The organism is Bradyrhizobium tropiciagri (assembly GCF_018130505.1).
GTDB classification, from domain to species: domain Bacteria; phylum Pseudomonadota; class Alphaproteobacteria; order Rhizobiales; family Xanthobacteraceae; genus Bradyrhizobium; species Bradyrhizobium tropiciagri_B.
The window spans coordinates 168,302-222,112 of sequence record NZ_JAFCKH010000014.1 but is presented as its reverse complement, the minus strand read 5'-3'; the positions used below and the strand labels follow the sequence as shown (position 1 = coordinate 222,112).

The following is a 53,811-nucleotide window of genomic DNA, read 5'->3' as shown; positions in this document are numbered from 1 at the left end:
CCCGAGATCGGCACCGTCGGTCTCACGGAGGAGGAGGCGCGGGCGCAGTTTTCCCACGTCGACATCTACAAGACCGACTTCCGCCCGATCAAGGCGACGATGTCCGGCCGCGACACCCGCGTGCTGATGAAGCTCGTGGTCGACGGCGTGAGCGACCGCGTGCTCGGCTGCCACATCGTCGGCGACTGCGCCGCCGAGATCACCCAGGCGGTCGCGATCGCCGTCAAGATGAAGGCGACCAAGGCCGATTTCGACGCCACTTTCGCGCTGCATCCGACTGCGTCGGAAGAGCTGGTGACGATGCGCACTCCGACCGCGCGCCACGTGCGGCAGGCGGCGGAGTAGGGGCCATATGGCTGTACGCCGTTGCGCGCGGCGATAGGCTCAGGCTCTGCACGAAGATCCGCAGGAAGGCTTGCGACCGGCCGTCACCTCAGCAACAGCGCCCCGATGCTGAAGATCAGCACCATGGAGCACGCCGCCGCGATGCTCACGAAGGCGAATTCCACGTTGTTCATGTGATGCAGGCGCATGCCGCATCGTGTCGGCGCGTCGGGTCCGCCGCATTTAGCTATGTGAATCGAATCTGGTTCCCGCCGGACAGCCTCTTGGCTCGGCTGTGCGCGTAATTCGCCAGCTATTGCAATGGCCTTCGCGTTTTTGGAACCTTGGGCTTGCCCGGAAGTTCGACCTGACAAATACTTCGATATTCTCGGATTGAGGGAGCTGCCCATGCCAGGACCTACCGAGCAGGAAATCCGTACCCGCGCTTACGAATTGTGGAAGGACGCCGGCGAGCCGCCCGGCGCCATGGACCAGCTTTGGTACCAGGCCGAAAAGGAGCTGCTGGCGCGGAGGGCGGGCAACGGCGAGGCGCCCTGTGACATCAACGGGCACCGCAAGCCGACCACGTATCAATAACGCAGGATGGGTGGAGCGAAACGAACCCGTCGTTCTCGCCGCCGGTTTCGCCTCACTCCACCCAACCTGCGCCTGCGGCCTGAACTCGGGGCACGATGACTGACGCAATCGATCTTTCACAAAAACTGTCGACATTCTTCGATCACTGGTCACCGCGCACCGTCGCGCAATTCAATGCCTGCGACGTCATGGTCGTGAAGGTCGAAGGCGAGTTCGTCTGGCACAAGCACGACGACACCGACGATTTCTTCCTGGTGCTGAAGGGCGTGCTCGACATCGAGCTGCGCGATCGCACCGTGACGCTGCGGGAAGGGCAGATGTACATCGTGCCGAAGGGCGTCGAACACCGCCCCGTCGCGCGCGAAGAGGTGCATCTGCTGCTGATCGAGCCGACCGGCACCCCGAACACCGGCGATGCCGCCACCGCCGCGCCGCGCAAGGTGGTGTGAGACCATCCGCCACTGTCATCGCCCGGCTCGACCGGACGATCCAGTACGCCGCGGCTTCTCGGCTCAATAATGACTGCCTCTGGAATACTGGATCACCCCGGTCGAGCCGGGTGATGACACCGCGTTGTATGGCGAGCGATGTGCCACGACCTCACTGTCGTCGCTCGCGCGCGCAAGGTGGTGTGAGACCATCCACCACTGTCATCGCCCGGCTCGACCGGGCGATCCAGTACGCCGCCGCTTCTCGGCTCAACAATGACTGCCTCTGGAATACTGGATCATCCGGTCGAGCCGGGTGATGACACCGCGTTGTATGGCGAGCGATGTGCCACAAACTCGCTGTCGTCCTGCGCGCAAGGTGGTGTGATCTCCATCCACCACTGTCATCGCCCGGCTCGACCGGGCGATCCAGTACGCCGCGGCTTCTCGGCTCAACAATGACTGCCTCTGGAATGCCGGATCACCCGGCCGAGCCGGGCGATGACACGCGTTGTGTGGCGGGTGATGTGACACAAACTCGCTGTCGTCACTGTCTTTCGCAGGGACGACAGCGGAGGTTCACCCGTCCGCTTCGAGCCACTCCGCAGCGCCGCGCCACAGCGTGTCGCGGTGCTCGCTGCGGAAGAAGCCGAGATGGCCGATCGCTTTCGCGCCGGCATCCTCGGGGCGGATCGAGATGATCTCCGGCGTCACCGAGGTGAACGCCGAGCACAGCAGTTCGACCGCAGGCCGCGTCGCCCAGGTGTCGTCGGTCATCACGAGCGCGCGGAGCTTGCCCTTGAAATTCGGAAAATTCGCCCGTGCCGCGAGTGCCTCATCGTCGAGCAGATAGCGCTCGCGCATCACCCAGCCGGTCCATTGCTCGAACACACCCTTCGGCAGGTCCATGCCGAGGCCGGCCCAGGCGGGCATGTAGCCGAGCACGCGGGTCAGCGGCAGGCCGATGCCGTTCATCAGGGCCACGACGCGGTAGCGCTCGGGCGAGGCCATCAGCTTCCAGGTGGCGGCCTGCGAGGCGACCAGCAGGGCGCGGGGGATCTCCGCATTGTTGACGATCAGCCCGAGCGCCTGGCCGCCGAAGGAATGGCCGACATAGGCGAACGGCAGGTCGCGGTAGCGCTCGCGCATCCACCTCACGGTTGCGGTGACGTCGAGCGCGGCCCAATCGGCCATATCGGCCTCGAAGCCGGCCAGCGATTTGGCCTTCGGTCTGGAGTCTCCGGTGCCGCGATAGTCGTAGGTCAGCACCGCAGCGCCGCGGCGGGCGAGGTAGCCGGCAAAGCCGCGATAGACCTTGCGGGGGACGGCGGTGGCCGAGTTGATCAGGACAGCGCGGCGCTTGGTGTCGCGGGGCAGGAACAGCGTCGCGCCGAGCTTGTAGCCGTCGATCGCGGGCACGACGATATCGTCGCTAAAAACGTCGTCCAGCGCGGCCCCGGCCACGGCATTTCCCCCTGCATCCATGCTATGGTCTACCAAATGCGAATTCGCATTTTCCTGCAAGAGATTGACGGGATTGCAGGAATCCTTCTAGCGGGAGAGGGGGCGGCTGTGTATAACGCGGGCCTTTCCTCATCCGTCGATAAGTTGCGGTTTTTGCTCAGGAGTTGACGTTATGTCCGAGCGGTGGACACCCGATAGCTGGCGCGCCAAGCCGGTGCTGCAGGTCCCCGACTATCCCGATGCCAAGGCATTGGCCGATGTCGAGGCCCAGCTCGCGACCTTTCCGCCGCTGGTATTCGCCGGCGAGGCGCGCAGCCTGAAGCGGTCGCTCGGACGGGTCGCCGCCGGCGAGGCGTTCCTGCTGCAGGGCGGCGACTGCGCCGAGAGCTTTGCCGAGCACGGCGCCAACAACATCCGCGACTTCTTCCGCGTGCTGCTGCAGATGGCCGTCGTGCTGACCTATGCCGGCGCGCTGCCGGTGGTGAAGGTCGGCCGCATCGCCGGCCAGTTCGCCAAGCCGCGCTCGTCGCCGACCGAGAAGCAGGACGGCGTCGAGCTGCCGAGCTATCGCGGCGACATCGTCAACGACATCGCCTTCACGCCGGAAGCGCGCATCCCCGATCCGCAGCGCCAGCTGATGGCCTATCGCCAGTCGGCCGCGACGCTGAACCTGCTGCGCGCCTTCGCCACCGGCGGCTTCGCCAATCTCGGCAGCGTGCATCAGTGGATGCTCGGCTTCCTGAAGGACTCGCCGCAGTCCCGCCGCTACAAGGAGCTCGCCGACCGCATTTCGGATGCGCTGAACTTCATGCGCGCCTGCGGCCTCGATCTCGAGAGCCATCCCGAGCTGCGCGCCACCGATTTCTACACCAGCCACGAGGCGCTGCTGCTCGGCTACGAGCAGGCGATGACGCGGGTCGATTCCACCACCGGCGACTGGTACGCGACCTCCGGCCACATGATCTGGATCGGCGACCGCACCCGTCAGCTCGACCACGGCCATGTCGAATATTTCCGCGGCATCAAGAACCCGATCGGCCTGAAATGCGGCCCGTCGTTGAAGCCGGACGAGTTGCTCAAGCTGATCGATGTGCTGAGCCCTGACAATGAACCGGGCCGGCTGACGCTGATCAGCCGCTTCGGCGCCGACAAGGTCGGCGACCATCTGCCCGGCATGATCCGCGCCGTGCAGCGGGAAGGGCGCAGCGTAGTGTGGTCGTGCGATCCGATGCACGGCAACACCATCACCTCGACCTCGGGCTACAAGACGCGGCCGTTCGACCGCGTGCTGTCGGAGGTGAAGTCGTTCTTCGCCGTCCATGCCGCCGAAGGCACCCATGCTGGCGGCGTGCATCTGGAGATGACCGGGCAGGACGTCACCGAGTGCATCGGCGGCGCCCGCGCCATCACCGACGAGGATCTCAACGACCGCTACCACACGGTCTGCGACCCGCGCCTCAATGCCGAACAGTCGATCGACATGGCTTTCCTGATCGCCGAGCTGCTCAAGCAAGAGCGCGCCGGCAAGGCCAAACCGATGCCGGCCGCCGCGGGGCTGTGATTTGGGGGCTGTGACTTGCTGAGACTGTGGCGGGCCACCATCAACTCGCGCAACGGGTTGGCGTTCGCCATCCGCTCGGAGCAGGCGATCCGCGAGGAGATCGTGGCGCTGGTGCTCTCGGTGCCGCTGGCCTGGCTGGTCGGCGCCACCGTGATGCGCCGCGTCGAGCTGATCGCGACCGTCGTGCTGGTGCTGGTGGTCGAGCTGCTCAACACCGCGATCGAGAAACTCGCTGATCGCCTGACCATGGATCACGACCCGCAGATCGGGCGGGTCAAGGACATGGGCTCGGCCGCGGTCGGCGTCGCGCTGCTGATGGCCGGCCTGTTCTGGCTGTTTGCCCTCGCCGAGCGCATCGGCGTGTTCTGAGGTGCAGGAGCCGGTCGTGAGCGCCAACCAAGCGACCAAACTGGCGGTGATCGGGCGCGGATTGATCGGCTCGGCGGCGGCGCGGCATCTGCACAGGATGGGCCATGATGTCGCACTGATCGGACCCGGTGAGCCGGTCGATGTCGCGCTCGAAGGCGAGACGGAGATCAAGGACTGGTTCAAATCGGGCGGATCGAGCGCGGTTGCCGACGGGCTTCAGACGCAGATCCTCGACCGCATTCGCGACCTCACATTCGAAGAGCGTCGTGTCGTGCCCTGCATGACGACGTTTGGCGACACCGGCCTGCCCAGCATCGGACCGCTTTCGGAGCGCGTCACTGTCGCATTCGGCTGCTACGGCAAGAGCGCGAAATGTTCGGACGAATTGGGACGGCTGGGCGCCATGGCGCTGCTCGGTGAGGTGAGGGCAGAGCTCGCCCCCTGACCGCTTTCGGGGGGCGATTTCTGCAATCGCACCATGACCGGAACGGTGATTGAAGTTTGCGGTTGCGAGGGACAACATAAGAGTATGAGCGAACAACAGATCAAGATCACCCTGGCGCAACTCAATCCGACGGTCGGCGACGTCACCGGCAACGCCGCGAAGGCGCGCGCCGCGCGCGAGCGAGCGAAGGCAGACGGTGCCGATCTCGTGGTGTTGCCGGAACTGTTCATCGCCGGCTATCCGCCGGAAGATTTGGTGCTGAAGCCGGCGTTCCAGTCGGCTTGCCGGGCCGAGATCGAGCAGCTGGCGCGCGAAACCGCCGACGGCGGCCCGGCGATGCTGATCGGCACGCCCTGGGTCGAGGACGACAAGCTCTACAATGCCTGCGCGCTGCTCGACGGCGGCCGCATCGCCGCGCTGCGCTTCAAGGCCAATTTGCCGAATTACGGCGTGTTCGACGAGAAACGCCTGTTCGCGCGCGGTCCGGCGCCGGGACCGGTGACGGTGCGCGGCGTACGCATCGGCGTGCCGATTTGCGAGGACATCTGGCTGGAAGAGTCGGAAGACTACGAGAACGTCGTCGAGTGCCTCGCGGAGACCGGCGCGGAAATCCTCGTGGTGCCGAACGGCTCGCCCTACGCCCGCGACAAGGCCGATCTGCGGCTGTCGATCGCGGTGGCGCGCGTCACCGAGAGCGGGCTGCCGCTCGCCTATCTCAACGAGGTCGGCGGCCAGGACGAATTGATCTTCGACGGCGGCTCGTTCGTGCTGAACGCCGATCTTTCGGTCGCAGCGCAGCTGCCGGCGTTCGAGGAGAACATCACCACGCTGGTGTGGCGCAAGACCGTGGACGGCTGGCGCTGTTCGGGGCCGGTGGCGCCGCAGCTCGAGGGCGACAAGGCCGACTATGCGGCCTGCGTGCTCGGCCTGCGCGACTATGTCCGCAAGAACGGCTTTCCCGGCGTGCTGCTCGGCATCTCCGGCGGCATCGACTCGGCGCTGTGCGCCGCGATCGCGGTCGATGCGCTCGGCGCGGACAAGGTGCGCGGCGTGATGCTGCCGTTCCGCTACACCGCGCAGGTCTCACTCGACGATGCGGCAAAACTCGCGGCCGCGCTCGGCATTCGCTACGAGGTACTGCCGATCGCCGACGCCGTGAACGGGTTCGAGAAGATTCTGGCGCCCGTGTTCGCCGGGCTGGAGCGCGACATCACGGAAGAGAATTTGCAGGCGCGCGCCCGCGGCACCCTGCTGATGGCGATCTCCAACAAGACCGGCGCCATGGTGGTGACGACCGGCAACAAGTCGGAGATGTCGGTCGGCTACGCCACGCTCTATGGCGACATGAACGGCGGCTTCAACCCGATCAAGGACATCTACAAGACCGAAGTGTTCCGCCTGTCGAGCCTGCGCAATTCATGGAAGCCGGACGGCGCGCTGGGGCCGTCGGGCGAGGTGATCCCGGTCAACATCATCACGCGGCCGCCGACTGCCGAGTTGCGCGAGAACCAGACCGACCAGGACTCGCTGCCGCCCTATGAGGTGCTGGATGCGATCCTCGAACGGCTGGTCGAGCGCGAGGAGCCGCTGGCCGACATCATCGCGGCCGGCTTCGACCGCGACGTCGTGACCCGGATCGACCGGCTGCTCAACATCGCCGAATACAAGCGCCGCCAAGCCGCGCCGGGCGTCAAGGTCACCCGCAAGAATTTCGGCCGCGACCGCCGTTATCCCATCACCAACCGCTTCCGCGATTTCGGCAAGGCCTTGCCGGCGCCCGACGAGAAGCTGGTGACGCGCGGCAGCCGCGCATCTGCGGATGCGTTCGAGGGCTAGTTCCTCGGATTAGTTCTTGGGCGGAATGAATGTCGGCCCGACGGTACGGATTCCGTCGCCGCGCGGTGCGGTCGGCGCCGTCGGCGGTGTCGCATCGGCCGCAGCGGGCTGCTGGGCCGTGGGGGCCGCGCCCTTCTTGCCGGCGACGGGCTTGGTCGCCTGTGGCTGCTGCCCGCGCTGCTGCATCTTCTTTGCGCTTTCCTCGGTGACGATGATGTCACCCTGCTGCTCGACCGACGCCTTGTCGTCGACGGCCTTCAGCGCTTCCGCCCAGCTCTGGCCGGCCGGCTTGCACGAGCACGACGGATTGAACTCGGTGCGGTACTTGAACGCGTTCGGCAACGAGGTGTAGCTCTGCCCGCCGATCGAGACCGCTTGGTTGATGTCCTCACCGGGGTTGCGATAGGTGAACAGGCTGGCCTCAGCGGCCGGGCACTGCGCCTTGCAGACCTGTTCGTCGGCGGCGAAACGCGCCTGCGAGGTGGCGAACGAGACCGGGAAGTAGGCGCCGTCGCAGGTGCGGACGCAGACTGTGCGGAAGGTGCCCGACGGCGCGCCATACTCGGCGCTGGGCGGGGGCAGCTGCTGGTCGGGATTGCCACCACCGCCGCCGCCGAACAGGTTCTCGAGGAAATTGCCCGAGCCACGGTTCGCGGCGGCCGCGTATTGCGGGCCGCAATTGTTCTGGGCCAGCGCGGTCAGCACCGAGCGGCGCTGGCCCTCGCGATCGGCGCCGCCGAGCCCGCCGGAGCGCAGCCGCTCCAGATTCTGGGTCATCTGGTCGAGATTGGCGCGCATCTGCTGGATCTGGTTGTTGACCGGGCCGCACTGCGCCGAACTGTTGTTGAACAGTGAGAAGAAGCCGGAACTGTCGCAGCCCATCCGGCGCGCCTGCGCGGTCACGCGGTCGAGCTCTGCCTGCTGCCTTGACGCGGCATCCTGATAGCGGCGGATCTGCTCATCCTTGGCCGGATCGCCGCTGCCGCCGCCGCGGTCGATCATAGCCAACTGTCCCTCGAGCCGGCTGCACATCGGATTAGGCTGGGCCTGCTGCTGCGGCGGCGGGCCCGGCGGGTTCATCTGCTGCTGCGCCAGCGCGCTCGAGCCGGGCAGTGCCATGCCGGCAAGCACGGCGCAGGTCAAAAGCAGCAAGCAGCGACGAACATAGGGAGTGTTGGGCATATCCAGCCATTTAAACGACGCCGCGGGGCGATCAACGCCGAAACGCGCGGCCAAGGCGGCCTGCAATAGCCTTTTCTGGAGGCAGCGTCACGTCGTTTCCGGGGCGCTGATGTGGCAAAAGGCCCGGTTTGACAGCCGCTTGGCGCGAATTCGGCGCTGGCCGTGCCCGCACCGCAATCAATTTCCCGGGTAGTGCCCGCGGGCGCATGGAACCACGCCGATCGTCCGGTGGCGGCGGTCGCCGACGGGGAACCGCGAAATGGTCGAGCTGTCGGGTTTCACAATATTGCACGTTCTGGATGTTAGGATATTCATGTGAAACCAGTAACTGTCTGCGCATGCCGCCATGTCCGCAAACAAAACGACTACAAGAACAATTCGGTTTGCTGTCGACGTCAGGAACGTCGTCGTCACCGCCGGCGCCTATGAGATCCTGGGTATCGTCGACGGCCATCTCGGCGCCGCAGTTCACAGGACCGCGTTCCAGGGCAATGCCTTCAACGTCGAACTCGCAGAAGGCGCATGCGAGTATTTCGCGATCACTGTGTTCATCCACGACTACGTGATCGGCGGCGTTCATCGCTCGGGTGGAGATCGGCCGATCAGCCTGCTGGCGACCTTTCATTTGCCGGACGTCGATCGAGTCAGCGTCTGTCCTGAATCATCGATTGCATCGATCTACGCGTTTGCGCGCATGAGCGATGTCCGCGATGACGGTCTCGTCACCATGCGCGGGTCTGCGCGCAACATGAAGATCGCCTATGGCATGAAGCAGAACATCTACCAGACCGAAGGTGGCGTCGCCGACATGATCCGGCAATCGCCCAACGGCTTCGAGACCAACAGTTACCCGATGTTCAACTCGCTGTGTAACCTGTTCTACTATTGCCTCGCCAATCCTGCGACCGACAGGGGCAAGCCGTTCTACGACCAGTTTCTCGATTACGCCTGGCATGAGAAGGGGCGTCCCAACACCAGCTTCCTGGGCGCGGTGCGGAACATGCTGCACGACCCTTTCACCAATGCCCGTAACATCTACCGGATGCTGGTCGGCAGGGAGGAGGTTTACCCGCACTCACTGACGTCCATGAGGGTGGATGACGACAAGAAGGCCCCGGACCAGTGGACGCTGACGTTGAAGAGCAATTCTTCGGGCGCGAGGAATTTCATCCCCAGCGGCACGGCCTTCGTCGTGTTCGATGCCGACGACAACGCGTGGGTCGCCAACAATTTCAGGGCAGGCTCCGCCTTCTCCGGAACGCACTGTCTCGTCTACCGATACGACGCCACGCCTGCGAGCTTTTCGCCGGTGCAAGGCGGCGGGTTGCTGGGCGTCGGCTTCGGCGCGGCAATCGATCCGAGCAGGCAATACATCTCGTTCGGAAACTTCGGCTGGGGGCCAGAGCTCGAGAATCCGCAGGAAGGCGGCATCTCCCGCTTTCACTACAAGGATGGCAAGCCGGTCAGTCCGTCCAATGGCTACACGCCGGGTCTCTCGCGTGTGCAGGGCATGAATTACGATGCGTCGGGCAATCTCTGGATGGCGTCCGTCGGCTGCCAGGATCCGTTCGCGCCGGCGCCGACAGGTGTCTATCCTTTCAAGAGCGAACCGAGCGCCGTCGTGGTCTATCTGAACGGCGAGCCGACCGTCGAGAACATGGTCATTCGCGACGAATTTCCGGTCAAGCGATCGGCCGACGCGGAGCCGATCCCGCTGCGGACGCCTTATCTGAAGATATTCGATGTCGTGCCCGACAACCGGGGCAATGCCTACGTGTCCTGCATCGGCAACTATGATCGGCAGGATCGGGACAAGTGCGCGCTCTCAGCCGTCTACAAGGTGGCGCTGGAAGGCCGCAAGCTCGTGGTGAAGCACAGCTGGTACAGCGACTACGCCAGTCCGATCAACGGGCAGGTGGGCTTCGAGTCGCTCCGCCAGCTCACGATCAACGCCGACGGCGATGTGGTGGTGGTCGGTGTTGCCAGCAGCCGGGCGACGGTGCTGAGCAGCGAGCTCGAATTCAAGGGCTACTACGACACCAACACCCATGCGCCATGGGGCGTGAAGATCGACGGCAAAGGCACCGTCTTCCTTGCCAATTTCGGCCATGATGCCGGCTCCGTCCGCGACGGCACGCTGGACCTGCAGGCGCCGTTCGGCGTGACGATGCTGCGCGATCCGTCCAATCCATCATCGGCGCAATTGATGACGGTCCCGACCGGTGGTTCGGAAGTCATGCTGGCCAACGGTCATCCGCTCTACGGCACGCAGACCAGGCCGGCCATGCACGACGGCAAACCCGAACCGGTTCGCATGAAGTGCTTTCAGCCGATCATGCGGCTGACGTCGACCAATATCGACGGTGCCGGGAATCTCTGGTGCATGAACAACTGGAAGCCGTCGGCCGTCGTTGATGTGGCCGACAATCCCGGCGGTGACGGCGTGGTGATCTTTCTCGGGATCGCGGAGCCCGAGTAGATCGTCAGCGCTGGCAGGTGATGGCGACGTATTCAGCGCAGCTGCTGCCGTGGCATTTCTGGTTCGCCGGGTGCGGAACCGCGCCGGTGATCTCATCGGGATCGACACGGCGGTAGTTGGTGGCCTGGGCGAATTCGCGCGACTGGCAGTAGGCGCGGGCGGCGGAGGCGCCGCATTTGTCGCCGCGGGCCAGGCACTGGTCGATGCCGTAGCCGTCGGCCTGGTTGGCGATGATGAAGACCCGGCTGTCGGCCAGAGCAGCCGCGGGACTGAAGAGGAACGTGCAGGCAATCAATGCTGAAATGGACCGCATGGTGCACCATGAAAAAAGGCGAGAAGATCGCGGCCACCGGATACGCCCAATTGCTTAATAATGATTAACCATGAAGGCCTTGGAGTGATTTTCGCACGCTGGTGGTTGCGAAAGGCCCGAAAACAGCCCCTTGACGGCACCAAAGGGCCATGAGAGAGGTGGAACCATGAACGGTCACCTCGCCATCTGCAGCATTTGCCGCGAGATTATTAGCTAGCGATTCGCTGGCTGAGGCCGTCTTTTCTCAATCGACATGAGATCATTGGACGCCCGGCCGCAAGGGACGAGTATCCATGGATTTGCGCCTTTACGATACGTTGACCCGGGAGAAGCGGCCGTTCGTGCCGCTCGATGCCAACAACGTCGGCATGTATGCCTGCGGACCGACGGTCTATGACTTCGCCCATATCGGCAACGGCCGCGCCGCGATCGTGTTCGACGTGCTGTTCCGCGTGCTGCGCCATCGCTATGGCGCGGACCACGTGACCTATGTCCGCAACATCACCGACGTCGATGACAAGATCAACGTCCGCGCGGCGCGGGACTATCCCGGCGTGCCGCTCAACGAGGCGATCCGCAAGGTCACCGAGCTGACCTATCAGCAGTACCAGGACGACGTCTCAGCGCTCGGCTGCTTGCCGCCGACCGTGCAGCCGCGCGCCACCGAGCACATCCCGGAGATGCGCGCGATCATCGAGAAGCTGATCGCCGGCGGCTTCGCTTACGTCGCCGAGGACCACGTGCTGTTCTCGCCGCAGGCGATGAATGCCGCCAATTCGGTGCTGCCGCGCTACGGCGCCCTGTCGAAGCGCTCGCTCGACGAGATGATCGCCGGCGCCCGCGTCGACGTCGCGCCCTACAAGCGCGACAACACCGACTTCGTGCTGTGGAAGCCTTCGAAGCCGGGCGAGCCGTCGTGGCCGTCGCCGGCCGGCATCGCGGTCGAGGGCCGGCCCGGCTGGCACATCGAGTGCTCGGCGATGGCCTGGAAGCATCTCGGCGAAAAGTTCGACATCCATGGCGGCGGCATCGACCTGGTGTTCCCGCACCATGAGAACGAGCTCGCGCAGAGCTGCTGCGCGTTCCACTCCGATCGGATGGCCAATGTCTGGATGCACAACGGCTTCCTGCAGTTCGAGAGCGAGAAGATGTCGAAGTCGCTCGGCAACTTCTTCACGATCCGCGATCTCCTGGCCGAATGGCCGGGCGAGGTGCTGCGGCTCGCGATGCTGAAGACGCATTATCGCTCGCCGCTCGACTGGACGCGCAAGGCGGCGGAAGAGGCCGCCAGAACGCTCGACGATTGGTATGCGGCCGCGGCGGACGCCGAACCCGGCCCGCCGTCGCCGGCCGTGGTCGAGGCGCTGTACGATGACCTCAACACCGCGCAGGCCATGGCCGTTCTGCACAGCCTGCGCGGCGCGGCTGCAAGCAGCGAGGAGAGCCGCAGGGAACTGGCCGGCTCGCTCCGGCTGCTCGGATTCCTGTCGGAGAGCGCCGATGCCTGGAAAAGCCGCAAGCAGCAGGCGAGCGGCGTCGATGCAGCCGCCGTCGAGGCGCTGATCGCCGACCGCACCGCAGCGCGGGCCCGCAAGGACTTCAAGGAGTCCGATCGCATCCGCGACCAGCTCGCCGCGATGGGCGTGGTCATCAAGGACTCCAAGGAAGGCACCACCTGGGAGGTTGCGCGATGAGCCGTTCCGCCCCCGCGCTGCGTCCCTATCTGCCCGACGATGCGCCGCTGCTGGCGGCGATCTTCGCGGCGTCGATCACCGACCTGACCGGCGATGACTACAGCGAGGCGCAGCAGGAAGCCTGGGCGATGGCCGCCGAGGACGAGGCCGCGTTCGGCAAGAAGCTCGCCGGCCAGCTCACGCTGATCGCCTCGCTGCAGGGCGCGCCGGTCGGCTTCGCCTCGCTGAAGGGCACCGACCACATCGACATGCTCTACGTGCATCCGAGCGCGGTGGGGCAGGGTGTCGGTGCCGCGCTGTGCGAGGCGCTGGAGAAGATCGCCGGCGCCCGCGGCGCTAAATTGCTGAAGGTCGATGCCAGCGACACCGCGCTCGATTTCTTCCGCAAGCGCGGCTACGTCGCGCAGCAGCGCAATTCGGTCACCATCAACGGCGAATGGCTCGCCAACACCACGATGCAGAAGACGCTCGACGGCACGGCGCCTTCACCTCCGGGAGGCCACGCATGAGCCGCGAACGCCTCTATCTGTTCGATACCACGCTGCGCGACGGCGCGCAGACCAACGGCGTCGATTTCACGCTGCAGGACAAGCAGGTGATCGCCAGGATGCTCGACGAGCTCGGCATCGACTATGTCGAGGGCGGCTATCCCGGCGCCAACCCGACCGACAGCGAGTTCTTCAGCAAGAAGCCCGCGTTCGGTCACGCGCGCTTCACCGCCTTCGGCATGACGCGGCGGCCCGGCCGCTCGGCCTCGAACGATCCTGGCCTTGCCGGCATCCTCGAAGCCAAGGCGGATGCGATCTGCTTCGTGGCGAAATCCTCGGCCTACCAGGTCCGCGTCGCGCTGGAGACGACCAACGAGGAGAACCTCGCCTCGATCCGCGACAGCGTCGCCGCCGCGAAAGCGCTGGGCCGCGAGGTGATGGTCGACTGCGAGCATTTCTTCGACGGCTACAAGGAGAACCGCGACTACGCGCTCGCCTGTGCCAGGGCGGCCTATGATTCAGGCGCGCGCTGGGTGGTGCTGTGCGACACCAACGGCGGCACCATGCCGTACGAGGTCGAGACCATCGTCGCCGACGTCATCAAGCAAGTGCCGGGCGCCAATCTCGGCATCCACGCCCATAACGACACCGAGCAGGCGGTGGCCAACTCGCTCGCCGCGGTGCGCGCCGGCGCGCGGCAGATCCAGGGCACGCTCAACGGCCTCGGCGAACGCTGTGGCAACGCCAATCTGTGCTCGCTGATCCCGACGCTGCGGCTGAAGAATGAATTCTCCGACAAGTTCGAGATCGGCGTCACCGCCGAGAAGATGGCGACCCTGATGAAGGTGTCGCGTACGCTCGACGACATGCTGAACCGCGCGCCCAACCGCCACGCCGCTTACGTCGGCGAGAGCGCCTTCGTCACCAAGACCGGCATCCATGCCTCCGCGGTGCTGAAGGATCCGCAGACCTATGAGCACGTCTCGCCCGATGCCGTCGGCAATCACCGCAAGGTGCTGGTCTCGGACCAGGCCGGCCGCTCCAACGTGATGGCCGAGCTCGACCGCGCCGGCATCGCCTATGAAAAGGCCGATCCTCGGCTGACGCGCCTGGTCGAGGAGTTGAAGGAGCGCGAGGCCGCAGGCTTTGCCTATGAGTCGGCCAACGCATCGTTCGAGCTGCTGGCGCGGCGCACGCTGGGCAAAGTGCCGGAATATTTCAAGGTCGAGCAGTTCGACGTCAATGTCGAGCAGCGCTACAACGCCAACGGCCAGCGCGTCACGGTGGCGCTCGCGGTGGTGAAGGTCGATGTCGACGGCGAACGGCTGATCTCGGCCGCCGAAGGCAACGGCCCGGTCAACGCGCTCGACGTCGCGCTGCGCAAGGATCTCGGCAAGTACCAGAAGTACATCGAGGGCCTGAAGCTGATCGACTACCGCGTGCGTATCCTCAATGGCGGCACCGAGGCGGTCACGCGCGTCTTGATCGAGAGCGCGGACGAGACCGGCGAGAGCTGGACCACGGTCGGCGTTTCGCCGAACATCATCGACGCCTCGTTCCAGGCGCTGATGGATTCGGTGTTCTACAAGCTGGTGAGGTCCGGCGCGTCGGCCTGAGGCGTTGAACGCGTAGATATGTAGCCCGCATGAGCGGTAGCGACATGCGGGACCACTTGCCCCGGATGTCGCTTCGCTCATCCGGGCTACAGGTGCGGGAGAGGGGGAGCCATGATCGACCACGTCTCCGTCGGTATCAGTGATCTCGACCGCGCGGCGCGGTTTTATGAGCCGGCGCTGGCCGCGCTCGGCCTGACCCGCCTCGTCACGCGCCCGGCGACGATCGGCTTCGGCAAGGCCTATCCGGAGTTCTGGATCAATCTGCGTGCCGCGATGGGGCGGGTGCCGCACGAAAGCGGCACACATATCTGCCTGCGCGCGAAAACCACCGCCGAGGTCGATGCCTTCCATGCCGCAGCGCTCGCCTCAGGCGGCAGCTCCGATGGTGCGCCGGGCCTGCGCCCGCACGACCGCGTGCGCTACTACGCCGCCTTCGTCCTCGATCCCGACGGTAACCGCATCGAGGCCGTGACGTTTCCGAGCGAGTGAATCTTTCGATGACCACTCATCGTTATCCGTCATTCCCGCGCAAAGGCTTTGCCTTTGTCGCTGGAGGTGCGAGCCCTTGCGAGCCTCGAAGGATGCACGGCCCGACTGGTGGCCGATTCATCCTTCGAGGCTCGCCGAAGAGGCTCGCACCTCAGGATGACGGGGATGGGTTAGTGGCCCTCAGGTTCGTAGCCCGGATGAAGCGAAGCGTAATCCGGGGAGTCCCCGGGCGGATGGAGTGCCCCGGATTGCGCTGCGCTGCATCCGGGCTACGAAACTCCGAGCGCCTACAGCCGCCGCGCCACTTCCGGCGCGAGCTCCTTGGCGGCCTCCGGCGTGCGTGCCACCGCCGAGCGCAGCCGCGGCAGGATGTCGTCGACGCGGTCGGCCATCAGCACGTTGACGTCGAGGGTCGGGCGGATGAAGGAGGTGGCGCGCATGTGGTTCAGCAGCGACAGCAGCGGCTCCCAGAAATTGTCGATGTTGGCGAGCAGGATCGGCTTGTGGTGACGGCCGAGCTGCTGCCAGGTCAATTGCTCGACCAGCTCCTCCAGCGTGCCGACGCCGCCGGGAAGCGCGACGAACGCGTCCGAGCGCTCGAACATCAGCCGCTTGCGCTCGTGCATGTCGGGCGTGACGACCATCTCCTGCACCGACGTCAGCGCATTCTCGCGCGCACGCAGAAACTCCGGGATGATCCCGGTGACCAGGCCGCCATGCTCGAGCGTGGATTTCGCGACCGCGCCCATCAGGCCGATCGAGCCGCCACCATAGACCAGCCGCACGTTGTTCTCGGCAAAGCTCTTGCCGAGTGCGATGGCAGCCTCAACGAAGCGTGGATTGTTCCCGGGGCCGGAGCCGCAATAGACACAGACAGTCTTGATTTGGTTCATACGATCCTTGTGGCACTGCAGCGTAAACAGGGTCAAGACCAGCATATGGGGATTGAGGGGCAAAAAATCCCGTAAATTCCCGCGAATCGCGAACAATTTTCATCACAAGCCTGTACGCCGCAATCAAACGATCTATATGACGGGCACAATGGCAAATCATGGAAAAGATGTGACGGCGGGCCGACGTGCCGTCACGATGCGGGCGGGCCGCTGATGGCGCCGCCGCAGCCTCACGTGCCGGCGGTCGAGCCGGCCGCTGCCATGCCGTCCACCGCCGAAAAGGCGACGCTGATCGGCACTCTCGTGCACCTCTGGCCCTACATCTGGCCGGGCGATCGCGACGATCTGAAGATGCGGGTGGTCTGGTCGGTTGTGCTGCTGCTGTTCGCGAAGCTCGCGACGCTGTCGGTGCCGTTCACCTTCAAATGGGCGATCGACGCGCTGAACGGCGTCGGCTCGGCGCCGGTCGCGCCATCGAACTGGATGGTCTGGCTGATCGCATCGCCGGTGCTGATGACGATCAGCTACGGCGCGGTGCGCGTCATCATGGCGGTGTTGACGCAATGGCGCGACGGCATCTTCGCCCGCGTCGCCATGCACGCGGTCCGGCGGCTCGCCTACATCACCTTCGTGCACATGCACGAATTGTCGCTGCGCTTTCATCTGGAGCGCAAGACCGGCGGTCTGACCCGCGTGCTGGAGCGCGGCCGCACCGGCATCGAGACCATCGTGCGGATGGTGATCCTGCAGCTGATCCCGACCATCGTCGAGGTCGCGCTGCTCTCGGCCGTGCTGCTGTGGCAGTTCGACTGGCGCTACGTGCTGGCGGTGCTGCTCACCGTCGTCGTGTTCATGTACTTCACCTACATCGCAACCGAGTGGCGGATCGAAATCCGCCGCAAGATGAACGATTCCGACACCGAGGCGAACACCAAGGCGATCGACTCGCTGCTCAACTACGAGACGGTGAAATATTTCGGCGCCGAGGAACGCGAGGCCAAGCGCTACGACCGTTCGATGGAGCGCTACGAGCAGGCCAGCGTGAAGACCTACACCTCGCTTGCGCTGCTCAACACCGGGCAGGCGGTGATCTTCACCGCGGGCCTCACCGCGACAATGGTGATGTGCGCGTTCGGCATCCGGAGCGGCACCCATACGATCGGCGACTTCGTGCTGATCAATTCGATGATGATCCAGCTCTACCAGCCGCTGAACTTCATGGGCATGGTCTATCGCGAGATCAAGCAGGCGATCATCGACATCGAGAAGATGTTCGAAGTGCTCGAGCGCGATCCCGAAGTGAAGGACATTCCGAGCGCCAGGCCGCTCGCGGTATCGTCCGGCAGCGTTCGCTTCGAGGATGTCCGCTTCGCCTATGAGCCGGATCGCCCGATCCTGAAGGGCCTCAGCTTCGAGGTACCGGCCGGCAAGACGGTCGCGATCGTCGGCCCGTCCGGCGCCGGCAAGTCGACCATCTCGCGGCTGCTGTTCCGCCTCTACGATGTCTCCGGCGGCCGGATCCTGATCGACGGGCAGGACATCAGGTCGGTGACGCAGACCTCGCTGCGCGCGGCGATCGGTATGGTGCCGCAGGACACCGTGCTGTTCAACGACACCATCCGCTACAACATCCGCTACGGCCGCTGGGGCGCCAGCGACGCGGAGGTAGAGGAGGCGGCGCGGCTGGCGCAGATCGACGGCTTCATCCGGATGTCGCCGCAGGGCTACGAGACCCCGGTCGGCGAGCGCGGCCTGAAGCTGTCGGGCGGTGAGAAGCAGCGCGTCGCGATCGCGCGCACGGTGCTGAAGGCGCCGCCGATCCTGGTGTTGGATGAGGCGACCTCGGCGCTGGACAGCCATACCGAGCACGAGATCCAGGGCGCGCTGGAGCGAGTCTCGCGCAACCGCACCTCGCTGGTGATCGCGCACCGGCTCTCGACCATCGTCGGCGCCGACGAGATCATCGTGCTCGACCAGGGCCGGATCGCCGAGCGCGGCACCCATGCGCGGCTTTTGGCCGCCGGCGGCCTCTATGCCAGCATGTGGAACCGGCAGCGCGAGGCCGAGGCGGCCCGCGAAAAGCTCGCCCAGGTCGACGACAAGGGCGAGACGCCGAATCGCCTGCCGCCGGCGGTTGCCGACCTGGCGGAGGATTCCGCCCCCGCCGCGGGCGAGAAGCCCTTGCCGAGTGCCGCGGAATAGTCGATTTAGGGCGCCGATCCTCCGCCCGAGGGGCAGGGCAGCACAGCGAGATCAGATGTCGATCGCCAATTCCATCCGCGCGCAGATCCCGCCGATCCACCCGGAGGGCTATCCCTTCATCGGCGGCTTCGCGCTGGCGAGCCTGATCCTGTTCTGGATCTGGACCCCGCTCGGCTGGATCGGCACCGTGCTGACCATCTGGTGCGCGCTGTTCTTCCGCGATCCGGTGCGCGTGACGCCGGTGCGTGACGGCATCCTGGTGTCGCCGGCCGATGGCCGCGTCTCCATGGTGGTGCAGGCACTGCCGCCGGCCGAGCTCGGGCTCGGTGACCGGCCGCTGCCGCGGGTTTCGATCTTCATGAGCGTGTTCAACTGCCACGTGAACCGCGCCCCGATCGCCGGCCGCATCGATCGCATTGCCTACCGGCCCGGCGCCTTCATCAATGCCGAGCTCGACAAAGCGAGCGAGGACAATGAGCGCAACTCGCTGGTGATCTCGACGGCGAACGGCCGCATCGGCGTGGTCCAGATCGCGGGTCTCGTGGCACGGCGCATCGTCTGCTTCGTCAAGGAAGGGCAGTCGATCGGCGCCGGCGAGCGCTTCGGCCTGATCCGGTTTGGCTCGCGGCTCGACGTCTATCTTCCGGAGGGGACAAAGGCGCTGGTCTCCGAAGGCCAGACCGCGGTCGCCGGCGAAACCATCCTGGTGGATTTCCGCGAGACCGATCCGGGCCGCACGTTCCGCGCCGATTAACTCTGTTTCGGCAGCCCTATCAGCCGGTTCCGCCTGCAATGGCGGAGCGCGGCCACGCTTGCTATATTGTTTCACCATGATGCCGTCAGATCCCAATTCGCCCGAGTATCGCCGCCGCCGGTTCCGCCCGATCCCGGTGCGCATGCTCGTGCCCAACATGATCACGCTGCTGGCGATCTGCGCCGGCCTCACCGCGATCCGGCTCTCGACCGAGGGGCGGATGGAGCTCGCGGTCGCCGCGATCGTGTTCGCCGCGATCCTCGACGGCATCGACGGCCGCGTCGCCCGCATGATCAAGGGCCAGTCGAAATTCGGCGCCGAGCTCGACAGCCTTGCCGACTTCGTCAATTTCGGCGTCGCGCCGGGCCTGATCCTGTATTTCTGGCAGCTGCATGAGCTGAACAATGGCGGCTGGATCGCCGCGATGGTGTTCGCGATCTCGGGCGGTCTGCGCCTTGCGCGTTTCAACGCTTCGATCGACGATCCGAACAAGCCGGCCTTCGCCGCCAACTACTTCACCGGCGTGCCGGCGCCGGCCGGCGCGATCACCGTGCTGCTGCCGGTCTATCTCGCGTTCCTCGGCGTGCCGATGCCGCCGGCAACGTTGACCGCATTCTATACGCTCCTGATCGCCTTTCTGATGGTGTCGCGGCTGCCGGTGTTCTCCGGCAAGACGGTGAAGATGCGGGTGCCGCCGGAGATGGTGCTCCCGGTGTTCGTCGCCGTCGTGGTCTTCGTCGCGCTGTTGATCGGCTATCCCTGGTACATCCTCTCGGCCGGCACGGTGGCCTATCTGGTCAGTCTGCCCTGGGGCTGGAAGACCTATCGCGACCACGAGCGCGAGCTCGCCGCGCAGACCGCCGCTGCGAGCGGGCCTGTGCCGGACCCGGCGCCGAGCTACACGGCGTCGCCCACCAGTGCGGACCAGGACAACCGTCCGGCGCGGCTGAACTGACCGCCTGACCCGTTATCCTGAGGTGCGAGCGCTTGCGAGCCTCGAAGGATGCACGGCCACAGTCGGGCCGTCGACCCTTCGAGGCTCGCTCCGCTCGTACCTCAGGGTGACGGGTGATAGATTTGAGTTAGCTCTCCCAAATATCAGCCATTCGCCTGCCTCGGTTGGGTTCGCGCCCGATCTCGGCTAAGAGGCTCAGACCGGCCCGCGAATGCCAAAAAATCAGGAGAGAAACGCCGTGACGACATCCGCTTCCGCCCCGCTTCCTGCCTCCGTCCTCGAGGCGCTCGGGCGCTACGACACGCCGACGATCTGCAACGCGATGGAAATCGTGGCGCCGGAGCGCCGCCTGATCGGCTACACCGTGAAGCCGCTGGTCTGCCCGTTTCCGACCCTGCCGCCGATCGTCGGCTATGCCCGCACGGTCGCGATCCGCTCGGTGCTGAAGTCCGGCCTGTCGGCCGAGGAGCAGTCGAAGCGCCGCATCGAGTACTACGAATATGTCGGCACCGGCTTCGGCCCGCGGATTTCGGTGATCCAGGACATCGACGGTCCCGACGTCGGCTACGGCGCATTCTGGGGCGAAGTACAGAGCGCCGTGCATAAGGCGCTCGGCTGCCTCGGCGTCATCACCGACGGCTCGATCCGCGACATCCCGCAATGGGCGCCGGGCTTCCAGGCGCTGGCCGGCTCGATCGGCCCGTCGCATGCCTGGGTGCATGCCGAGAGTTTTGGCGGCGAGGTCCGGGTCGCCGGCATGACGGTGCGCTCCGACGACCTGATCCATGCCGACAGCCACGGCGCGATCGTGATCCCGTATGAACTGGCGGCCAAGCTGCCCGAGGCCGCCGAGCTGTGCGGCCGCCGCGAGACGCCGATCCTCGACATCGCGCGCAGCAAGGATTTCTCGCTCGAGAAGCTGAAGGACGCGCTGAAGCGTTCGTCGGAGATCCACTGACCGCGCCGCATTGAATTACGAAACGGCGGGCCGCTGGCCCGCCGTTTGCGTTTCAACCATCAAACCGGCGCGACCTTGGCGACATCGGCGATGCCGCGTACCGTCATGTCGATGGCGACGTAGAGGATCACCGCGAGGCCGACATAGGCGATCCAGCGGTGCTTCTGCAGCAGGTTGGCGATGAACGATGCGGCCGCGCCCATCATCGCGATCGAGAGCACGAGGCCGAACACCAGGATGATCGGCTGCTCGCGCGCGGCACCTGCAACCGCCAGCACGTTGTCGAGCGACATCGAGACGTCGGCGACGATGATCTGCGTCGCGGCCTGCATCAGCGTCTTGCGCGGCACCGGAGCGCCATCGGCGCCGAGCTCGGCGGTAGTCGCGTGTTCGGAGGCGCGCAGCTCGCGCCACATCTTCCAGCACACCCACAGCAGCAGGATGCCGCCGGCGAGCAACAGGCCGACGATCAGCAGCAGCTGGGTCGCGACCACGGCGAACACGATGCGCAGCAGGGTGGCGGCGCCGATCCCGATCAGGATCGCCTTGGTGCGTTGCTTCTCCGGCAATCCGGCGGCGGCGAGGCCGATGACGACGGCGTTGTCGCCTGCAAGTACGAGGTCGATGACGACGACCTGCAGCAACGCGCTGAGGGCATCGAGCGAGAATAGGTCGGGCGAGAATAGTTCTGACATGGGTCGGCTCCCCTGGTTGTCGGGGGAGTGGATCCACTTCGACGAAATGGGTTGTTGCCGTCAAGCGACGGCAAATCCGCCGCGGCGCAGATCATGCGCCGCGGGTCGAGCAGGGCCACTCCAACTTGCGTTCCAGTCCGACATCGCAGCTTGTGGCTGCCAGAGGGGCCCGGCCTGGGATTTACGGTCGCGACACCGGACGAAGCGCGGCCTGTTCCTCGAAGAACAGCGCCGCCTGGTCCGGCTCGCCGAGGATCGCCGCTGCGCATCCCATGAAGGTGAATGCGCCGGCAAAATCCCACAGATTAAGCCCCGCCGCGCCGGTCCGCGTGTGGATCACACGGGCAACGATCGCGGCAAGGGCCGCCTGCACGAACAACAGCAGGCTGAGCGCGGGCAGGACGAGTGCGGGCTCAACCAGACGCACGGTCAGGATGATCGGCAGTGCGGTCAGCACGCCGAACAACAGCAGCATGCCGAAGGGCTCCAGCGAGGGAGCTCTCCGCAAGATCCTGTCTGGAATGGTTGAATGCATTCCGAATCCTGGTTCCGTCGTTCGGTGCGACGATATCAGAACGCATCCATGCTGACGCGCGGCGCGGCGACGCGCGACCGCAAGCCGCGCGACAAAGCTGCACGCCGGATGGCGGGGCGTAGGATGGGTAAAGCGCAGCGAAACGCATCGAGTCGCGGGTGGTTCAAGATGATGGGTTTCGCTTCGCTCACCCCATCCTACGCGCCTTTTCGTGGAACCAGCCGCGCTGGCATCCCATGGCAAAGCCCGGCGCGCGCCTTTATCTTTGCCGGCGACGCCGCAGAACAGCCCGAGGGACAATCCAATGAACATGGAAGGCAAGACGGTCCTGATCACCGGTTCCACCGATGGCGTCGGTCGCTATGTCGCGATGAAGCTGGCATCGAGCGGCGCGCGGGTGCTGATCCATGGCCGCGACACCAAGCGGGCGCAGACGCTGGCCGACGAGATCAAGCGGGTCAGCGGCCGCGAGCCGATGTTCTATCAGGCCGACCTGTCCTCGCTCGCCGAGGTGCGCGAATTCGCCCAGCTGGTGCTCGACGACCAGGAGCGGCTCGATGTCCTCGTCAGCAATGCCGGCATCGGCTCGCAGAACGAAGGCCCGGCCCGGCAGACCAGCAAGGACGGCCATGAGCTGCGCTTTGCGGTGAACTATCTCGCCGGCTTCCTGCTGGCGCATCTGCTGTTGCCGCGGCTCAAGGCGTCCACGCCGGCGCGCATCGTCAACGTCGCCTCGATCGGCCAGCACACGATCGATTTCGACGACGTCATGATCACCAGGAACTACAGCGGCGGCCGCGCCTACGGGCAGAGCAAGCTGTCGCAGATCATGTTCACCATCGATCTCGCCGAGACGCTGGCGGGATCGGGCGTCACCGTCAACGCGCTGCATCTGGCGACCTACATGAACACCACGATGGTGCGCGCCAGCGGCGCCACGCCGATGTCGACGGTGGAACAGGGCGGCGATGCCATCCTGCGCCTGGTACAAGGCGAGGACGTCGCCGATCGCAGCGGGCTATTCTTCGACGGCAAGCGCGAGACCCGCGCCAACGCACAGGCCTACGATGCGGAGGCGCGGCAGCGGCTGCGCGCGCTGAGCCTGAAGCTGACGGGGTTGTCGGGCTGAAATTGCAGGATCGTAGGGTGGGCAAAGGCGCGCTTGCGCCGTGCCCACCATCCGCGGCGTGCTCGCGATGGTGGGCACGTCGCTTGCGCTCCTTTGCCCACCCTATGGATTTGCGCGCTTTGCGAGGCGGCGCGTCGGCTGCGCGGCAGGGCCGCGGATCACTTCGAACAGCCGCTTGCACGCGGCCGCGACGCCGCGATCGGGCACTGTCGCAATGCCGAGCAGCAGGCCGGGTTGCGCGCGCTTCGGCGAGGCATACCAGGGCGAGAGCGGGGCGGGTGCCAGCCCGTGCGCGAGCACCTGCCGCGCGATCTCGACATCGTCGGTCTTGTCCGGCAGCGTCAGCAGCACGGCAAGGCCGGCGACCTGCACGTCGTTGCTCCAGCTGCGTAGCGCTGCCGTCAGCGCATCGCGGCTGTCGCAATAAGCCCGCTTGGTGCGCCGGAGATGACGGATGTAGTGGCCTTCGCGCATGAACTCCGCGATCGAAAGCTGCACCGACGGTCCGGGGGCCGGCGCAAGGCAGGTCGCCATATCGGCGAACCGTGCCGCGAGCGGTTCGGGCGCGACGAGGAAGCCGAGCCGCAGCGTCGGCGAGATCGTCTTGCTGAACGAGCCGATATGGATCACGCGCCCCGCGCGGTCGAGCGACGCAAGCGCAGGCGCGGCGCGGCCGTCGAGCTGCAATTCGCCGAGGTAGTCATCCTCGATGATCCAGCCGCCGCTTTGCGCGGCCCAATCGAGCAGGAGCCTGCGGCGCTCGGGTGACAGCGGCGGACCGAGCGGCGCCTGCTGTCCCGGCGTCACCACGGCCAGCGCCGCGTCGGGCGCGTGCCGCAGCCCATGCTCGACATCGATGCCGCCGGCGTCGACGGGGATCGGGACCGGCTCGAGCCGCGCCAGTTCGAGGCCCCTGCGCGTCATGGGAAAGCCCGGGTCCTCCGTCCAGACGCGGCGGCCTTCGAGACCGAGCACATGCAGCGCGAGGCCGAACCCGCCGGTGAAGCCCGACGCGATGACGATCTGCGACGGCGAGCATTCAATCCCGCGCGCGATCGCCAGATGCGCCGCGATCTCGCGGCGCAGCTCCTCTTCGCCGCGCGGATCGGTGTAGCGGGTCACCGCGCTCAATTCCGCCCGAACCGCGCGGGCGCGGATCCGCGCCAGCAGCTTGGCCGGAATGCAATCCTGCGCGGGGACGCCCATCCGGAAGGAGCCCTGGCCGCTGAGATCCCTGAACATCTTCACGGCCGATCCTGGAATGACCGGCGTGTCGGGCTTGACGACCTTCCGCGCCCGCGCGGCGACGGTGGTCCCGTTCGCCCGCGACGACACGATGCGCTCGGCATCCTGCAGCTTGTCGTAGGCCGCCCGCACCGTGCCGCGCGCGACGCCGAGCTGCGCCGCGAGATCGATCCACGACGGCAGCCTTGCACCCGGCACCAGCACGCCATTGTCGATTGCCGCCGCGATCGCCTTGCGGATCTGCTCGGAGAGCGGCGTCCGGGCCGAGCGGTCGAGCGCGATGGGAAGCGGGCTTGGCATGGCCCGTGGTACACCAATTCGGTGCGTTCTTGGTGCTACTTTTTGGCCCTGCGCGCCCGCATCTATCGCCTATCAACGGAGGCGATCAGATGAAAACGTTACTTACGGTGCTGCTGGCCAGCGTCGCATTTGCGACCCCCGCGCTTGCACAGAAATCCCCCGAGACGGTGGCGCCGAAATTCGAGCACGTCATACCGAACATCCCTGGAAAATCGCTGGTCTCCGCCGAGGTCACTTTTCCGCCGGGCGCGACGTCGCTGCCGCACCATCACGCCAAATCCGCGTTTCTCTATGTCTACATCCTCTCGGGTGCGATCGAGAGCCAGCTGGAGGGCGAGCCTGCACGGACCTATCGGGTTGGCGACAGCTTCTTCGAACCGCCGGGTGCGCATCACGTGCAGGCGCGAAATCTGAGCGCAACCGAGCCGGCGAAAATTCTGGCGGTGTTCATCGCCGACAGCGACGAAAAGGCGCTGACTACCTACGACCACGAAGGCCACAAACAATGAGCATGCGTATCGATTACAACAAGATCGCCCCCGCGGGCATCAAGGCGCTGGGCGGTGTCTACGGCTACGTCACCCAGAGCGGCCTGTCGGCGAAGCTGATCGAGCTGATCTATCTGCGCATCTCGCAGATCAACGGCTGCGCCTACTGTCTCGATATGCACACGCGCGACCTGCTGAAGAAGGGCGTCAAGACCGAGAAGCTCGCGCTGCTGCAGGTCTGGCGCGAAGCCGAAGCGCTGTTCGACGCCGAGGAGCGCGCGGCGCTGGCTTGGGCCGAAACCGTCACCCGCGTCGCCGAGACCGCGATCCCGGACGAGGACTACGCGGCGGCGCGCGAGGTGTTCAGCGAGAAGCAGCTGGTCGACCTGACCATCGCGATCGGCCTGATGAACACCTACAACCGGATCGCGATCGGCTTCCGCAATCCGCCGCAGGCCGTGGTGGAGCACGACGCCGCGGCCTGATCTGGCACCGCGACAGACATCCTGGAATCCGGGAGCCTGGCTTTTCATCGAGCCGGGCTCCGCTCGTATCGGCCGCGGGCCTGGAACGAATGCCTTGCAATCTCTGTCAGCGCGCTGTGAGTTGCAGGCTGGTGCCGTGCGCACACGTGCAGGTCGACATCGCTATCGTGCTGTCGAAACCGATGTGGGGCGAAGCGCCTCATCCGAACGGGGTACTGCTTCTTAGCAATTTACCTTGAACTTTCTCGCTCTCTTACTTGAAAGTTCCATAGGTAAGGCTCGGCATCGATTTTTTATTCATTACGTTTTCGTTGAGCCCTCAACTTTGCGTTCGCAGCCATCTGCGGCAAATCGAGGGGAATTAGTATGCAAAGGCGTTCGATCATTTTTTTGCAGGTACTTCTCTCCGCGATTGATCATTCGGACGGAGTCGAAGCGGCATACGCGAAGTAGGAGACAAGCTCCCGCTGCGCGCCATTTTGCATGGGCTGCCAGAAACTGACGTCCCTCCCGGCGAGTGCGTGATCGCCGGAGAGTGAACGCATCGAATTTCATTCAGTCAGAAATTCTCGGACCCGATCGCGCTCGCGGCGCGGAGGCGGACCTGCGTCCAATTGAGAATTGATCAGGAGCACACAATGGCACTCGACATCCTGGCCCAAGACCTCGTCGTCGACGAAACCACCGGCCTTCAGGACGATGACACCAGCGCGACGAACGCTACGGTGACCTATCTTCTTGGCCTCGACGCTGCAGGTGGGCTGGCCTCACCGCAGGTCGCCTTCCAGTCCGACTTCGTGGTGGCCTCGGCGAGCGCAGGGGAAACCATCACCACGCTCGTTCTCACTCAAAACTCCTCAGGAACGCCGTTTTCCACCACCGTCGGCGTGAACAGCAACATCAAGACGGTCGATGGCAACTATGTCTGGCTGTTCCAGGACGCAACCCACGCCAACGTCGTGATCGGCGTCATCGGCACCTCCAATCCGGCCACGGCGCCGGCCGCAACCGGAGCGCTCGCGTTCTCGTTCGCTCTGATCACCACCAGTGCCAGCCACGCGGATCTGTACACGGTTCAGTATGTGCCGCTGCTCCATCCGGATGCGACCAACCCGGATGACCGCATCGATCTGACCGACAAGGTATTTGCCTCGGTCGCGGCGACCACCGTGTTCAATTTCAGTCAGCTTGGTGATGCTCCTCCCGGCCACAACAATTGGTATATCCTCGACGCCGACGTGGCGGCCGCGCAGAAGATTCTCGTCACCGCTCATGACACCGGCGTGCAATCCGAAGTCAACGTCAGCACGCAAGGCCTTGGCGTCTCGTCCCAGGACGTGCGCTTTGGCCGCGAGCTCCAGATCGACCTGATCAGCGGCGGCACCCAGAGCGCCGGCAAGAACTTTACCAACGCGCCGAGCGCTCCGGATTACACCGCGCACCTCGAGAACGTCTCCAGCGCGGGCTTCTCGATCTCGCAGTCCACGCCGACCAATACCAAGGCCGACATCGAGATCCACGCCTACAACAATGATGACAACGCGAAAGGCGCGGCATTCCCCGGCGATGACAACGATACCGAGATCAACATCACGGGAGCGACGTTCAAGTTGAATGGCGTCGCGACGACTGCTGCGGCGCTGGGCATCACCGTGGATATCAGCGGCACTGGACTGATCCTTCGCAATGTCGGCGAGGGCGTGACGGTCGATTTCACGACCGCAGGCGGGGCCGGCGGAACCTTTGACCGCTTCACCATCAAGAACATCGACGGGGACAAGGACTATTTCGACGTCAAGGAGGTGCACTTCGCCAGCGATACACCGAGCGCCTACAGCGAGGAGGTCGGGTCCTTCATCAACTTTGACGACGACGGTCCGACCATTTCGACGACCGGCACGGAGCCGACGCTGACCGTCGATGATTCCACACTGGCAACCAACGATACGAAGAGCTTTGCGGCGAACTTCAGCTCGGCCTACGGCGCCGACGGCGCCGGCACGCTGACCTACGCGCTGAGCGTGGTCGCGGGCGCGTCGGGCCTGGTCGACACCGCCACCAACCAGGCGGTCAATTTGTCGCTCAATGGTGCGGTGGTCGAGGGGCGCACCGCCGTCAGCAACGACCTGGTGTTCACGGTCAGCGTGGACGCCACCGGCAACGTCACGCTCGATCAGATCCGGGCGGTGGTCCATCCGAACACCAACGACCCCGATGACAGCAAGACGCTGACCTCGGACGATCTGGTCAAGCTGACCGCGACCATCACCGACAGGGACGGCGATCATCAGGCCGCCACCCTCAACATCGGCCAGAACCTCATCTTCAAGGATGACGGGCCGACCATTTCGACGACCGGTACGGAGCCGACGCTGACGGTCGACGATTCGACGCTGGCAACCAACGATGCGAAGAGCTTTGCGGCGAACTTCAGTGCGGCCTACGGCGCCGACGGCGCCGGCACGCTGACCTACGCGCTGAGCGTGGTCGCGGGCGCGTCCGGCCTGGTCGACACCGCCACCAACCAGGCGGTCAATTTGTCGCTCAATGGTGCGGTGGTCGAGGGGCGCACCGCCGTCAGCAACGTCCTGGTGTTCACGGTCAGCGTCGACGCTTCCGGCAATGTCACGCTCGATCAGATCCGGGCGGTGGTCCATCCGAACACCAACGACCCCGATGACAGCAAGACGCTGACTTCGGACGATTTGGTCAAGCTGACCGCGACCATCACCGACAAGGACGGCGATCATCAGGCCGCCACCCTCAACATCGGTCAGAACCTCAACTTCAAGGATGACGGGCCGACCATTTCGACGACCGGCACGGAGCCGACGCTGACCGTCGATGATTCGACGCTGGCAACCAACGATACGAAGAGCTTTGCGGCGAACTTCAGCTCGGCCTACGGCGCCGACGGTGCCGGCACGCAGACCTACGCGCTGAGCGTGGTCGCGGGCGCGTCGGGTCTGGTCGACACTGCCACCAACCAGGCGGTCAATTTGTCGCTCAATGGCACGGTGGTCGAGGGACGCACCGCCGTCAGCAACGACCTGGTGTTCACGGTCAGCGTCGATGCTTCCGGCAATGTCACGCTCGATCAGATCCGGGCGGTGGTCCATCCGAACACCAACGACCCCGATGACAGCAAGACGCTGACCTCGGACGATCTGGTCAAGCTGACCGCGACCATCACCGACAAGGACGGCGATCATCAGGCCGCCACCCTCAACATCGGCCAGAACCTCAACTTCAAGGACGACGGGCCGAGCATTTCGACGACCGGCACGGAGGCGACGGCCACCGCCGACGAGACCGACCTCACGACCAATCCTACGGCAAATTTCGCGTCCAACTTCAACGCGGCCTACGGCGCCGACGGGGCCGGGACCACCACCTACGCGTTGACCATGGTCTCGGGTGCATCGGGTCTGACGGACACCTTGACGGGCGAGGCGATCAATCTGTCACTGAACGGTACGGTGGTTGAAGGCCGCACCGCTGTCACCAACGCTCTGGCCTTCACGGTCAGTGTAGACACTGCCGGCGTCGTGACGCTCGACCAGCAGCGCGCGGTCGTACATGACCCCAATAACGGGCCGAACGACACGGAGACGTTGACGGCGGACAATCTGGTCAAGCTGACTGCGACCATCACCGACAAGGACGGCGACCAACAGGCGGCCACTCTCAACATCGGCCAGAACCTCATTTTCACGGACGATGCTCCGACGATTACGGCGCCGTTCGACGGCGACCCCAGCACGCCAAACATCCAGGAGAATGAAACTCTGGGCAACAGCGCGGGAGCGACGGCCAGCGGGACCTTCGGGTACGATATCGGTCATGACAGCCGTCCCGCGTCGTTCTACAACGCCACGCACTCCGACTTCGTCGATTCCAACGCTTCTCTTGCGGGCGTCCAGATCGACCTGACGGGAACGGTTGATAACTCGCAGAATCCGAGCATCACCAGCGCCGTGGCGACGCTCACGTCGGAGAGCGCTACCTCCGCGACGTTCGGCTTCTCGTTCCATTACGACAAGGACCCGATCACGGCGGGTGTGCAGGACGGTACGGCGGGCGGCACTCTTGTCTTCGACAAGGTCGCCGACACCTACACGATCACCCTGACCGACCCGATCGACGGATTCAGCTTCGACGTGCTGCATACCTCGGAGTTGCTTGCCAAGCAGCCGACCGGTAACACCGGACATCCGCTGATCGTCGCGGAGCAACTGACGGCGAACGCTGATCCGAATCCGTTCTTCGTCCAGTTCACCGCCAACTCGGTTACCCAGCAGGTCGGGTTCGGCTTCAACCCGACCGGCGACGGAGCGCCCGTCGGTGACACCACGTTCAACAACGGCGGTGCCACTCACGACATGATCACCAATGTCAACGAGGACTGGGTCAGTGCAACCCAGGCGACCAACGGCGTCGCCGGTGACACGATACAAAAGGGCGAAGCGCTGACGCTGCGGTTCTTCAAGGAGAACATCCTCGGCGATGTCAACCCGAATGCCCCCGGCGGTGGCACCGAGAGGGTTGACCCGACAACATCAGCCAGTGGCGTCGTCATCAAGTTCGACGGCATTGGCAACTCGGAGGACCTCGTCCTGGTGCTCGACCTGAAGAACGGCAACGGCAATGAAATCACCAGGGCCATCAACGTCCAGAACTCGGACCTCATCAAGGGCAATGCGAATGTTCCATTCCCCTACAACACCGAGTTCACGCTCGACAACAACGATGCCCTGCTCATCATCGAGCAAAATGACTATACGGTCGCCGGCGAGACCTACCAGATACAGGGCATCCAGATCATGCAGAGCTCAAACGGGTTGACGGGTGACGCCATCAACCTGAATGGAGCGACCGGGGCCAATGGCGGCAGCAGTGCCACCAGCGGTCTGACGGCCTGGGACCCGACCGACAACGATGTCTTGAAGATCGTGGACATCGGATTCGTGCAGCAGACCAGTGGGACGATCGACGCCAACCTCGACTTTGCGTTCAAGGTCGCGGATGCGGACGGGGATGCCACGGCCCTGCAGCATATTGTGGTCGGCGTGCTCAACGCGTAGCCCGCCACGATACGTCCGGAGACCGGCGGTGAGCGCCGGCCACCGGACGGGCCAGGCGGCAAACCGGCCGGTGGCGCATTCTCAAGCGGTGAGCCGCGCCACCGAGCCAAGACATTCCCGGACCGGACAACTTCTCGGAATCGATGCGCGTGTTGGATATCTTTTCAGGGTCCAGGTTCTTGCAGGCGGCGCTGTTGATCGCGGCGGCGATCATTCTCGTTATCTTCGGTCTGGCGCGGCGCCGACCGTCGCGCGAGCACGTCGCGCCTGCGCGCGATCGCAACGGGCGATCGCCGGCACACGATCTGTCCTCACTGCTTCACGCCTGCCGCGGCGTGCTGGTCGGGCTCGGCCTGATCACGGCCATGCTCAACGTTCTGTATCTGACCGGCTCGTTCTTCATGCTTGAAGTCTATGACCGCGTGGTGCCGAGCCGCAGTGTGCCGACACTGATCGGCCTCGCCGCGCTGGTCGGCGCGCTCTATGTGTTTCAGGCATTCCTCGATATTCTGCGCGGGCGCATCCTCGTTCGGATCGGCGAGTGGCTCGACCGTGCGTTCTCGGGGCGCGTCTACGATATCGTCGCGCGCTGGCCGCTGCGGGCGCGCACGAGCGGCGACGGGTTGCAGCCGGTGCGCGACCTCGACCAGGTGCGCAGCTATCTCTCCGGGCTCGGCCCGACCGCGCTGTTCGACCTGCCGTGGATTCCGTTCTACCTCGCGATCTGCTTCCTGTTCCATCCGCTGCTTGGACTGGTGACGTTGATCGGTTCGCTGGTGCTGATTTCGCTGACCTTTCTGACCGACCGGCTGACCCAGGCGCGGACCAGGGAGGCTTCCGGCCAGATCGCGCAGCGCAACGCACTCGCCGAAGCCAGCCGCCGCAATGCCGAGGTGCTGCACGCCATGGGCATGCGCGGGCGCCTTGCCGCGCGCTGGGCGGACGCCAATGATGGTTACATGTCCACGCAGCGGCGTGCCGCTGATGTTGCCGGCGGCTTCGGCTCGGTTTCCAAGGTGCTCCGCCTGGTGCTGCAATCGGCGGTGCTCGGCGTCGGCGGCTATCTCGTCATCGTCCAGGAGGCGACTGCCGGAATCATCATCGCCGGTGCCATCCTGACCTCGCGCGCGCTCGCGCCGGTCGAACTCGCCATCGCCCATTGGAAGAGCCTGATCGCGGCGCGGCAGAGCTGGAAACGTCTGCAGCAATATTGGACGCAGCTCCCGGCCGAGGAGGAGAAGACGCCGTTGCCGTCGCCGTGCAAAGGTCTCGCCGTCGAGGCCATCTTCGTGGTGCCGCCGGGCGAGCAGACCGCAGTGGTCCAGGAGGCCTCCTTCGCGCTGGAGGCGGGGCAGGGGCTCGGCGTCGTCGGCCCGAGCGGATCGGGCAAGTCGTCGCTGGTGCGCGCCATCGTCGGCGTCTGGCTATCGGCACGCGGCAAGGTGCGGCTGGACGGCGCCGCCCTCGAACAATGGAGTTCCGAAGCGCTCGGCCGCCACATCGGCTATCTGCCGCAGGACGTCGAGCTGTTCGCCGGAACAGTGGCGCAGAACATCAACCGTTTCGAGACGGCCCCGGATGCCGAGGCGATGATCGCCGCCGCTCGCGCCGCCGGAGTGCATGAAATGGTGCTGCGGCTGCCAAAGGGCTACGATACGTCGATCGGCGAAGGCGGCATGGCGCTCTCGGCCGGACAGCGCCAACGCATCGCGCTGGCGCGCGCACTCTATCGCGATCCCTTCCTGGTGGTGCTCGACGAGCCGAACTCCAACCTCGATGCCGAAGGCGACCAGGCCCTGACACGCGCCATTGAGGGTATCCGCGCGCGGGGCGGCATCGTCATCGTCGTCGCGCATCGTACCAGCGCACTCGCCGCCCTGGACCAATTGGTCGTGATGGCTGAGGGGCGCGTGCAGGCGTTCGGGCCGAAGCACGCGCTGCTGGCGAAGATGACGCCGCCGCGGCCGGCGGCGCCGTTCAAGGTCGTAACAGAAGGGGCGAGCTCATGAGCGGCGAGCCGATCAGCGTGGTTCCGCGCACGATCCGCCGACATTTGCGCACCGGCCTTGCGGGCGTGATCATTCTTGCCGGCGGTGTCGGCGGCTGGGCCGCGACCACTGAATTGGCCGGCGCCGTCATTGGCTCCGGCACGCTCGTGGTCGACAGCTACACCAAGAAGGTGCAGCACCCGACCGGCGGCGTGGTCGGTGAGCTCAACGTCCGGGAGGGCGCCCGGGTGAAGGCCGGCGACGTCATCGTGCGGCTCGACGAGACGGTGACGCGCGCCAATCTCCTGATCGTCGTCAAGAGCCTGGACGAACAGGCGGCGCGTCGGGCGCGGCTCGAAGCGGAGCGCGACGACCAGGACCGTCTCGATTTTCCCGAAGACCTCACCGCGCGCGTCGCCGATCCGGACGTCAATCGGCTGCTCACCGGCGAGCACAAACTGTTCGAGCTGCGCCGCACCGCGCGCGCCGGCAAGAAGGCGCAGCTCAATGAGCGGATCGGCCAGCTTCGCGAGCAGATCCGCGGGCTCGACGAGCAGATCCAGGCAAAAGACCGCGAAACCAATTTCATCGACCAGGAACTTATCGGCGTGCGCGATCTGTGGCGCAAGAATCTGGTCCAGATCACCCGCCTGACGACGCTCGAGCGCGACGCGGCGCGCCTGCATGGCGAACGCGGCGCGCTGGTCGCTGCGGTCGCCGAAGCGAGGGGGCGCATCACCGAGACCACGCTGCAAATCATGCAGATCGATCAGGATTTGCGCACCGAAGTCGGCAAGGATCTGGCGGAGATTCGTGCCAAGTCCACGGAACTGGTGGAGAAGCGGGTCGCGGCCGAGGATCAGCTCAAGCGTATCGATATCCGGGCGCCGCAGGACGGCATCGTGCATCAGCTGGCGCTGCACACGATCGGCGGCGTGATCGGCCCCGGTGAGCAGATCATGCTCATTGTTCCCAGCCAGGACGCACTCGTTGTCGAGGTGCGCATCCTCCCGCATGAGATCGATCGGCTGTCGATTGGCCAGCCGGTGCTGTTGCGCTTTTCGGCCTTCAACCAGCGCACCACGCCCCAGCTCAACGGAGAAGTGAGTCACGTTTCAGCCGACGTCGCCGTCGACCAGAAGAGCATGGCGAGCTTCTATGCGGTCCGCATCGCGGTACCCGAGTCCGAGATCGCCCGCCTGGGCGATCTCAAGCTGATCGCCGGCATGCCGGTCGAGGCTTTCATTCAGACCGGCCCGCGCACGGTGATGTCATATCTCGTCAAGCCGGTCTCGGATCAGTTGATGCGTACCTGGCGCGAGCGCTAGCGCGCGAGCGTCGGTGGTGGACCAAGATCGGTCGGTGACGGCCGCGCGTCATCACTCACGATCCTTGCTTCGCCTCGATCTTCGCCGCGAACTGCGGAAAGACCTCCGCCACGACCGGCCCGTCGAGCCGCCACGAATAGCAGCCGCCGACGAAGAACGGCGGCTCCTTGGCGCCCTGCTGGTGGTCGAGCGCGCCGCGGCCCTGCGGATCCTTGCCGGACGATACGGTCTGGAACAGTGTCGTCACCGCGGGACCCAGCAGCTCCTGCAGATGCGTGCAGGTTTCCAGCTTGCCGATCTTGCGCCTGATGATCTCGCGCCAGCCCTTGCCGATGCGCTCGCCGACCAGCCGTTGCAGGATGCCCTCGACGTCGACGCAGGACGGGTAGGGCGTCGAGGCCATCGTGGTGCCGGTCTCGCGGATCGTGAAGCTGTCGTCGATCGCGAGGCGCAGGCGGATGTCGTGCACGGGATCTTCCGGCTGCTGCGGGCCGCGATGGCGGTCCTGCCGGGCATAGGGCTTGGTGTCGACCAGCCGCGCCTCGACCTCCCACAGGCCGTCGTCACGGAGATAGCCGAGGCATTCGACGGAACGGCGGTGCATTAGGCGGCGCGGCATGCCGTTGGCGTTGGTATCAGGTGTCGACATCGGAACTCGCAGGATTGAATCTGAAACGATCCAATCGGTCGTATGGCGCGATGTCAACGCCTGTGGCTGGAGTGCCTCCATGAGGCTCCATCATTCCGGGCCGCGCAGCGCGCGCCCCGGAATGACTGGGTGAGACGTTGCTCAGCTCACGCGCCGCTCCTGGTTCTCCCAATACGGCCGGCGCAGCTCACGCTTGAGGATCTTGCCGGCGCCGGAGAGCGGCAGCGGGTTCGCGGAAATGTCGACGCTGCGCGGGCATTTGTAGCCGGCGATCAGCGCCTTGCAGTGCTCGATCAGCTCCTCCGGCGTGGCGCCGCTGCCGCTCTTCATCACCACGATGGCGTGGACCTGCTCGCCCCAGCGCTCGCTGGGGATGCCGATCACGGCGCATTGCGCTACCGCCGGATGCTGGGCGAGGGCGTTCTCGACCTCGGCCGAATAGACGTTCTCGCCGCCGGAGATGATCATATCCTTGACGCGGTCGACGACATAGACGAAGCCGTCCTCGTCCATGTAGCCGCCGTCACCGGTGTGCATCCAGCCGTCGATCACGGCCCGCGCGGTCTCCTCCGGCCGCTCCCAATAACCCATCATCACCATGTCACCGCGCACCGCGATTTCGCCGACGGTGCCTCGCGGCACCTCCTTGCCCTCGGCGTCGACGATCCTGATCTCGCCGCCGAAGGTGACGCGGCCGGCGCCGCGATGCCGGCCCTTGGCGCGGCCGTCGCCGATATGCTCCTTCCAGTGCAGCACCGTTGCGATCGGCGACAGCTCGGTCATGCCGTAGCATTGGGTGAATTCGACATCCGGCAGTGCCTTCATGCCACGCATCAGCACGGCATCCGAGATCACCGAGGCGCCGTAGGCGATCCCCCTCAGCGAGGCGAGGTCGTAGTTCCCCAGCGTCGGATGATCGACGAACATCTGGATCATGGTCGGCACCAGCAGGACATCGGTGACGCGCTCCTTCTGGATCGCGGCCGCGACGCCGTCGGGGGTGAAGCCCTGGATCACGACGTTGGAGCCGCCCGACAGCAGCACCGAGTACATCGCCGCGCCATTGGCGAGGTGGAACATCGGCGCCGCGTGCAGATAGACCGTGGTGCTCGGCCACAGGCCTTCGCCGAGTGCGTTCATCGCATTGGCCATCAGATTGCCGTGGCTGAGCATCACGCCCTTGGAGCGGCCGGTGGTGCCGCCGGTGTAGAAGATGCCGGCGAGATCGTCGCGGCCGCGCATCGCATCCGCAATCGGAGCGGCGCGATCGATCAGCGCCTCGTAGTTCTCCATGCCGGCCGGCGTCTCGCCATCGTCCGCATAGACCAGCTTCAGGCCGGGAATGGCCTTCGCCAGCGTTGCGCCGACCGGCGCAAACGCCTTGTCGACGAACAAGATGTCGGCGCGGCAGTCGCGCAGCGCGTCCTCGTTCTCGATCGGAGACCAGCGGATGTTGAGCGGCACGATCACGGCGCCGGCCCAGCCGACCGCGAGATAGAGCTCGAGATAGCGGTCGGAGTTCAGCGACAGGATCGCGACGCGGTCGCCATCCTTGGCGCCGAGGGCGCGGATGGCGCCGGCGAGGCGGGCGACGCGGTCGCCGACCTCACGCCAGTTGCGCCGCCGCTCACCGCAGACGACCGCGAGCCCGTTTGGATTGACCTGCAGCGCGCGCCGCAGTCCGTGCGTGATGTTCACTCGTCTCCTCCCTTGATGCGTTTCCCGTGCGAGGCGGTTGATCCGCCTTCTCTGCAGCCGGAACGGCCGATTTGCGTGTCGTTGTCTTTCGCGTCGACGTCTTTCGTGTCGATGTGCTGGCGATGCCCTCGATGAGGCGGGTCGCGAATTCCTCGGCAACGGCCCGTCCACTCATCGCGCCGCCGGGCTGGAACCAGTGCCCGATCCAGTTCAGCGAGCCCGCGATGGCAAACGCCGACAGCTTCGGGTCGCATGGCTTGATCGAGCCGTCCTCGATGCCCTGCGCGATATAGTCGCGGAAGGCGCGGTCGATCCGCCGCTTCGCGCTCCGTACGATCTTGCGGTTGTCGTCGCTGAGATCGCGCAGATCGAAGCGCACGAGGCTCTTGCCGTAGTCGGCGGTCATCAGCTCGGCATAGCGGACGGTGAGCTTGCGCAGCTTGTCGAGGCCGCTGCCGTCGCCCGCCGACGTCTCGGCGATGCATTCGTCGACCAGCTCGTTGCCGATCGCCCAACACTCGAACAGGATCTCGTCCTTGCCGCGGAAGTAATTGTAGAGCGCCGGCTTGGTGATGTTCAGCCGCTTGGCGACTTCGTTCAGCGTGGCGCGGTGATAGCCCTGCTCGAGGAACAGCGCGACCGCCGTGCGCAGCACCGCCTCGCGCTTCTCGTCGCGGGCGCGGCGCCGGCTCTCGAACGGCAGCCAGGGGGAGTCGCTATTGGAGAAGGGGGAGCTGGCATCCATGTCGTGAGCGCTTGTCGCATTGACTCCGTGAGGTGGCCCGTATATTACCCACGGGTAACAAATAGTCCAGCGGGTAATTTTCGGGAGGAGCAAGCGATGACGTCACGCACCTATGTTGCCGGGGTCGGCATGATCCCGTTCGTCAAGCCCGGCGCCAATGCGCCGTATCACGTGATGGGTGCGGAAGCCGCGAAGCTCGCGCTCGCTGACGCCGGTCTCGACTACGGCAAGGTGCAGCAGGCTTACGTCGGCTATGTCTACGGCGACTCCACCTGTGGCCAGCGCGCGCTCTATCCGGTCGGCATGACCGGGATCCCGATCGTCAACGTCAACAACAACTGCTCGACCGGCTCGACCGCTTTGTTCCTGGCGCGGCAGGCGATTGAATCCGGCGCGGCCGATTGCGTGATGGCGCTCGGCTTCGAGCAGATGAAGCCCGGCGCGCTAGGGGCCGTGTTCACCGACCGACCCAGCGCGTTCGATGATTTCGACGCTGCCGCCGACAAGCTCGTCGACGCGCCCGGCGTGCCGCTGGCGCTGCGCTATTTCGGCGGCGCCGGCCTCAGCCACATGAAGAAATACGGCACGCCGCTGAATGCCTTCGCCAAGGTGCGCGCCAAGGCCAGCCGTCACGCCAAGAACAATCCGCTGGCGCTGTTCCGCAAGGAGGTCACCGCCGACGACGTGATGAACGACCAGGTGATCTGGCCCGGCGTGATGACGCGGCTGATGGCGTGCCCGCCGACCTGCGGCGGCGCCGCCGCGATCCTGGTGTCGGAGAAGTTCGCCGAGCAGCACGGGCTCAACAAGCAGGTCCGCATCGCCGCGCAGGCGATGACGACGGACACGCCGTCGACTTTCGGCGCCGACGACATGATGCAGGTGGTCGGCTACGACATGGCGCGCGATGCCGCCAGGAAGGTCTACGAGGCCGCCGGCATCGGGCCGGAGGATCTCGACGTCGTCGAGCTGCACGACTGTTTCGCCCATAATGAGCTGATCACCTATGAGGGGCTCGGCCTCTGCAAGCAGGGCGAGGCGGCGCGCTTCATCGACGACGGCGACAATACCTATGGCGGCAGGATCGTCACCAATCCGTCCGGCGGCCTGCTGTCGAAGGGCCATCCGCTCGGCGCCACCGGCCTTGCGCAGTGCTACGAGCTGACCCGGCAGCTGCGCGGCACCGCTGCGGCGACGCAAGTGGAGGGCGCACGGATCGGCCTGCAGCACAATCTCGGTCTCGGCGGCGCCTGCGTCGTCACGCTCTACGAACGCGCCTGAGGCCGCCATGGTCGACCAAACCGCCGTCGGGCGTGAATTCACGTCCGTGACCGCGCGCGTCGAGCCGGGACGCCTACGCTTCTTCCTCGACACGCTCGGCGAAGCCAATCCGGTCTATCGCGACGAGACGGCCGCGCGAGCTGCCGGCTTTTCGGCGGCACCCGTGCCGCCGACTTACCTGTTCTGCCTGGAAATGATGGACGCGACGGTGCCGTTCGAGTTCCTGACCGCGCTCGACATCGATCTCGGCCGCGTGCTGCACGGCGAGCAGCGCTTCGACTATCGCGCACCCGTCGTGGTTGGCGACGTGCTCACGTTCAAGCCGCGCGTCACCGGCGTGACCGACAAGAAGGGCGGGGCGATGACGCTGATCGTGATCGAGACCGAGGTCACCAACCATGCCGGCGTCCACGTTGCCGATCTTTCACGCACCGTCGTGGTGCGTAATGCGAGGCCGTCATGAGCGCAACATCTCCAGCCGTCGGCGATCGTCTCGTGCACAAGGAGTTTCCGCCGATCACCCGCCATCGCCTCGCGCTGTATTGCGGCGCCTCCGGCGATCACAATCCGATCCACGTCGACATCGACTTTGCCAAGCAGGCCGGTTTCCCCGACGTGTTCACGCACGGCATGCTGGTGATGGGCTATCTCGGCCAGGCGCTGACCGACGCGGTCGCGCCGTCGCGTATCCGGTCGTTCTCGACGCGCTTTGCCGCGATCACCCAGCTTGGCGCCAGGTTGACGTGCGAGGGCATGGTGACCGAGCTGATCGAGCAGGGTGGTGAGATGAGGGCGAAGATTGCGCTGACCACCAAGGATCAGAACGGCGAGGTGAAGCTCGCGGGGGAAGCTGTCATCGCGGTGTAGGTTCGCGCGAAGGCAAAACTTCGACCGCGAAGGGACTGCGCTCCCTCGCCCCGCTCTTGCGGGGAGAGGGCTGGGGTGAGGGGCCGTCCGCATCAACGGTGACAAATGGACTCGCGGAGGCTCCCCCTCACCCGGAACGCATCTGGCGATGCGTTCCGGCCTCTCCCCGCACGCGGGGAGAGGCGAAGGGCGCCACCGGTTCAATTCAATCTGAGGATATCTATTCGCTAGGAGAGTTTGAATGTCGAAACTGCAAGGCAAAGTCGCGCTCGTTTCCGGTTCGGGCCGCGGCATCGGGCGGGCGATCGCGCTCAAGCTCGTGAGCGAGGGCGCGCGCGTCGTGGTCAACGACCTCGATGCCGAGCCGGGCGATGCCGTCGTGGCCGAGATCAAGGCCGCGGGCGGCGACGCGGTCGCGGTCAATGGCAGCGTCACCGAGGCGGGCTTTGCCGACCGCTTCGTCGGCGCCGCCATCGAGAAATTCGGCGGCCTCGACATCATCGTCAACAACGCGGGTTACACTTGGGACTCGACGATCCAGAAGATGACCGACGAGCAATTCCAGGCGATGCTCGACGTCCATCTGGTCGCTCCGTTCCGGATCATGCGCGCGGCGGCCGAGCCGATCCGGTTACTGGCCAAGAAGGAGGCCGAGGCCGGCCGCGAGGTGTTCCGCAAGGTCGTCAACATCTCCTCGATCGCGGGGCTCTACGGCAATGCCGGGCAAGCGAGCTATTCGTCGGCCAAGGCGTCGCTGATCGGGCTGACGCGGACGATGTGCAAGGAGTGGGGCCGCTACAAGGTCAACGTCAATTGCGTCGCCTTCGGCCTGATCAACACCCGCCTGACCCAACCGATCGAGACGCAGCAGAAGACCATCGACGTCGCCGGCCGCGACATCAAGGTCGGCGTGCAGCCGCAGATGCTGGAGGCGATGGGCCGCATGATCCCGCTCGGCCGCGGCGGCACGCCGGAGGAGGCGGCGGACGCGGTCTATCTGTTCTGCAGCCCGGAATCGAACTACATCAGCGGTCAGGTGATCGTCGCCGGCGGCGGTCTTCTGATTTAGAACGGTTTTGAGCGAAAAGAATACCGAGGGCAGTATGCAATACCGATCGTCCTGGATGACCGAGGAGCTGGACACCTTCCGTGACCAGTTCCGCAAATTCCTCGCGAAGGACCTGGCGCCGCACAGCGAGAGATGGCGCGAGCAGAAGCTCGTCGACCGTTCCGCCTGGCGTGCGCTCGGCGAGATGGGCGCATTGCTGCCGAGCGTGCCCGAGGCCTATGGCGGTCTCGGCACCAGCTTCGCCTATGACGCGGCGGTGCTCGACGACCTCGAAAGCACCGTGCCGGAATTGACCACCGGCGTCTCCGTGCACAGCGCGATCGTCGCGCACTACATCCTCAACTACGGCTCGGAGGAGCAGAAGCGGCGCTGGCTGCCGAAAATGGCCTCGGGCGAGATGGTCGGCGCCATCGCGATGACCGAGCCCGGCACCGGCTCCGACCTGCAGAGCATCAAGACGACGGCGAAGAAGCAGGGCAATTCCTACGTCATCAACGGCCAGAAGACCTTCATTACCAACGGCCAGGCCGCCGACCTCGTCATCGTGGTGGCGCGCACCGGCGGCGCGGGCTCGAAGGGCATCTCGCTGATCGTGGTGGAGACCGACGGCGCCGAAGGCTACCGGCGCGGCCGCAACCTCGACAAGATCGGCCTGCACGCCTCCGACACGTCGGAGCTGTTCTTCGACAACGTCACGGTGACGCCGGAAAACCTGCTCGGGGCCGAGGAGGGCAACGGCTTCGTGCAGCTGATGCAGCAATTGCCGCAGGAGCGCCTCGCACTCGCGGTTGGCGCCGTCGCCTCGATGGAGCGCGCGGTGAAGATCACGGCGGAGTACACCAAGGAACGCACCGCGTTCGGCAAGCCGCTGCTCGAATTCCAGAACACCGCCTTCAAGCTCGCCGAGCGCAAGACCGAAGCAATGATCGCCCGCGTCTTCGTCGACTGGTGCATCGAGCGCCTGGTCGTCGGCGACCTCGACACCGTGACGGCGTCGATGGCGAAATGGTGGTGCTCGCAGAAGCAGGTCGAGACCGCCGACGAATGTCTGCAACTGCATGGCGGCTACGGCTACATGCAGGAATATCCGATCTCGCGGATGTTCATCGACGCGCGCATCCAGAAGATCTACGGCGGCACCAACGAGATCATGAAGCTGCTGATCGCGCGCTCGCTGTAAGGCGGGCTTCAGACTCCGTCATTGCGAGCGAAGCGAAGCAATCCATCCCTCCGCATCCTGGGTGGCAATGGATTGCTTCGCTTCGCTCGCAATGACGGCGATAGAGCTGGCTTGACTAGCGGCCCGCCCCGTACAAATCGGCGGCGCCGCGCCGCCCATTCCCCGCCGCATGGCCCGATGCGCCCGCCGCAACCCGCGGCGAGATCGGCCTTGCGCCATATTGCCGACTATCATACCCCCGTGGACCATGATCCGCGCGCAGCGTCCTGCGCGCCAATGCCTGCAGGGAGCTGTCATGACCAAGTCGAACGCCCGCACCGGAGGCCAGATCCTGATCGACCAGCTGGTCGCGCAGGGGGTGGAGCGCGTCACCTGCGTGCCGGGCGAGAGCTATCTGGCGGCGCTGGACGCCCTGCATGACAGCCCGATCGACGTCGTGATCTGCCGCGCTGAGGGCGGGGCTGCGATGATGGCGGAGGCCTATGGCAAGCTCACCGGAAAGCCCGGCATCTGCTTCGTCACCCGCGGTCCCGGCTCGACCAATGCCGCCCATGGCGTGCACATCGCGATGCAGGACTCGACCCCGATGATCCTGTTCGTCGGCCAGGTCGACACCGGCATGCGCGAGCGCGAGGCGTTCCAGGAGCTCGACTACAAGGCGGTGTTCGGCACCATGGCGAAATGGGCGGTCGAGATCGACCGTCCCGACCGCATTCCGGAACTGGTGGCGCGCGCCTTCCGCATCGCGCTGCAGGGCCGCCCCGGTCCGGTCGTGATCTCGCTGCCGGAGAACATGCTCACGGAAACGGCGGCCGTCGCCGACGCGCCGAAGGTCGAGCCCGCTGCGAGCTGGCCGGCGCCGGCGGATCTCGATCGGCTCGGCGCAATGCTGGCGAGCGCCAAGGCGCCGATCGTCGTGCTCGGAGGCTCGGCCTGGACTGCGGACGCCGCAAAGGGCATCGCGCGCTTCGCCGAGCGCTTCGATCTGCCGGTTGCGACCTCGTTCCGCCGCGCCTCGCTGTTCGACGCCGACCACTCGCATTATGCCGGCGATCTCGGCATCGGCCCGAGCCCGCAGCTCAAGGCGCGCATCACCGGCGCCGACGTGATCCTCCTGATCGGCGGCCGTATGTCGGAGATGCCGTCATCGTCCTACACGCTGCTCGATATTCCGGTGCCGAGCCAGAAGCTGATCCACGTGCATCCGGGCTCGGAAGAGCTCGGCCGCGTCTACCAGCCGGCGCTGGCGATTCAGGCGACGCCCGCTTCCTTCGCCGCCGCGGTCGAGACGATGAAGCCGTCGGCGGCGCCGGCCTGGAAGGGCGAGGCCGCCAAGGCGCATGCGGATTATCTCGCCTGGACCGACAAGCCGCGCGAGTTGCCGGGCAAGTTCCAGTATGGCCAGGTCGTCACCTGGCTGCGCGACCGGCTGCCGAAGGACGCCATCGTCTGCAACGGCGCCGGCAATTACGCCGGCTGGATTCATCGCCACCATCGCTTCCACAGCTTCGCCGCCCAGCTCGCGCCGACCTCGGGCTCGATGGGCTACGGCGTGCCGGCGGCCGTGATGGCCAAGCGGCATCATCCGGATCGCGTCGTCGTTGCCTTTGCCGGCGACGGCTGCTTCCTGATGAACGGGCAGGAATTCGCCACAGCCGTCCAGTATGACGCGGCGCTGATCGTCGTCATCATCGACAACGCGCAATACGGCACCATCCGCATGCACCAGGAGCGCGATTATCCCGGCCGCGTCGTCGGCACCCAGCTCAAGAACCCGGATTTTGCGTTGTACGCAAAAGCGTTCGGCGGTCATGGCGAGCGGGTCGAGCGCACCGAGGATTTTGCAGCGGCGTTCGAACGCGCATTGGCTTCCGGCAAGCCTTCGATCCTGCACTGCCTGGTCGATCAGCGCGCGCTGTCGGTCGGCAAGGATTTCGTGCCCGAGGAAGCGATGCGCTGATGGCTCTACCAGCCGGCCGCCACGTTGCGATCATCGGCGCCGGCGCGGTCGGCGTGATCAGCGCCATCGAGGCGCTGCGCGACGGCCATCGCGTCACGCTGATCGATCCCGGCGAGCCCGGCGGTCGGCAGGCCGCGAGCTACGGCAATGCCGGCTGGCTGTCGTCGCATTCGGTGATCCCGCCGGCCGAGCCCGGCACCTGGAAGAAGGTGCCGGGATATCTGATGGACCCGCTCGGGCCGCTGGCGATCCGCTGGTCTTATTTGCCGAAGGCTTTGCCCTGGCTGATCAAGTATCTGCTGGCGAGCTGGACCGAGGCGCAGGTCGAAGCCACGGCGCGGGCGCTCCGCGACCTGCTGAAGGACGCACCGCTGCTGCACAGGCAGCTTGCGGAAGAGGCCGGCGTGCCGGAGCTGATCGAGCGGCGCGGCGTGATGCACGTGTTTCCTTCGCGCGCGCCGTTCGCCAACGATCTCGGCTGGCGCATCCGCAAGCGCGTCGGCATCGAATGGCTCGAGCTTGACGAAGACGAGATGCGGCAGCGCGAGCCGGATCTGCATCCGCGCTACAAGTTCGGCGTCGTGGTCGAGGAGGCCGGCCGCTGCCGCGATCCCGGCGCCTATGTCGCGGCACTCGCCGCCCACGCGGTAGCGAACGGCGCGATGCGCGTATCCGCCAAGGCGACCGGCCTCAGGCTGAGTGGCGACCGGCTGGTCGCCGTCGTCACCGAGACCGGCGAGATTGCCTGCGATGCCGCGGTGGTCGCGGCCGGTGCGCGCTCCAAGCAGCTCACCGCATCAATTGGCGATTCCCTCCCGCTGGAGACGGAGCGCGGCTATCACGTGATGATCGAGAACCCGGAGTCCGGTCCGCGCAATTCGATGATGGCGTCCGACGCAAAGATGGTGGTGAACTGGACCGACAACGGCCTGCGCGCCGCCGGCACCGTGGAGATTGCCGGCCTCGACGCCGAGCCGAACTGGAAGCGCGCCGAGATCCTGCGCGATCATTTGCTCAGCATGTTCCCGAAACTGCCGCGGGATGTTCCGGCCTCGCGTATCAAAACCTGGTTCGGCCATCGTCCGAGCATGCCGGACGGCCGTCCCTGCATCGGCCACAGCCGCGCCACGCGCGACGTGGTCTATGCGTTCGGCCATGGCCATGTCGGCCTGGTCGGTTCGGCTCGTACCGGCCGCCTGGTCGCGCAACTCCTGAGCGGCAGGGAGCCGGAGATTGCGCTCACGCCGTTCGCGCCGTCGCGGTTCCTTTAGTCCGCGTTCAGAGATCGCCGACCCAGGCCGCGATGGCGGCAGGCGCGATGATGCGACGTGGCAGATGCGGGTTGATCGTGCCGGCGGCGATGTCGGGGGTCTGTTCGAGCAGGCTGCTCGCGAACGCCTTAGCCTGTTGCTCGCTCGGGAAGGTGCGGGTCTGCCGCGGGAACCGCTTGTGGGATACGTTGGCGTCATGCAGCGCGAACGAAACGAACCAGATTGCCTTCTCGGCCCTCATGGCACCGCTCTCCGCCGTGAGCCGTCTACGCAGCACGACATTGCCTCACTTTCCGCGCCTGCATCTTCCTTCGCGCTGTCATTGCGACCGCAACGCTAGGCAGCGTTGCATCGCGCAGCAATAACCTATGATAATCGCGCCAAGGGTGAGGATCCGACTTCCTTTGGAACTCGTTCGCCCACCGAAAGCTCCTCGCTGAGAAAATCGGACACACCGGTGGAATACCGGACAGACGAAGCTGTCGGCGACAGCTATCTATCCCCGGCATTTCAGGACCTGACAATTTCAGGAGGGCGCATTGCCGGCATGGTCGCAAGAGGATGAGCAGCGATTGCTGCGGATGGTGCGGGAAACCGCTCTGACGCAGCGCGAGATCGCGCAGAAGCTCGGTCGCACCGAGGCTGCGGTCAGTGCCCGGCTTACGATCATGAGAAGGCGGCTCGCGGAAGCAGATTAGGACTCGCTTCAGGTGCTCGCGGCTGTCCCGTACGACCTCGGTACTCCCAAGGAGCAGGCGGACAAATCACGTCGCAAGAACGCGAAGCTGCATCCCCATTCACCGCCGTCATCGCCCGGCTTGACCGGGCGATCCAGTACGCCGCGGCCTCTCGGCTCAACAATGATTGCCTCTGGAATACTGGATCACCCGGTCAAGCCGGGTGATGACACCGCATTGTTGGCAGGCGATCGCGCAACAGACTCGCTGCCGGGATGACGCGAGAGCCGTGCCGATCTCACTCCGCGATCCGCACCACCATCTTTCCAAGCGCCGCGCGGGTCTGCATGGTCGTGAACGCCGCGCGGAAATCCTCCAGCGAAAACACCTTGCCGACCACTGGCACCAGCCTGCCGTCGTTCAGCCAGGCTGACAATTGCGCCATCACGCGCGTTTGCGCGTCGGGCTCGCGGCGCGCGATCTGGGCAACGTCGACGCCGATCAAGAGGCCGCCCTTGAGCAGCGGCAGGTTGAACGGCAGCGCGGGGATGCTGCCGGCGGCGAAGCCGACCACGACGTGGCGGCCATTCCAGGCGATCGAGCGGAACGCCTGCACCGAGACCTCGCCGCCGACCGGATCGAAGATCACGTCGGGGCCGTGGCCACCGGTCGCCTCCTTCAGCGCGTCGCGCCAGTCGGACTTCGTGTAGTCGACCACGGCGTCGGCGCCGAAGCTCCTTGCGAATTCGCGCTTCTCGTCGGTCGAGGCTGCGGCGATGACGCGGGCGCCGAGCAGCTTGCCGATCTGGATCGCGGCGACGCCGGTGCCGCCGGCCGCGCCGAGCACGAGCAACTGCTCGCCAGCGCGCAGCCGGCCGCGTTCGCCGAGCGCGTAGAGCGCGGTGAGATAGTTCGTGCGGAAGGCGGCGCCTGCCTCCATCGACAGGGCGTCGGGCATCACCTCGACGGCTTCAGGCGGCACAATGATGTATTCGGCAAGCGCGCCGGAGCGCGCCGCGCCCATCACCCGCATGCCCTGTGTGATGCCGGCGACGTTACCCGCAACAGCATCGACCACGCCGGCGAATTCGGCGCCGGGCGTGAACGGCAGCGGGTCCTTGGTCTGGTAGCGGCCCTCGACCTTCAGCCCGTCGACAAAGCCGATGCTCGCGGCCTGCACCCGGACACGGATCTGGCCGGGTGCCGGTTCGGGTACTGCGATCTCCTTCAGCCCGATCTGATCGATGGGCGCATATTGCTCGACGACGACCGCTCTCATCCTGTCCCGCTCACCTTGTTCGTTTCCCCTCGAAGGAGAAGCTATCCCACGTCCGGTGTTCTACGGGGAGGGGTTTTGCGCAGGCTCCGACCGCCGCCACTGCGGAAAGCCAGCATCTTCAACAACATCGCGAAAGGGGACGCGTTTACCCGTTGTTATCCCTACCAAATTCGGTAACGCGTCCTTAATGGCATTAACGTTAGGGTTTTCCAACGCGGCCCGCCTTGGGCCGTGCGCCGTCCAGGACGGGCAGGTGCGTTCGCGTTGGAGTTTTCCATGGATATCATGACAGGCGCCGGGCTGCTGTTCGGCATCATCGTCATCGCGGTGATGATGTTCATGGGCGGCGACCTGCACATGTTCATCTCCGAGCACGCCATGATCATCATCTTCGGCGGCTCGATCGCGGCGACCATGATCCGCTTTCCGCTCGGTGTGATGCTGCACGGCCTGCCGCTCGGCGCCAAGTTCGCCTTCACCATGAGCCGGCTGTCGGCCCGCGACCTCGTCGACGAGCTCGCGCGCATCGCCGAGATCGCCCGCAAGCAGGGCCCGGTCGGCCTCGAGAAGGTCGAGACCGACGAGCCGTTCCTCGCCAAGGGCATCCGCTACGTCGCCGACGGCTACGACCTCGAATTCATCCGCGACAACATGGAACGCGACCGCGACAATTTCCTGATGCATCTCGACGAGGGCAGCAAGATCTACCGCGCGATCGGCGACTGCGCCCCGGCGTTCGGCATGATCGGCACGCTGATCGGCATGGTGCAGATGTTCGCCAACATGACCGATCCCTCCAAGCTCGGCCCGTTCATGGCGACCGCGCTGCTCGCGACGCTGTACGGCGCGCTGGTCGCCAACCTGTTCTGTCTGCCGATCGCCGACAAGCTGCACGGCAAGCTGCTCGACGAGGAGACCAACCGCACACTGATCATCGACGGCATCCTGATGATCCGCGACTCCAAGAGCCCGGCGCTGGTGCGCGAGATGCTGCTAGCTTACCTGCCGGAGAAGCATCGCCAGGAGGAAGGCGAGGTGGTGCCGGCCTGACGGCAAGGGCACCACGCGTTCGGGAAGCGTAGCGATGGCCAAGAAAAAACGCGGCGACGCCCATACCGGAGGTCACGGCTGGTTCGTGACCTTCGCGGATTTGATGGGACTGATGATGAGCTTCTTCGTGATGCTCGTCGCCTTCTCCACCATGGACAACAACAAGCTGAAGATCGTCGCCGGCTCGATGCGCGACGCCTTCGGCGTGCAGACCAATGTGCGCTATTCCGGCATCGTCGAATCCGACGGCCTGCCGACCCGGCCGAAGCTGAAGAATGTCGAGCACATCTCGCCGGAGGAATCCTCCGCCAACCCGACGCCGGACGAGAAGGAGCGCAGCCAGATCAACGGCGCGCGGCTGAAGATTGACCGCGAATTCGCGCTGGCCTCCGCCTCGCTGCGCCAGGCGCTGCAGGACATGCCGGAGCTGACCGAGATCTCCAAGAACATCATGTTCGAGGAGACCAAGGAGGGGCTCAACCTCGAGATCGTCGACCAGGACGGCCGCTCGATGTTCGCCGACGGCTCCCGCGAGCCCTATGACCGCACGCGGCGGCTGATCCAGAAGCTCGCCGCGCCGCTGAAGGCGACGCCGCTGCGGGTCTCGATCGTGGGGCATACTGCCGCAGGCTTCGTGCCGGCGCGCAGCGATTACGACGCCTTCGACCTGTCGGCGGACCGCGCCAACGCGGTCAGGCAGATTCTGGAGCGGGAAGGGCTGCCCGCCTCGCATATTTTCGCGGTTTCCGGCAAGGCCGACGGCCAGCCGCTGTTTCCGGACGATCCGACGCTGCCAGCCAATCGTCGCGTGACCATCACGTTGATGCGGGAAAATCCGCCATTGCCGCCAGACCTGAAGCCCTGAGTCTGAGTTATCATGTTACCGTCAAGCTAGCCGTGTTGCTCAGTTGACACGCGCGGCGGAAGCGTCGATAGCCGCGCGGATCAAATCAACCGATCGGGCGTTCCAACCTCGCCATGGCTGTCAGCGTCTCATCCACCGAAGCTCAGGAAGGGCAACCCACCTCCGGCTTCTGGGCCTTGACCCTCGGCAGCATCGGCGTGGTGTTCGGCGATATCGGAACCTCGCCGCTCTACGCATTCCGTGAGGCGGTCGGCGGCGCCGCCCACGGCCAGCCGGTCACCCGGATCATGGTGCTCGGCGTACTCAGCCTGATCCTGTGGGCCCTGTTCACCGTCGTCACCGCCAAATACGTGCTGCTGCTGCTCCGCGCCGACAACAATGGCGAGGGTGGGACGCTGTCGCTGATGGCGCTCGGCCAGCGCGCCATCGGCCGCCGCAGCTGGCCGCTGCTGGTGCTGGGCGTGATCGGCGCCTCGATGTTCATCGGCGATTCCATGATCACGCCGGCGATCTCGGTGCTGTCGGCGGTCGAAGGCCTTAAGCTCGCCACGCCGCATCTCGAGCACTATGTGGTGCCGCTGACGATCCTCATTCTCGTCCTGCTGTTCTCGGTGCAGAGCAGCGGCACCGCCCGCGTCGCCTCCGCCTTCGGGCCGGTCATGGTGGTATGGTTCGCCTGCCTCGCCGTGATGGGGGTGGTGCACATCGCGGACGATCCGTCGGTGCTGGCGGCGATCAATCCGTATTACGCGATCCAGTTCATGCTGACCCACGGCACCATCGGGCTGGTGACACTGGGCGCGGTGTTCCTCGCGGTGACCGGAGGCGAGGCGCTGTACGCCGATCTCGGCCATTTCGGCCGCAAGCCGATCCAGTCCGGCTGGCTGTTCTTCGTGCTGCCGGCACTGCTGCTGAACTATTTCGGGCAGGGCGCGCTGGTGCTGTCCGATCCGTCCGCGATCGAGAATTCGTTCTACCGCATGGTGCCGGACGTGCTGCTGCTGCCGCTCGTGGTGCTTGCCACCGCCGCGACCGTGATCGCGAGTCAGGCCGTGATCACCGGTGCCTATTCGCTGATCAGCCAGGCGGTGCAGCTCGGGCTCTTGCCGCGCTTCGAGGTCCGCTACACCTCGGAGACCCATGCCGGCCAGATCTACCTGCCGCGTGTCAACCGGATGCTGCTGATCGGCGTGCTGCTGCTGGTGCTGCTGTTCCGCACCTCGAGCGGCCTCGCCTCGGCCTACGGCATCGCGGTCTCCACGACCATGGTTGCCGACGGCATCATGGGCTTCATCGTGATCTGGAAGCTTTGGAACTGGCGCGCGGCGTCCGCGGCGGCGCTGATCCTGCCGTTCGTGATCATCGACATGACCTTCCTCAGCGCCAACCTGCTGAAGCTGCTCGAAGGCGCCTGGGTGCCGCTGCTGTTCGGCGTCGTGATGGCGACGATGATCTGGACCTGGCGGCGCGGTGCCGCGATCCTGGTCGCGAAAACCCGCCGCATCGAGGTGCCGCTGCGCGACCTGATCCAGAGCCTGGAGAAGCGCCCGCCGCACATCGTCAAGGGCACCGCCGTATTCCTGACCAGCGACCCGAGCTTCGTGCCGACCGCGCTGCTGCACAATCTCAAGCACAACAAGGTGCTGCACGAGCATAACGTGATCCTGACCATCGAGACCGCACCGACGCCGCGCGTCGATATCTCCGAGCGGGTCTTCATGGAGAAGATCAGCGACAAGTTCACCGCGGTGCGGCTGCGCTTCGGCTACATGGAATCGCCGAACGTGCCGAAGGCGCTGGCGGTCGCGCGCAAGCTCGGCTGGCAGTTCGACATCATGTCGACCTCGTTCTTCGTGTCGCGTCGCTCGCTGAAGCCCTCGGCGCAATCGGGCATGCCGCTGTGGCAGGACCATCTGTTCATCGCGATGAGCCGATCCGCCAACGACGCCACCGACTATTTCCAGATCCCGACCGGCCGCGTCGTGGAGGTGGGCACCCAAGTAACTATTTGATCGGACAACAGGATTCCGGATCGAAAATCCGTGATCTATGCGTGATAAGCATGGCCGAGGCCTGAATCCGGCCTAACCTATGCATTCCTGCCGGGAGTATAGCGCTGCGACCCGGCATTGTGCAGTGCGGCAGACGACAGAGGCGCAACTCCCCATGTCATCAGAGAGCGTGATCACCGCGGCGGAAACGCCCGCGGCCAATGGGCATGGCGAAGCGCATTCCACCGCCACCTTCAGGGCCCTGATGCTCGGCAGCATCGGCGTCGTCTACGGCGACATCGGCACCAGCCCGCTCTACGCGCTGCGCGAAGCGATCGTCGCGGCCAGCGGCTCGGAAGGCGGGGTCACCACCCACGCCGTGATTGGCGTCCTCAGTCTGATCCTGTGGGCGTTGATCGTGGTCGTGACGCTGAAATACGTCGTGATCCTGCTGCGCGCCGACAACAACGGCGAGGGCGGCACGCTGGCGCTGATGGCGCTGGCGCAGCGCGCGACGACCAAGGGGGCGGCCGCGATCGTGCTGCTCGGCATCATCAGCGGCGCGCTGTTCTACGGCGATGCGGTCATCACCCCGGCGCTCTCGGTGCTGTCGGCGATCGAGGGCATCAAGCTGGTGACGGCGACCTTTGATCCCTATGTCGTCCCGCTCACCGTGCTGATCCTGGTTTTCCTGTTCTCGGTGCAGTCCCGCGGCACTGCGAGCGTCGCGACCTTCTTCGGGCCGGTGATGTGCGTCTGGTTCGCCGTGATCGCGCTCGCGGCCTTGCCGCAGATCGCACGGCATCCCGAGGTGCTCTACGCACTCAACCCGATCCATGCGGTGTCGTTCATGCTGCATCATGGCGTGATCGGCTTCATCACGCTCGGCGCGGTCTTCCTCGCGGTGACCGGTGCGGAGGCGCTCTATGCCGACCTCGGCCATTTCGGCAAACTCCCGATCCAGACCGCCTGGCTGTCCATCGTGCTGCCGTCGCTGGCGCTGAATTATCTGGGGCAGGGCGCGCTGCTGATCGGCAATCCCAAGGGGATCGAGAACCCGTTCTTCCTGATGTTCCCGGACTGGGCACTGATTCCGATGGTCGCGCTTGCCACCGTCGCGACCGTGATCGCGAGCCAGGCCGTGATCACCGGCGCCTATTCGCTGACGCGGCAGGCGATCCAGCTCGGCCTGCTGCCGCGGTTCGAGATCCGCCACACCTCGGAAGCGCATTCCGGCCAGATCTACATGCCGCGCATCAACCGCTTCCTGTTCATCGCGGTCATCGTGCTGGTGCTGATGTTCCGCTCGTCGAGCGCGCTGGCCTCGGCCTACGGCATCTCCGTGACCGGCACCATGGTGGTGACCGCGATGATGGGCTTTGTGGTGATCTGGAAGGTCTGGAAGTGGTCGCCGTTCACGGCCGCGGCGCTGATCGCGCCGTTCCTGTTCCTCGATCTCACCTTCCTGACCGCGAACCTCCTGAAGGTGTTCGAGGGCGGCTGGGTGCCGCTTGCGATGGGCGGGGCGATGATCGCCGTGATGTACACCTGGCGGCGCGGCAGCCGGCTTTTGTTCGAAAAGTCGCGCAAGCTGGAATTCCCGCTCGCTGATCTGGTCGCGATGCTGGAGAAGCGGCCGCCGCAGCGGGTCTCCGGCACCGCGGTGTTCCTGACCAGCGATCCCGTCAGCGCGCCGACCGCGCTGATGCACAGCCTCAAGCACTACAAGGTGCTGCACGAGAAGAACGTCATCCTCACCATCGAGACCGCGCCGACGCCGCGCATCGATCCCTCCGAGCGGGTGCGGATGGAGCAATTGAGCGAGACCTTCTCCAAGGTGACGCTGAAGTTCGGCTTCGTGGAGCAGCCGAATGTGCCGAAGACGCTGGCGATTGCCCGCAAGCTCGGCTGGCAGTTCGACATCATGTCGACCTCGTTCTTCCTGTCCCGCCGCGCGCTGAAGCCGGCGGCGCATTCCGGGATGCCGCGCTGGCAGGACCATCTGTTCATCGCGCTGAGCCGCTCCTCCAACGACGCCACCGACTATTTCCAGATTCCCACCGGGCGGGTGGTCGAGGTCGGCACGCAAGTCACGATCTAGCGGCACGATCCGGCTTCACGCAGGGCCGTAAGCCGTTTCGGACGCTTGATTTTCTCAGCGCGAGAGGCGACTTTGCGCCCCGGACTGGCGGGGGCGTGACGCTGGCCAATCGATGTCGGGAGGATTTTTTCCGTGGCTGACCACAAGGTGCAAGATTTGTTTCCGGACGAGGTGTCGAAGGGCATAGCGGAGGGCCGCTATCTCCTGGTCGACGTCCGCGAGCCCAACGAGGTCGCCGTCGAGGCCTATCCCGACGGCGTCGTGGTGCCGCTGTCGACCTTCGACCCGGCTGCTATTCCCGATCCGCAAGGCAAGCAGGTGGTGTTCGCCTGCCGCTCCGGCAAACGCTCGGTGACGGCCTCGCTGGCCGCCCAGGCCGCGGGCCTGCCTTACGACAAGCATCTGGCTGGCGGCATCATCGGCTGGAAGCAGGCAGGCTTGCCCACCAGGACCGGCGGTTGATCCCTGACATGACCTCCATGAACAAGGTCTTCGCGGACCTTCCCGTCACCATCTTCGAGGCGATGTCGCAGGCTGCCCGCGACAACAACGCCATCAATCTCGGCCAGGGCTTTCCGGACGATCCCGGCCCGGAGGACATCCGCCGCGCCGCCGCGGACGCCTCGGTGAACGGCTACAACCAGTATCCGTCGATGATGGGCATTCCTGAGCTCCGTCAGGCGATCGCATCGCATTACGGCCATTGGCACGGGCTCAAGCTCGATCCGATGACCGAGGTGATGGTGACCTCCGGCGGCACCGAGGCGCTGACCTCCTCGATCCTGGCGATGGTCGAGCCGGGCG

The 53,811-nt window shown here is 65.5% G+C and carries 47 protein-coding genes and 1 pseudogene (1 of these 48 running past the window's edge); 36 read left to right on the top strand and 12 right to left on the bottom strand.

Annotation, left to right across the window (positions count from 1 at the left end):
* The 3 genes and pseudogenes from JQ633_RS31200 to JQ633_RS31190 form a co-directional block, all read left to right on the top strand.
* Positions 1-345: pseudogene (locus JQ633_RS31200) on the top strand (glutathione-disulfide reductase); the annotation flags it as partial.
* Between the two features lie 387 nt (positions 346-732).
* Complete coding sequence (locus JQ633_RS31195) at positions 733-921, top strand: DUF2934 domain-containing protein (protein ID WP_211989401.1); 189 nt, start codon at positions 733-735, stop codon at positions 919-921.
* A 95-nt stretch (positions 922-1,016) separates the two neighbouring features.
* On the top strand, positions 1,017-1,370 hold the full coding sequence (locus tag JQ633_RS31190) for a cupin domain-containing protein (protein ID WP_211989399.1): 354 nt from the start codon (positions 1,017-1,019) through the stop codon (positions 1,368-1,370).
* A 558-nt stretch (positions 1,371-1,928) separates the two neighbouring features.
* Here the strand turns inward: JQ633_RS31190 and JQ633_RS31185 are convergent.
* The gene (locus JQ633_RS31185; protein WP_211989397.1) at positions 1,929-2,834 is read right to left on the bottom strand and encodes an alpha/beta hydrolase family protein; all 906 of its coding nucleotides are present in this window, start codon (positions 2,832-2,834) and stop codon (positions 1,929-1,931) included.
* 151 nt (positions 2,835-2,985) lie between these two features.
* Between JQ633_RS31185 and JQ633_RS31180 the strand changes: the two genes are divergently transcribed.
* The 4 genes from JQ633_RS31180 to JQ633_RS31165 all read left to right on the top strand — a co-directional run bounded on the left by JQ633_RS31180 (position 2,986) and on the right by JQ633_RS31165 (position 7,024).
* Complete coding sequence (locus JQ633_RS31180) at positions 2,986-4,374, top strand: class II 3-deoxy-7-phosphoheptulonate synthase (protein ID WP_211989395.1); 1,389 nt, start codon at positions 2,986-2,988, stop codon at positions 4,372-4,374.
* A gap of 15 nt (positions 4,375-4,389) precedes the next feature.
* Complete coding sequence (locus JQ633_RS31175) at positions 4,390-4,743, top strand: diacylglycerol kinase (protein ID WP_211989393.1); 354 nt, start codon at positions 4,390-4,392, stop codon at positions 4,741-4,743.
* Between the two features lie 16 nt (positions 4,744-4,759).
* Positions 4,760-5,188, top strand: a complete 429-nt coding sequence (locus JQ633_RS31170) for an FAD-binding oxidoreductase (protein WP_211989392.1) — start codon at positions 4,760-4,762, stop codon at positions 5,186-5,188.
* 84 nt (positions 5,189-5,272) lie between these two features.
* Positions 5,273-7,024, top strand: coding sequence for an NAD+ synthase (locus JQ633_RS31165; protein ID WP_211989389.1), 1,752 nt, complete (start codon positions 5,273-5,275; stop codon positions 7,022-7,024).
* Between the two features lie 9 nt (positions 7,025-7,033).
* Here the strand turns inward: JQ633_RS31165 and JQ633_RS31160 are convergent, their stop codons facing one another.
* Positions 7,034-8,206, bottom strand: coding sequence for a DUF2865 domain-containing protein (locus JQ633_RS31160; protein ID WP_211989387.1), 1,173 nt, complete (start codon positions 8,204-8,206; stop codon positions 7,034-7,036).
* A gap of 346 nt (positions 8,207-8,552) precedes the next feature.
* Here JQ633_RS31160 and JQ633_RS31155 point away from each other — a divergent pair, with 346 nt between their 5' ends.
* The gene (locus JQ633_RS31155) at positions 8,553-10,685 is read left to right on the top strand and encodes a hypothetical protein (protein ID WP_211989385.1); all 2,133 of its coding nucleotides are present in this window, start codon (positions 8,553-8,555) and stop codon (positions 10,683-10,685) included.
* 4 nt (positions 10,686-10,689) lie between these two features.
* On the opposite strand, the gene JQ633_RS31150 is transcribed toward JQ633_RS31155, so the two are convergent.
* Positions 10,690-10,998 carry a hypothetical protein gene (locus JQ633_RS31150; protein ID WP_211989383.1) on the bottom strand — a complete coding sequence of 103 codons (309 nt, stop codon included), beginning with the start codon at positions 10,996-10,998 and terminating at the stop codon, positions 10,690-10,692.
* Positions 10,999-11,291: 293 nt separating this feature from the next.
* On the opposite strand from JQ633_RS31150, the gene cysS reads away from it, so the two are divergent.
* The 4 genes from cysS to JQ633_RS31130 all read left to right on the top strand — a co-directional run bounded on the left by cysS (position 11,292) and on the right by JQ633_RS31130 (position 15,285).
* Complete coding sequence (gene cysS / locus JQ633_RS31145) at positions 11,292-12,692, top strand: cysteine--tRNA ligase (RefSeq protein ID WP_211989381.1); 1,401 nt, start codon at positions 11,292-11,294, stop codon at positions 12,690-12,692.
* Complete coding sequence (locus JQ633_RS31140) at positions 12,689-13,201, top strand: GNAT family N-acetyltransferase (protein ID WP_211989379.1); 513 nt, start codon at positions 12,689-12,691, stop codon at positions 13,199-13,201. The genes cysS and JQ633_RS31140 overlap by 4 nt, the downstream gene beginning before the upstream one ends.
* A complete protein-coding gene (cimA, locus tag JQ633_RS31135; RefSeq protein ID WP_211989370.1) occupies positions 13,198-14,796 on the top strand; it encodes a citramalate synthase in 1,599 nt (532 codons plus the stop codon). The genes JQ633_RS31140 and cimA overlap by 4 nt, the downstream gene beginning before the upstream one ends.
* Positions 14,797-14,907: 111 nt before the next feature.
* Positions 14,908-15,285: a VOC family protein gene (locus JQ633_RS31130; RefSeq protein ID WP_211989369.1), complete on the top strand. Its 378-nt coding sequence runs from the start codon at positions 14,908-14,910 to the stop codon at positions 15,283-15,285.
* A gap of 287 nt (positions 15,286-15,572) precedes the next feature.
* Here the strand turns inward: JQ633_RS31130 and JQ633_RS31125 are convergent, their stop codons facing one another.
* Positions 15,573-16,178 (bottom strand): TIGR00730 family Rossman fold protein, encoded by a 606-nt coding sequence (locus JQ633_RS31125; protein WP_211989368.1) that lies wholly within the window; start codon positions 16,176-16,178, stop codon positions 15,573-15,575.
* A gap of 213 nt (positions 16,179-16,391) precedes the next feature.
* Here JQ633_RS31125 and JQ633_RS31120 point away from each other — a divergent pair, with 213 nt between their 5' ends.
* From JQ633_RS31120 to JQ633_RS31105, 4 genes are all read left to right on the top strand, one after another.
* Positions 16,392-18,380 (top strand): ABCB family ABC transporter ATP-binding protein/permease, encoded by a 1,989-nt coding sequence (locus JQ633_RS31120; RefSeq protein ID WP_211989365.1) that lies wholly within the window; start codon positions 16,392-16,394, stop codon positions 18,378-18,380.
* A complete protein-coding gene (locus JQ633_RS31115; protein WP_349631634.1) occupies positions 18,367-19,134 on the top strand; it encodes a phosphatidylserine decarboxylase in 768 nt (255 codons plus the stop codon). Before JQ633_RS31120 ends, JQ633_RS31115 begins: the two co-directional genes overlap by 14 nt.
* Before the next feature lie 79 nt (positions 19,135-19,213).
* Positions 19,214-20,089 carry a CDP-diacylglycerol--serine O-phosphatidyltransferase gene (pssA, locus tag JQ633_RS31110; protein WP_211989448.1) on the top strand — a complete coding sequence of 292 codons (876 nt, stop codon included), beginning with the start codon at positions 19,214-19,216 and terminating at the stop codon, positions 20,087-20,089.
* Positions 20,090-20,300: 211 nt separating this feature from the next.
* Positions 20,301-21,047 carry an RraA family protein gene (locus JQ633_RS31105; RefSeq protein ID WP_249159769.1) on the top strand — a complete coding sequence of 249 codons (747 nt, stop codon included), beginning with the start codon at positions 20,301-20,303 and terminating at the stop codon, positions 21,045-21,047.
* Positions 21,048-21,106: 59 nt separating this feature from the next.
* Here JQ633_RS31105 and JQ633_RS31100 read toward each other — a convergent pair whose 3' ends face one another.
* Together JQ633_RS31100 and JQ633_RS31095 are read right to left on the bottom strand one after the other, a co-directional pair.
* Positions 21,107-21,742: a TerC family protein gene (locus JQ633_RS31100; RefSeq protein WP_211989358.1), complete on the bottom strand. Its 636-nt coding sequence runs from the start codon at positions 21,740-21,742 to the stop codon at positions 21,107-21,109.
* Positions 21,743-21,923: 181 nt separating this feature from the next.
* The gene (locus JQ633_RS31095) at positions 21,924-22,217 is read right to left on the bottom strand and encodes a hypothetical protein (RefSeq protein WP_249159768.1); all 294 of its coding nucleotides are present in this window, start codon (positions 22,215-22,217) and stop codon (positions 21,924-21,926) included.
* A gap of 364 nt (positions 22,218-22,581) precedes the next feature.
* Here JQ633_RS31095 and JQ633_RS31090 point away from each other — a divergent pair, with 364 nt between their 5' ends.
* On the top strand, positions 22,582-23,406 hold the full coding sequence (locus JQ633_RS31090; RefSeq protein WP_211989352.1) for an SDR family NAD(P)-dependent oxidoreductase: 825 nt from the start codon (positions 22,582-22,584) through the stop codon (positions 23,404-23,406).
* 102 nt (positions 23,407-23,508) lie between these two features.
* Here JQ633_RS31090 and JQ633_RS31085 read toward each other — a convergent pair whose 3' ends face one another.
* A complete protein-coding gene (locus JQ633_RS31085) occupies positions 23,509-24,951 on the bottom strand; it encodes a PLP-dependent aminotransferase family protein (RefSeq protein ID WP_211989351.1) in 1,443 nt (480 codons plus the stop codon).
* A gap of 89 nt (positions 24,952-25,040) precedes the next feature.
* Between JQ633_RS31085 and JQ633_RS31080 the strand changes: the two genes are divergently transcribed.
* The 5 genes from JQ633_RS31080 to JQ633_RS31060 all read left to right on the top strand — a co-directional run bounded on the left by JQ633_RS31080 (position 25,041) and on the right by JQ633_RS31060 (position 34,324).
* On the top strand, positions 25,041-25,460 hold the full coding sequence (locus tag JQ633_RS31080) for a cupin domain-containing protein (RefSeq protein ID WP_211989446.1): 420 nt from the start codon (positions 25,041-25,043) through the stop codon (positions 25,458-25,460).
* Positions 25,457-25,924, top strand: coding sequence for a carboxymuconolactone decarboxylase family protein (locus JQ633_RS31075; protein WP_211989347.1), 468 nt, complete (start codon positions 25,457-25,459; stop codon positions 25,922-25,924). Before JQ633_RS31080 ends, JQ633_RS31075 begins: the two co-directional genes overlap by 4 nt.
* Before the next feature lie 638 nt (positions 25,925-26,562).
* On the top strand, positions 26,563-31,008 hold the full coding sequence (locus tag JQ633_RS31070) for a DUF5801 repeats-in-toxin domain-containing protein (RefSeq protein WP_211989344.1): 4,446 nt from the start codon (positions 26,563-26,565) through the stop codon (positions 31,006-31,008).
* Positions 31,009-31,157: 149 nt separating this feature from the next.
* Positions 31,158-33,017, top strand: coding sequence for a type I secretion system permease/ATPase (locus JQ633_RS31065; protein WP_433995711.1), 1,860 nt, complete (start codon positions 31,158-31,160; stop codon positions 33,015-33,017).
* Positions 33,014-34,324 carry an HlyD family type I secretion periplasmic adaptor subunit gene (locus JQ633_RS31060; protein WP_211989338.1) on the top strand — a complete coding sequence of 437 codons (1,311 nt, stop codon included), beginning with the start codon at positions 33,014-33,016 and terminating at the stop codon, positions 34,322-34,324. Before JQ633_RS31065 ends, JQ633_RS31060 begins: the two co-directional genes overlap by 4 nt.
* A 55-nt stretch (positions 34,325-34,379) precedes the next feature.
* Here the strand turns inward: JQ633_RS31060 and JQ633_RS31055 are convergent, their stop codons facing one another.
* From JQ633_RS31055 to JQ633_RS31045, 3 genes are all read right to left on the bottom strand, one after another.
* Positions 34,380-34,973, bottom strand: coding sequence for a DUF2889 domain-containing protein (locus JQ633_RS31055; RefSeq protein WP_211989335.1), 594 nt, complete (start codon positions 34,971-34,973; stop codon positions 34,380-34,382).
* A 141-nt stretch (positions 34,974-35,114) separates the two neighbouring features.
* On the bottom strand, positions 35,115-36,671 hold the full coding sequence (locus tag JQ633_RS31050) for an acyl-CoA synthetase (RefSeq protein ID WP_211989332.1): 1,557 nt from the start codon (positions 36,669-36,671) through the stop codon (positions 35,115-35,117).
* Entirely contained in the window at positions 36,601-37,416 is an 816-nt protein-coding gene (locus JQ633_RS31045; protein WP_211989328.1) for a TetR/AcrR family transcriptional regulator, read from the bottom strand. Before JQ633_RS31045 ends, JQ633_RS31050 begins: the two co-directional genes overlap by 71 nt.
* A 96-nt stretch (positions 37,417-37,512) precedes the next feature.
* Here JQ633_RS31045 and JQ633_RS31040 point away from each other — a divergent pair, with 96 nt between their 5' ends.
* The 7 genes from JQ633_RS31040 (at position 37,513) to JQ633_RS31010 (ending at position 45,044) form a co-directional block, all read left to right on the top strand.
* A complete protein-coding gene (locus tag JQ633_RS31040; protein ID WP_211989327.1) occupies positions 37,513-38,697 on the top strand; it encodes a lipid-transfer protein in 1,185 nt (394 codons plus the stop codon).
* A gap of 7 nt (positions 38,698-38,704) precedes the next feature.
* Positions 38,705-39,160, top strand: coding sequence for a MaoC family dehydratase N-terminal domain-containing protein (locus JQ633_RS31035; protein ID WP_211989326.1), 456 nt, complete (start codon positions 38,705-38,707; stop codon positions 39,158-39,160).
* Entirely contained in the window at positions 39,157-39,564 is a 408-nt protein-coding gene (locus JQ633_RS31030) for a MaoC family dehydratase (RefSeq protein WP_211989325.1), read from the top strand. The genes JQ633_RS31035 and JQ633_RS31030 overlap by 4 nt, the downstream gene beginning before the upstream one ends.
* 241 nt (positions 39,565-39,805) lie before the next feature.
* Complete coding sequence (locus JQ633_RS31025; protein WP_211989324.1) at positions 39,806-40,633, top strand: SDR family NAD(P)-dependent oxidoreductase; 828 nt, start codon at positions 39,806-39,808, stop codon at positions 40,631-40,633.
* A gap of 34 nt (positions 40,634-40,667) precedes the next feature.
* Positions 40,668-41,813: an acyl-CoA dehydrogenase family protein gene (locus JQ633_RS31020; RefSeq protein ID WP_211989322.1), complete on the top strand. Its 1,146-nt coding sequence runs from the start codon at positions 40,668-40,670 to the stop codon at positions 41,811-41,813.
* Positions 41,814-42,108: 295 nt separating this feature from the next.
* Positions 42,109-43,773 (top strand): thiamine pyrophosphate-binding protein, encoded by a 1,665-nt coding sequence (locus JQ633_RS31015; protein ID WP_211989320.1) that lies wholly within the window; start codon positions 42,109-42,111, stop codon positions 43,771-43,773.
* Complete coding sequence (locus tag JQ633_RS31010) at positions 43,773-45,044, top strand: NAD(P)/FAD-dependent oxidoreductase (protein WP_211989318.1); 1,272 nt, start codon at positions 43,773-43,775, stop codon at positions 45,042-45,044. The genes JQ633_RS31015 and JQ633_RS31010 overlap by 1 nt, the downstream gene beginning before the upstream one ends.
* Before the next feature lie 7 nt (positions 45,045-45,051).
* Here the strand turns inward: JQ633_RS31010 and JQ633_RS31005 are convergent, their stop codons facing one another.
* Positions 45,052-45,285, bottom strand: a complete 234-nt coding sequence (locus tag JQ633_RS31005) for a hypothetical protein (RefSeq protein ID WP_211989315.1) — start codon at positions 45,283-45,285, stop codon at positions 45,052-45,054.
* A 298-nt stretch (positions 45,286-45,583) separates the two neighbouring features.
* Here JQ633_RS31005 and JQ633_RS31000 point away from each other — a divergent pair, with 298 nt between their 5' ends.
* The gene (locus JQ633_RS31000) at positions 45,584-45,742 is read left to right on the top strand and encodes a sigma factor-like helix-turn-helix DNA-binding protein (protein WP_211989314.1); all 159 of its coding nucleotides are present in this window, start codon (positions 45,584-45,586) and stop codon (positions 45,740-45,742) included.
* Positions 45,743-46,019: 277 nt separating this feature from the next.
* Here JQ633_RS31000 and JQ633_RS30995 read toward each other — a convergent pair whose 3' ends face one another.
* A complete protein-coding gene (locus tag JQ633_RS30995; protein WP_211989312.1) occupies positions 46,020-47,000 on the bottom strand; it encodes an NADPH:quinone oxidoreductase family protein in 981 nt (326 codons plus the stop codon).
* Between the two features lie 276 nt (positions 47,001-47,276).
* Here JQ633_RS30995 and JQ633_RS30990 point away from each other — a divergent pair, with 276 nt between their 5' ends.
* The 6 genes from JQ633_RS30990 to JQ633_RS30965 all read left to right on the top strand — a co-directional run.
* Positions 47,277-48,050, top strand: a complete 774-nt coding sequence (locus JQ633_RS30990; RefSeq protein WP_211989310.1) for a motility protein A — start codon at positions 47,277-47,279, stop codon at positions 48,048-48,050.
* Positions 48,051-48,084: 34 nt separating this feature from the next.
* Positions 48,085-48,915, top strand: coding sequence for an OmpA/MotB family protein (locus JQ633_RS30985; RefSeq protein WP_211989309.1), 831 nt, complete (start codon positions 48,085-48,087; stop codon positions 48,913-48,915).
* Positions 48,916-49,028: 113 nt separating this feature from the next.
* On the top strand, positions 49,029-50,927 hold the full coding sequence (locus JQ633_RS30980; protein WP_211989307.1) for a potassium transporter Kup: 1,899 nt from the start codon (positions 49,029-49,031) through the stop codon (positions 50,925-50,927).
* A gap of 154 nt (positions 50,928-51,081) precedes the next feature.
* Positions 51,082-53,007, top strand: a complete 1,926-nt coding sequence (locus JQ633_RS30975) for a potassium transporter Kup (RefSeq protein ID WP_211989305.1) — start codon at positions 51,082-51,084, stop codon at positions 53,005-53,007.
* 132 nt (positions 53,008-53,139) lie between these two features.
* Complete coding sequence (locus tag JQ633_RS30970) at positions 53,140-53,469, top strand: rhodanese-like domain-containing protein (RefSeq protein WP_211989302.1); 330 nt, start codon at positions 53,140-53,142, stop codon at positions 53,467-53,469.
* 8 nt (positions 53,470-53,477) lie between these two features.
* Positions 53,478-53,811, top strand: partial view of an aminotransferase gene (locus JQ633_RS30965; RefSeq protein ID WP_211989300.1) — the 5' portion only. 836 nt of this gene lie beyond the right edge of the window; the window shows 334 of its 1,170 coding nt (coding positions 1-334); the start codon lies at positions 53,478-53,480; its stop codon lies off the right edge, out of view.

Coding starts and splice junctions, on each gene's coding strand:
- JQ633_RS31085 (WP_211989351.1), bottom strand. CDS start 24,951: ATGCCAAGCCCGCTTCCCATCGCGCTCGACCGCTCGGCCCGGACGCCG.
- JQ633_RS31150 (WP_211989383.1), bottom strand. CDS start 10,998: ATGCGGTCCATTTCAGCATTGATTGCCTGCACGTTCCTCTTCAGTCCC.
- JQ633_RS31120 (WP_211989365.1), top strand. CDS start 16,392: ATGGCGCCGCCGCAGCCTCACGTGCCGGCGGTCGAGCCGGCCGCTGCC.
- JQ633_RS31090 (WP_211989352.1), top strand. CDS start 22,582: ATGAACATGGAAGGCAAGACGGTCCTGATCACCGGTTCCACCGATGGC.
- pssA (WP_211989448.1), top strand. CDS start 19,214: ATGCCGTCAGATCCCAATTCGCCCGAGTATCGCCGCCGCCGGTTCCGC.
- cysS (WP_211989381.1), top strand. CDS start 11,292: ATGGATTTGCGCCTTTACGATACGTTGACCCGGGAGAAGCGGCCGTTC.
- JQ633_RS30985 (WP_211989309.1), top strand. CDS start 48,085: ATGGCCAAGAAAAAACGCGGCGACGCCCATACCGGAGGTCACGGCTGG.
- JQ633_RS31100 (WP_211989358.1), bottom strand. CDS start 21,742: ATGTCAGAACTATTCTCGCCCGACCTATTCTCGCTCGATGCCCTCAGC.
- JQ633_RS31195 (WP_211989401.1), top strand. CDS start 733: ATGCCAGGACCTACCGAGCAGGAAATCCGTACCCGCGCTTACGAATTG.
- JQ633_RS31130 (WP_211989369.1), top strand. CDS start 14,908: ATGATCGACCACGTCTCCGTCGGTATCAGTGATCTCGACCGCGCGGCG.
- JQ633_RS31015 (WP_211989320.1), top strand. CDS start 42,109: ATGACCAAGTCGAACGCCCGCACCGGAGGCCAGATCCTGATCGACCAG.
- JQ633_RS31080 (WP_211989446.1), top strand. CDS start 25,041: ATGAAAACGTTACTTACGGTGCTGCTGGCCAGCGTCGCATTTGCGACC.
- JQ633_RS31165 (WP_211989389.1), top strand. CDS start 5,273: ATGAGCGAACAACAGATCAAGATCACCCTGGCGCAACTCAATCCGACG.
- JQ633_RS31125 (WP_211989368.1), bottom strand. CDS start 16,178: ATGAACCAAATCAAGACTGTCTGTGTCTATTGCGGCTCCGGCCCCGGG.
- JQ633_RS31060 (WP_211989338.1), top strand. CDS start 33,014: ATGAGCGGCGAGCCGATCAGCGTGGTTCCGCGCACGATCCGCCGACAT.
- JQ633_RS31005 (WP_211989315.1), bottom strand. CDS start 45,285: ATGAGGGCCGAGAAGGCAATCTGGTTCGTTTCGTTCGCGCTGCATGAC.
- JQ633_RS31020 (WP_211989322.1), top strand. CDS start 40,668: ATGCAATACCGATCGTCCTGGATGACCGAGGAGCTGGACACCTTCCGT.
- JQ633_RS31155 (WP_211989385.1), top strand. CDS start 8,553: ATGTCCGCAAACAAAACGACTACAAGAACAATTCGGTTTGCTGTCGAC.
- JQ633_RS31035 (WP_211989326.1), top strand. CDS start 38,705: ATGGTCGACCAAACCGCCGTCGGGCGTGAATTCACGTCCGTGACCGCG.
- JQ633_RS31140 (WP_211989379.1), top strand. CDS start 12,689: ATGAGCCGTTCCGCCCCCGCGCTGCGTCCCTATCTGCCCGACGATGCG.
- JQ633_RS30975 (WP_211989305.1), top strand. CDS start 51,082: ATGTCATCAGAGAGCGTGATCACCGCGGCGGAAACGCCCGCGGCCAAT.
- JQ633_RS31075 (WP_211989347.1), top strand. CDS start 25,457: ATGAGCATGCGTATCGATTACAACAAGATCGCCCCCGCGGGCATCAAG.
- JQ633_RS31055 (WP_211989335.1), bottom strand. CDS start 34,973: ATGTCGACACCTGATACCAACGCCAACGGCATGCCGCGCCGCCTAATG.
- JQ633_RS31030 (WP_211989325.1), top strand. CDS start 39,157: ATGAGCGCAACATCTCCAGCCGTCGGCGATCGTCTCGTGCACAAGGAG.
- JQ633_RS31040 (WP_211989327.1), top strand. CDS start 37,513: ATGACGTCACGCACCTATGTTGCCGGGGTCGGCATGATCCCGTTCGTC.
- JQ633_RS31045 (WP_211989328.1), bottom strand. CDS start 37,416: ATGGATGCCAGCTCCCCCTTCTCCAATAGCGACTCCCCCTGGCTGCCG.
- JQ633_RS31010 (WP_211989318.1), top strand. CDS start 43,773: ATGGCTCTACCAGCCGGCCGCCACGTTGCGATCATCGGCGCCGGCGCG.
- JQ633_RS30995 (WP_211989312.1), bottom strand. CDS start 47,000: ATGAGAGCGGTCGTCGTCGAGCAATATGCGCCCATCGATCAGATCGGG.
- JQ633_RS30990 (WP_211989310.1), top strand. CDS start 47,277: ATGGATATCATGACAGGCGCCGGGCTGCTGTTCGGCATCATCGTCATC.
- cimA (WP_211989370.1), top strand. CDS start 13,198: ATGAGCCGCGAACGCCTCTATCTGTTCGATACCACGCTGCGCGACGGC.
- JQ633_RS31095 (WP_249159768.1), bottom strand. CDS start 22,217: ATGCTGCTGTTGTTCGGCGTGCTGACCGCACTGCCGATCATCCTGACC.
- JQ633_RS31025 (WP_211989324.1), top strand. CDS start 39,806: ATGTCGAAACTGCAAGGCAAAGTCGCGCTCGTTTCCGGTTCGGGCCGC.
- JQ633_RS31185 (WP_211989397.1), bottom strand. CDS start 2,834: ATGGATGCAGGGGGAAATGCCGTGGCCGGGGCCGCGCTGGACGACGTT.
- JQ633_RS31180 (WP_211989395.1), top strand. CDS start 2,986: ATGTCCGAGCGGTGGACACCCGATAGCTGGCGCGCCAAGCCGGTGCTG.
- JQ633_RS31070 (WP_211989344.1), top strand. CDS start 26,563: ATGGCACTCGACATCCTGGCCCAAGACCTCGTCGTCGACGAAACCACC.
- JQ633_RS31160 (WP_211989387.1), bottom strand. CDS start 8,206: ATGCCCAACACTCCCTATGTTCGTCGCTGCTTGCTGCTTTTGACCTGC.
- JQ633_RS30980 (WP_211989307.1), top strand. CDS start 49,029: ATGGCTGTCAGCGTCTCATCCACCGAAGCTCAGGAAGGGCAACCCACC.
- JQ633_RS31105 (WP_249159769.1), top strand. CDS start 20,301: ATGCCAAAAAATCAGGAGAGAAACGCCGTGACGACATCCGCTTCCGCC.
- JQ633_RS31190 (WP_211989399.1), top strand. CDS start 1,017: ATGACTGACGCAATCGATCTTTCACAAAAACTGTCGACATTCTTCGAT.